This window comes from Mesocricetibacter intestinalis (assembly GCF_004363295.1).
In the GTDB taxonomy this organism is placed as follows: domain Bacteria; phylum Pseudomonadota; class Gammaproteobacteria; order Enterobacterales; family Pasteurellaceae; genus Mesocricetibacter; species Mesocricetibacter intestinalis.
In genome coordinates this window covers 576,517-626,564 of the sequence record NZ_SNYQ01000001.1, presented here as the reverse complement: position 1 = coordinate 626,564, position 50,048 = coordinate 576,517, and the positions used below count along the sequence as shown (strand labels likewise).

Sequence of the window (50,048 nt, the reverse complement as noted above, 5' to 3'; positions counted from 1 at the left end):
CCGTTACCGGTCAGGCTAACATTGCCTTTACCTTCACCCGGTGCTGTTGGGCTAATAGTAATGCCATCCCCATCCACTTTAGTTGTGCCGTTATCGCCGGTTGTAGTAACGGAAGTGAGGTTCGCCAAATCTTTGGCCATCTGTACAACTAATTCATTGCCGTTACTGTCTACACGAAGATTTTCAGAAGAAGCGTCTTTACCATCGGCAAGGGTACCTTTGATAGTGAGGGTTTCACCTAAATTCTTATGAATATTACCGCCTTTGTTACCGGCAAAATTTAAGCCCTTATCAGTCAGGTATTGGCTGGCATTATTGGTAACATTTACCAAGTCGCCGGTAGTCGCTAAAGCCGAACCGTCAGGTGTTGAAGCATTACCGTTTGTGAAAGTAGCGCTACCGGTATTGGCCTCCACGGTATAAACCGTACCGTTAGCAGAAGGAGTAGGAGTAACCTTGATATTATTCCCCGCTTCCACAACGGATTTGCTGGCATTTAACTGTGACAGATTTACCGCATCTAATGGATCGGTACCGTCCAGCACATTAGTAATTTTTTTATCACCGGCATTGATGCCGTCTTTGGTTACACTTGGTCCGCCGGCAATTGTCAAACCGGCATTATTTAAGGTGCTGTCCCCTACTGTAACGCTGCCTGATGTGCCGAGATTCAATGTATTATTTAAGTTAATCTTAACCTTACCATCTGCTACAGAAGTATTGATATTAGTATTACCGCCTTCAACGCCAATACTTTTATCCAATTTGCTAGAAACATTACCGTTTTGTGTAGTTAAACCGAAAGTGCGATCATCTACATATTTTTTATTGGCCGCATCACCATCCTGGGTCGGTGCACCTACATTTTTCAAAGTAACATTATTAAAATTCACCGAACCGTTGGCTCTAACGGTTAGATTGCCGGTATCTACACTGTCAAAAGTCGGGGTAGAAGATGTCGCAATGCTGATTTTCTGACCGGTTTGAGTAATATTGATATTTTTACCCGCATCAACAACAACGGTATCACCCATTTTGATATTAGTTGCAGTATTACCTGTTACATTACCGCCGGTAGAACTGCTGGTATTGATATTCCAGCCTTTGGCAATTTCGTTATTTAGATTGGTAACATTCTGATTGGTAGCATTTAACTGTGAAAAGTTAACCGCATCTAATGGATCGGTGCCGTTCGCTACATTAACAATTTTATTATTACCATTATTTAACCCGTTAGTCGTCAGACTAACATTATCTTTACCGGCAACCTTAGGATCGATAACGATACCGTCGCCGCTCACTTTAGTTGTGCCGTTATCGCCGGTTGTAGTAACGGAAGTGAGGTTCGCCAAATCTTTGGCCATCTGTACAACTAATTCATTGCCGTTACTGTCTACACGAAGATTTTCAGAAGAAGCGTCTTTACCATCGGCAAGGGTACCTTTGATAGTGAGGGTTTCACCTAAATTCTTATGAATATTACCGCCTTTGTTACCGGCAAAATTTAAGCCCTTATCAGTCAGGTATTGGCTGGCATTATTGGTAACATTTACCAAGTCGCCGGTAGTCGCTAAAGCCGAACCGTCAGGTGTTGAAGCATTACCATTTGTGAAAGTAGCGCTACCGGTATTGGCCTCCACGGTATAAACCGTACCGTTAGCAGTGGGATTAGGAGTAACCTTGATATTATTCCCCGCTTCCACAACGGATTTGCTGGCATTTAACTGAGACAGGTTTACCGCATCTAATGGATCGGTACCGTCCAGCACATTAGTAATTTTTTTATCACCGGCATTGATGCCGTCTTTGGTTACACTTGGTCCGTTAGCAATAGTCAGACCTGCATCATTTAATGTGGTATTGCCTGTTTTAACGTTAGTTGCAGTAACATTAGTAACATCAATATCTTTTGATAAGCCATAAGTGATGTTATTACCGTTCTGGGCAATTTCTAAATTTTTGCCCGCACCATAAGTTATGGTGCTACCAGCTTTTACTTGCGTACCTGTAGCATTCGCTCCAGCAATAACTTGATTATTATTTTTTACAGTATTAACAGTATGATATGAATCATTGATAGCACTAGCGACATCCGTTACGGTTGCAATAGAACCATTAGTAGTATTTGCTACCGCAGTACCATTTGGATTAACACTAACATTACCTGTTTTTACCGCAATAGTATTATTGGTAATCTGAGTAGTAGTATTATCACCTTTAATAATATTGCTTGTATTAACTGCTAATTTGCCATTAGCATTTTTAACGATAGTACTATTATCATACTGCACATTTACTTTTATAACTGAACTGTTAGCACTAGAGTTACGTTCAAAATTTACCTTAGTACCATCACCATCGCTAAGGTCTACGGTATCATAAGTTTTAACAAAATCTACGTTTTTATCATTACTTCTTAAATTCCAACCGGCATTTAGCACATCATTAACATTAGCAGCATTAGTAACATTAACATTTGCTTTTGGAAAACCCTCTTGCCCTGGAAGACGATACTCATAATTTAATATGGAAGGTAAATTATCATCAATTCCACTTACTGCACCATTAGTAACATTAGTTCTGCCCACCTTAAAGGAACTATTGGCTGTAACAGTCTCAAAAATCGGCGTAGAGGAGGTAGCAATACTGATTTTCTGACCGCTCTGAGTAATATTGATATTTTGACCTGCATCAATAAAAACCGTATCACCCATTTTGATATTGGTTAAAGAATTACCTGATACGTTACCGCCGCTAGAATTGCTGGTATTGATATTCCAGCCTTTGGCAACTTCTGTAGTTAGGTTGGTAACATTCTGATTAGTGGCATTTAACTGTGAAAAGTTAACCGCATCTGTAGCATTGGTACCATTAGATACATTAGTAATTTTCTTATTACCGGCATTGATACCATCTTTTTTGGTTACGCTTGGTCCGCCAGCAATAGTCAAACCGGCATTATTTAAGGTGCTGTCCCCTACTTTAACGCTGCCTGATGTGCCGAGATCCAAGGTATTATTTAAGTTAATCTTAACCTTACCATCGACTACGGAAGTATTGATATTAGTATTACCGCCTTCAACGCCAATACTTTTATCCAATTTGCTAGAAACATTACCGTTTTGCGTGGTTAAACCAAAAGTGCGGTCATCTACATATTTTTTATTTGCCGCATCAGTGTTATTTGTTGGCGTGCCCACATTAGCTAAAACATTACCGCCAAAATTAACAACACTATTTGGACGAACTGTTAAACCGCCGGTATTAACACTGGTAAAATTCGGTGTTGCAGAAGTTGCAATGGTTACTTTTCCGCCTGCTTGGGTAATATTAATATTATCCCCGGCATCAATAGTAACAAGCTGCCCCTTTTCTACGCCGTGGGTTGTATTATTCGTTACATTACCGGTACCGGATTTAGATGTAGTTAAATTAAACATTACACCGGATAAGCCGTTTTGATCTTTTAAAGCTTCAATAGCCGCAAATAACTGAGAACCATTAACAGCATCAGTAGAGTTCTCACTCACTCGACCTGCTGCAACATATTGGAGTTGGCGAGGAGAAGTAGAATTACCAATAGAAAATACCGGTGTACTGGCATTTGGCGCACCTGCATAAGTAATATTCGAAGTATAATTGCCAATTGTAAGTTTTTGTGTCTCAGAACCATAATGTACCGACTCAGCTCTCGAACCATATCCGATTGCTACACTGTTGGTTGAATTAGCACGGCTATCTCCCCCGATAGCAATACCATGTCTTCCCCTAACTTCCGCATTTTTATTTAGAGCTGTGCTACCCTCATTATTTGGTCCTTCACCAATTGCAATCCCTGCTCCAGACCAAATATAGTCATTATTACCCCCCTGAGTATTTGGCGTCCATGCATATGCAATTGAAGAGGTACCTAAGATAGTTGCTGCGGTTAACAACGAACCGGAAGTAAGATTGAGCAACCCTTTTTTCTTATTCTTCTGTTTTTTAGTCGAACTAGAACTCGACTTCACATAGCCCTTCGCTAACTCGGAAACGGCAACCCATACTCTTAGAGAATGGTTATAGATAACTTTAAATACCTTATTCATACTGGTAAAGTTCCTTAATTTAGATATAGATTTAAAAAATTTAAACAATGGACACCTAATGCCCTAATCCATAGATTTACGGCAAAGGTTCCCAAAACAGCCCTTTAACTGATTTAAGTTATAGCAAGCTATTTACAAAAAATTATTTTTGAGCATCAAAGATTAGGCTTATCAGCGCCCGTGGTTATCGTGCAGATAACCGGCGCATACAGCTAAAGCGGTTGTTATACCGCTAGCTGCCGCATTCCGATAAGGATCAATATAGATGTCGGGATCAGTTACCTTCCCCCGCAATAGGATATGTTCCATAAAAATTGGCTCCTGATATTATTAAATAACTACTGCTCACCGCCGAATAAAAGTAATGGCGGATAAAATGGGTAAAATCTTGCATTGATAAATACAAAAAATAAAAAAGGAGAGCATACGGTTTAACTAATAAACCGTATGCTCTCCTTTTTTATTCAAAGACAGCCCCGCGAGGGATAAGTCGATGCTGTCCCTCTTGCTTGCTTGCTTGCTTGCTTGCTTGCTTGCTTGCTTGCTTGCTTGCTTGCTTGCTTGCTTGCTTGCTTGCTTGTCAGTGTAACGGTGCTAACCATAATTACAATATATTCTCGCTAATATCTTGTTAAAAATATGATTTTCAGCATCCATTCTGAAAAATTATCTTATAACTACCTTAAATATTTATCTAATTACTGAGTTAAGGATTTAAGAAATTTTGACATTCTATTTAAATCCCCATAACAAGTAAACTTTTTTTTAACATAAATGAAAAATAATCTGAAATCATATAGTTGAATGCTATCTTCTTCACATTTTTAAGCAAAATAAGCTATAATGCCCGCGATTTTTATTCCATATATACCAGATTCCCATTCAGGGTATCGGATAACTTAAAAGAGGTTTGTATGACAACGCCGGTAGTTGCATTAGTGGGACGCCCGAATGTGGGAAAATCCACACTATTTAACCGCCTGACCCGTACCCGTGATGCACTGGTGGCGGATTTTCCGGGGCTAACCCGAGATCGAAAATACGGCCAGGCGAATATTGCCGGCTATGATTTCATTGTAATAGACACCGGCGGGATCGACGGCTCGGAGCAAGGGGTGGAAGAAAAAATGGCGGAACAGTCGCTGCTTGCCATTGAAGAAGCCGATGTGGTTTTGTTTCTGGTCGATGCCCGTGCCGGACTGATGCCCGCCGATATAGGTATTGCCGATTATCTGCGCCAGCGTAGCCATAAAACGACAGTGTTAGTTGCCAATAAAACCGACGGTATTGATGCCGATTCCCATTGTGCCGAATTTTATCAACTGGGTTTGGGAGAAATCTCACAAATTGCAGCCTCACAAGGGCGGGGCGTTACTCAACTGATGGAAAGCGTACTGGCTCCCCTCGCCGAACCTGTTACAGCGGAGGATAGCGCCGAAAATGTACAGGATGAGGAATCCGATGAATGGGAGAATAGTTTTGATTTCGCCGATGAACAGGACGCTGAACTTCTGGACGAAGCCCTTGCCGAAGAGCTGGCAACGGAGGAAGAAAACAATATAAAAATCGCCATTGTCGGCCGCCCGAATGTGGGTAAATCCACCTTAACCAACCGTATTTTAGGTGAAGATCGAGTGGTGGTTTACGATATGCCCGGCACTACTCGGGACAGTATCTATATTCCCATGGAACGGGACGCTCAACACTACACCATCATTGATACCGCCGGGGTACGCAAGCGCGGCAAAGTTCGTTTAATCGTAGAGAAATTTTCCGTAATCAAAACCCTACAGGCGATTCAAGATGCCAACGTAGTATTGCTCACCATTGATGCACGCGAAGGCATTTCCGATCAGGATTTATCCCTGCTCGGCTTTATTCTGAATGCCGGACGGGCGTTAGTGATCGTGGTCAATAAATGGGACGGGCTGGATCAGGAAATCAAGGACAGGGTAAAATCCGAACTCGACCGCCGTCTGGATTTTATTGATTTTGCGCGGGTGCATTTTATTTCCGCACTACATGGCAGCGGCGTGGGGAATTTGTTTGAATCGGTGCAAGAAGCCTATGCCTGCGCCACACAAAAGATCACCACCTCTCTGCTTACCCGAATTTTACAGATGGCTACCGATGAGCATCAGCCTCCGATGATCAGCGGGCGTCGCATAAAATTAAAATATGCTCACCCGGGCGGTTACAATCCGCCGATTATTGTGATTCACGGCAATCAGGCGGATAAACTGCCAGACAGCTATAAACGCTACCTATCCAATTATTATCGCCGCAGCCTGAAAATTATCGGCTCACCGATTCGCCTGCTGTTCCAAGAAGGAGATAACCCTTTTGCCGGCAAACGCAATACCCTAACGCCGAATCAGCTGCGCAAGCGTAAGCGTCTGATGAAATTTATTAAAAAGGCGAAACGCTAGGCGATCAAAGTGCGGTCAAAATCCGGCGACTTTTTTAAGCCCTATGAATAGGGTAAGAGATTATAACCCGGAAAGAATACTAAAGCGGTATTCCCTCGGAAAAAGTAATTTACGGAATAAAATATTAAGGGCGCAGATTATAATGCGCCCTTATTTTATCACCGAAATTCAAACTTGGTTCAGACAAGGCATTTAGAATTAGCCGATATAAAAAGAGGCAGAAAAATACCGCTCTTTGTCGCCATTGCTCTTGAATCGAGCTTTACTATTTCAAGGCTTTAATCGGTAAATGACGATATTTCAGATGAACCTTAATAAACAGAATCATCGCCACTAATGCCAGGCTCGAGCCGACAAAACCGATATCCGCCAGCCCCATATGCCGCATTACCTGATTACCGATCAGGGCGCCGCCGCCGATACCTATATTATAGATTCCCGAATAAATCGCCATTGCTACATCCGTCGCATCGGGCGCAAGCTGCAATACTCGAATCTGCAGGCTTAATCCCACTCCGGAAATACCTATCCCCCAAATAAATACCAAGGCAAACATAAAGTATTCATTATCGCTCAATGGTAACAACAGCAGTAGCGCCCCCACCAGAATAGCCATGGCTACCAATAAAAATTTTGCCGGGCCGAAACGGTGAAAACGATTAAATAGCAAACTGGCTACAATTCCCGATAAACCGAAAACCAATAGAATCGCGGTGGCCATACCGGCATCAATATTACCGATTTTCAACATAAAGGGTTCAATATAACTATAGGCGGTAAAATGCGCCGAAACAATAATAATGGTCAACACATATAGTCCCACCAGCAACGGTCGCTTAAATAACAGAGGGACACTGGCCAGCGACCCGGCATTTTTGCTCGGTAAATAAGGCAGCAAGCGGGCCAATAATATTAATACCGCACAGGCGATAATGGCGATAATCGCAAAAGTCGCACGCCACCCCAACCACTGCCCGATAATACGTCCCAAGGGTAAACCCAGCACCATTGCCAATGCGGTTCCCATCGCCAGCAGCCCCAAGGCCTGGGTTTGTTTCCCCTTAGGAGCGATACGCACGGTAAGAGAGGCGGTAATCGACCAAAAAACCGCATGGGATAAAGCCACCCCAACGCGAGATAACAGTAAGATCCAATAATTCCAGGCAAATACCGATAAAATATGGCTGCCGATAAACAGAATAAAAAGTTTAATCAGCAAGCTACGCCGTTCCTGTTTCGCAGTTAACAGCATAAAGGGCAACGACATCAGAGAAACAATCCAGGCATACAGGGTAATCATCCAGCCCACTTCTGATTCCGGCAAAGAAAAACCGGCGGCAATATCGGTTAAAAGCGCCACCGGAATAAATTCGGTAGTATTAAAAATAAAGGCCGCAAAAGCCATGCAAACCACTCGTAAATAGGCGATGCGCTGAGCCGCCCGGGACAATGACATCATTATCTTAATTTCTCTTTAATCAATTTTTTCACTTGTTCACGGAAACTTTTATTCAGTTCCAGTTTATACTGCGGAGAACCACAATCGCCGAAAAAACGCACCGGTAATGCGAGCGCGCTATATTCTTTTTTATTGATACCAATCTGAATTTTCGCCTCGCATTGCATATCCGTAAGCGACATATTGCCGTTTCCTTCAACTCGGATCTTATCGGTCAGCAATAAAAGATATTCAACCGCCACGGAACTCCCCTGCCAAGACAAGGCCGACGAAAGATGTTGGAAGGCGGTTTGGGTATTTTCCGTGTTAAAGCCGCTTTCGTTATAGTGCAACGGCAGATAATCGCGCACCATACGCAGCAGATTAATCCCATCCAACCTTCCGTCCGATACGCTTAGGTGCATTCTTCCCGCCGACGGGCGACCGCGCTCAATGATTCCTTCGGCGGAAATATCACTCCTACCGCTAACCGGTGCGGGCAAACGCATAACCTCAAGCAAAGGTTGCAAAGGAAAGGATTGTGCATTCAGGCTGAAGTTATAATGTGCCGGCGCGCTTTCGCGAATTTCCGCCTTCAGTCGGCAACGCCCGCATTCCGTTGCCCCGAAGTTCAGGGCATAAGAATTACGCAGCTCATTCGGCAGCGCCAAGGTAGCCTCGACACCCGCTACCCCCCAACGGTTAATTTTCAGCTTTTGCGCTTTCAATTCATAATCCCCACCATCGGTTCGATGCAAATAGCCCTGCTCAATTTCCGCATAGAAGGATTTATTCGCTGCATAGGTGGCACGGGGAGAGGTGATTTCCACCTTTAATTCCTCGGCTTCAATACCCGCTGTAATCAGCCCCATATTGCCGGATAAATTCAGCCGCTCCAGTCCGGCATTTTTAGCACTTAGCAAAAAAGTAAAACTCAGAGGCGCTGTTCGCGGTTCCCTTAGTCCGGTTTTCAGCCAATATGCCAGCATCGGAAGATCCTCGGCATAAAGTGCGGTTGGTTTTAACAGCAGATTTATCGCATGAAAATCCGGATAAGTCCGGAAAGAAAGATAAATTTCGCCTTCCTGCAGCTGCACGGCATTAATTCTCGGACGGGCGCCGAGCAATGAGAGGAAATCAAATTTTATTTCAAAGCGAGCAAAAGACGCCTTTCCCCCTTTAGCATCGCTGCCGGCGGGAAAAAGATATTTCACTTCTTCGGCAATAAAAACGGGCGAGGGCAAAAGGTTAAAATGCAATTCTCGCACTTCAAGCCCCTGTTCGGCAAACACCGATTTAAGGCGCTCTTCAATTTTTCCTGTTTGTAGGAAAAACAAAAACAGTACAAAAACCGCTGCACCTACTAACCCTATCCCTATTTTTTTGCCCATCATCCGTCCTTAGATAATTATTGTTAATCCTGATTAATGCGGCTGGCAACCGCACTTTGCTGATTCTTATATTTCGCATCCCTACGACAATTATAAGGCCTTAAGGCCGCACCGCTGAGCACTTCGAAGCTCAGCGCACCGATAACCATATTCGGGCGTAATGCCAAGGGCAGACGCCCGGAATTGAAAAATTCCAGTACTATTTTACCCTCCCAGCCCGGATCGATACGATGGGCGGTAACATGAACCATCAGCCCCAAACGCGCCAGCGAAGAACGGCCGTCCAGCCACCCGATAATATCCGCCGGCAACTTAACCACTTCCAATGTGGTGGCCAGCGCCAGCATACCGGGATGCAGGAAAAAAGGCTCGTCATCAGCCAGAATAATTTCTTCGCTCATTACCCGTTCGAGCTGAGCGCTCACTTCTTCGCGCGGCCCGCTCAAATCAATATAGGGTGCGGAATGCTCGCGAAAAACGCGAAAGGAATTACCCAAGCGCACATCTATCGTCGCCCCGTTGATTTTGTCATTATCCGGACGCGGCGTTAACTGAATCAGCCCCTCATCCAGATATCTTTCGATATCGCGATCGCATAATCTCATACCCTGCTCCTTATTTTTTACCCAACAGATGCAAAATCTGTGCTTTCAGCATATTAATTGCAATACGGTTTTTGCCGCCGCGCGGAATAATAATATCCGCATATTGTTTCGAAGGCTCGATAAATTGCAAAAACATCGGCCGCACGGTTTTACGATATTGTTCGATTACCGATTCCATAGAACGGCCGCGCTCCTGCATATCCCGTTTCAAACGGCGGATAAAACAAATATCCAGCGGCGCGTCCACAAACAGGGACAGGCTAATTTCATTGCGTACCCGTTCATCCGTCAATAGCAGGATACCTTCCAGAATAATCACTTTCTTCGGTTCAAAATGAGTTACTTCCTGCATACGGGTATGTTCCACATAGCTGTATTTCGGAATATCCACCGCTTGACCGGCTTTCAACGCCTTCAAATGGCGAATCAGTAAATCCCGATCCATAGAATTAGGATGATCATAATTAGTTTGCACCCGGGTGGCAAAATCCAGATGGCTCTGATCCTTGTAATAGCAGTCTTCCGAAATAATCCCGATTTCTTCGCAACCTAATTCGTCGCAAAGCTCGCGATGAACGGTGGAAGCAATCAAACTCTTACCGGAAGCGGAAGCGCCGGCCACGGCAATAATAATACAAGGCATAGGGGATAGCGTCGACATAAGTACTCACCTGATGAAGAAAAACCCTGTCATTATAAAGAAAAACCGCCCCTGTTGACAAATCGTGCGAACGCCGGCTGCGCTCCTTATTCTGTGAGGCAACTCACGTTATTATTTTTTCCGTTGCGTTAAACTCTAGTGATCCGGCCGTTCAATCGAACTGACCGTGCAAAGACTGAAAATTTAGACGAGGTTATTATGAAAATAAAAAAAATTTCTCTTGCCGTTTCAACCGCTCTTTTAGGCGTGGGGTTAATGCTGAGCACGGCCGCCAATGCCAAAGGTCGTCTGGTCGTTTATTGCAGCGCGACCAATCAAATGTGCGAAGCAGTTACTCAGGCGTTCGGTAAAAAGTTCGATGTAAAAACCGCTTTTATCCGTAACGGTTCCGGCAGTACCTTTGCTAAAGTGGAAGCCGAAAAAAATAATCCTCAGGCCGACGTTTGGTACGGCGGCACCTTCGACCCGCAGGCTCAGGCTGCCGAACTGGGTCTGCTGGAAGCTTACCGCTCACCGAATATCGATCAGATTGTAGAAAAATTCCGTGATCCTGCCAAAGTCAAAGGTAACTATGTATCCGCCGTCTATATGGGGATTCTCGGCTTCGGCGTAAATACCGAACGGTTAAAAAAATTAGGTATCAATGAAGTACCGAAGTGCTGGAAAGATCTGACCGATCCGCGCTTAAAAGGCGAAATCCAAATTGCGGATCCGCAGAGTTCGGGGACCGCCTATACCGCCATCGCTACCTTCGTCCAGTTGTGGGGAGAGGATAACGCCTACAACTATTTCAAACAGCTGCATCCGAATATTTCTCAGTACACCAAATCGGGAATCACCCCATCACGTAGCACCGCTCGCGGCGAAGCGACCATAGGGATCGGCTTCCTGCATGATTATGCGGTGGAAAAGAAAAATGGCGCACCTATTGAGATGATTGTACCCTGTGAAGGTACCGGGTATGAACTTGGCGGTCTGAGTATCCTCAAAGGCGCACGCAACCAGGAAAATGCCAAACTCTTTGTAGACTACGTACTATCTAAAGAAGGGCAGGAAGTGATCTGGCAAAAAGGCGAATCTCAGCAAACACTGACCAATACCACCGCTCAACAATCGCCAACCGCTTTTGATCCTACTCAATTAGAACTGATTAACTACGATTTCGAAAAATACGGCTCCGCCGACGAACGTAAACGTCTGATCGAAAAATGGGTGCAAGAAGTAAAATTAGCCAAATAACAGGCAAGGAGACTACAATGAAAAAACTGAAATTGACCGCCGCCGCATCCGCACTTGTACTGGCCGGTATTCTATCTGCGGGCAACGCAGCCGCAGCCGGGCGTTTAGTGGTTTACTGCAGCGCACAAAATACCATGTGCGAACAGGAAACCCTCGCCTTTGAAAAAAAATATAATATTAAGACCAGTTTTATCCGCGGCGGTACCGGTAGCATACTGGCTAAAATTGATGCGGAGAAAACCAATCCGCAAGGAGATGTCTGGTACGGCGGCACCCTGGATCCTCATTCTCAGGCGGGTGAAATGGGATTATTAAGCCCTTACAAATCGCCGAATCTTGAACTTATTGTCGAACAATTCAGAGATCCCGCTAAAGTAAAAGGGAACTACACCTCCGCCATTTATCTCGGCGTACTGGGCTTTGGGGTAAATACCGAACGTCTGCAGAAACTGAATCTGCCCGTTCCTAAATGCTGGAAAGATTTGACCGATCCGCGCTATAAAAATGAAATTCAAAGCGCCGATCCTCAGAGTTCCGGCACCGCCTATACCGCACTGGCCACCTTTATTCAACTGTGGGGCGAAGATAAAGCCTTCGCCTATCTGAAAGAGCTGAATAAAAACGTTTCCCAATACACCAAATCCGGTAATACCGCCACCCGCAATACAGCGCGCGGCGAAGCCTCTATCGGTATCGGTTTTTTACACGAACATTCGCTGGAAAAAGCCAAAGGCGCACCGGTCGAGCTAATAGTTCCTTGTGAGGGTACGGGTTATGAAATCGGCGGCGTCAGTATTATTAAGGGTGCCAGAAATGCGGAGAATGCCAAACTGTTCGTAGACTGGGTTCTTTCCAAAGAAGCTCAGGAGCTGGCTTGGCAAAAAGGCGAAGCCCATTCCATTCTGACCAATACTACGGCGCAGCAATCACCTTATGCGCTGGATTTCAAAGGGATCAACCTAATTAACTATGATTTTGATAAATACGGTTCAAGCGATTTACGCAAACGCTTAATCAGTAAATGGGTTGACGACATAAAATTGAATAAATAGCCTGCGGGCCGTTCATAGGTACGGATAAATCGTTATCCGTACCCTTTTATCTATCCGTTATTTTTCCGTGCGAGAGTCGTATGAACGCAAACAAATTTAACATTACAGATTCTGTCAATTTCTGGGTAATACTCTCTGTTATTGCCTTTTTCATTTTTCCCTCTCAGGCGCTGGACTATGGATTATGGGAAAGTACCGGCGATGAATTTCTGGCAGCTATGGGTTGGTCTTCCCTCAATCTCAGTATCTTATGGTTTTTGCCTTTGGCGGCCTTTATTATTCTCCCCGGTCTGAAACTGTCCGTAGTTGCGCGGGCAAAAGCGGAGCTGGCGTTAGTCGCCTTTATTCTGCTTTTCAGTTTTATCAGTGCCAGTTTGTATAAAGTCAGCATGGGTTATTCGGTCATTGTATTGATCCTCAGCCTGAGCGCCATCGCCACCCTGGCCTTGGCCAGACTGAAAGTGATGCAGGGGGATAAATTTATTATCGCTTCCCTGCTCAGTATTATCCTGCTCATTTTCTTCTTTATCGTTTATCCTACCGTCGCCATCTTTATTTCCATGTTTTACGACGGTGAAACCTTTGCACCGGAACAGGTAATTCGTATTTTAGGGCAAAATTATATTGTCCGCGTAATCGCCAACTCGCTGCTATTGTCCGGCTTTGTCGGTCTGGTATCCACGGTGTTCGGCCTGGCTTTTGCCCTTTACACCACCCGCATTGCCAGAAGAACCGCCTTTATCGGTAAAATCTTCTCCATTCTACCGATTGTTACGCCGCCGTTCGTCGTTGGTTTAGGCGTAACCCTAATGCTCGGCCGTTCCGGTTATGTAACCGAATTTCTGGATACTTACTTCGGCTTCAGCGATCATAACTGGCTGTACGGTTTTAACGGTATCGCCATTGCTCAGATTCTGGCTTTCGCGCCCATTTCCTTTATGATTCTGGACGGTGCGCTGAAGTCCATTCATCCCTCTATTGAAGAGGCTTCTTATACCTTACGGGCAAATCGTTATCAGACCTTCTATAACATAATCTTCCCCTTACTGCGTCCCGCTTTGGCTAACTCCTTTCTGATTGTTTTTATTCAATCCCTGGCGGACTTCAGTAACCCCCTGGTTCTCGGCGGCAGCTTTGACGTAATCGCAACCCAAATCTATTTCTATATTGCCGGTTCGCAGCTGGATTACGCTTCAGCCAGTACCCTAGGTTCCATGTTATTAATCTTTTCTCTTGCCATCTTTATTGTCCAGTATCTCTGGATTGGCAACCGTTCTTACGTTACCGTATCGGGAAAATCCTACCGCGGCGACGTTCAGGATCTGCCGGGCGGATTAAAATACAGCATCGTCTTTATGTTGGGCGCTTGGATTATCTTCAACCTAGCTTTATACGGCAGTATTTTCTACGGCAGCTTCACCGTCAACTGGGGCGTGGATTACACACTTACTCTGAAAAACTACAGTATGCTGTTCGGACAAGGACTAAGCGACGGCGCATGGCCATCGCTACTGAATACCATGCTATATGCCGGTATCGCCGCGCCTTTAACCGCATTATTCGGTTTACTGATAGCCTATATTGTGGTGCGTAAAGATTTCCGCGGTAAGAAAACCCTTGAATTCCTAACCATGCTCTGCTTCGCCGTTCCGGGTACCGTAGCCGGGGTGTCCTATATTCTGGCTTTTAACAGCGCACCTATGTATATCACGGGTACGGGAATCATCATCATTATTTCCATGGTAATGCGCGATCTGCCGATAGGTATGCGTGCAGCAATCGCCGGTTTGGGGCAGTTGGATAAATCACTGGACGAAGCTTCCCTTTCTCTAAAAGGCAGCTCATTGAAAACCATCTGGTTTATTGTCTTTCCGCTGTTAAAACCGGCTCTGCTGTCCGCTCTGGTTACCAGTTTTGTTCGCGCCATGACCACCGTCAGCGCCATTATCTTCTTGGTTACCGCCGATACAAGGGTTGCCACCGCCTATATTTTAAACCGGGTGGAAGACGGCGAATACGGTATTGCCATTGCCTACGGTTCCATTTTAATCGTCGTGATGATGGCAATTATTCTGTTCTTCGACTGGATCGTGGGCGATACGCGTATTGCACGTTCTAAAGCGAAAAAAATGAATTAATGAATTAAAGGTAGTAATAATATGAGCAATAATGATTTTTTAGTATTAAAGAACATCACCAAAGCCTTCGGTAAATCCGTGGTTATCGATAATCTGGATTTAACCATCAAACGCGGAACCATGGTTACCCTGCTCGGCCCTTCCGGTTGCGGCAAAACAACGGTGCTGCGTTTAGTCGCCGGCCTGGAAAGCCCCACCTCAGGACAAATATTTATTGATGGCGAAGACGTTACCAAGTCTTCGATTCAGAACCGGGATATTTGCATCGTCTTCCAGTCTTACGCATTATTTCCGCATATGTCTATCGGCGACAATGTCGGCTACGGCCTGCGTATGCAGGGGATAAGCAAGGAAGAACGCCGTCAGCGCGTTAAAGAAGCGCTGGAGCTGGTAGATTTAGCCGGCTTTGAAGATCGTTTCGTCGACCAAATTTCCGGCGGCCAGCAGCAGCGAGTCGCCTTAGCGCGCGCCTTAGTCCTAAAACCTAAGGTCCTGCTATTTGACGAACCTCTGAGTAATCTGGATGCCAACCTGCGTCGCTCCATGCGGGAAAAAATCCGTGAGCTACAGCAGCGCCTAGGCATTACCTCCCTCTATGTAACCCATGATCAAACTGAAGCTTTTGCCGTTTCCGACGAAGTTATCGTGATGCACAAGGGAAAAATTATGCAGAAAGCGCCGGCCAAAACCCTGTATCTGCAACCTAACTCATTATTTCTGGCCAATTTTATGGGTGAAAGCAGCATTTACCCAGGCCGCCTGACGGAAGGGGAAGTCGAAGTTAACGGCTACCGCTTCCCCTTAGCCGAACACGCCCGCTTCGGTCTGCCCGACGGCGCCTGTCTGGTGGGGCTCCGTCCGGAGGCCATAAGTTTGCAGGAAAACGGCAGCCCGGCGCAGCTATGCCGGATTAAAAGTGCGGTCTATATGGGTAACCACTGGGAAATCATCGCCCAATGGGGAGAACGGGATCTGTTGGTTAATGCAAGTCCGGACGCCTTTAATCCGAGTGCGCAAAACGCCTATGTGCATCTTGCCCAACACGGCGTCTTCCTACTGAAAGAGGAATAAACGCAAAGGGCCGGAGGCATAATAGCCCGCCGGCCCGACTAAACAGCCCCCTTAGCCTACCCCGTTAAAAGGCATGACAGTGCAACGCAAAAACTGCTATACTTTGCGCGCTTTAACATACAGAAAGGATATTATTATGGCTGATTTTAACAAAATTCTTACCCCGGGCGATGTAGATGCGGGCATTATCAATGTAGTAAACGAAATCCCTGCGGGCAGCAATCATAAAATCGAATGGGATCGTAAACTCGGCGCCTTCAAACTGGACCGCGTAGAACCTGCTATTTTTGCCAAACCGACCAACTACGGCTTTATTCCGCAAACATTAGATGAAGATGGCGATGAACTGGACGTATTACTGGTAACCGAACAGCCTCTGGCTACCGGCGTGTTCCTTGAAGCTAAAATCATCGGTGTAATGAAATTTGTGGACGATGGTGAAGTGGACGATAAAATCGTCTGCGTACCGGCGGACGATCGCAATAACGGCAATGCCTATAACAGCCTGGCAGATTTACCGGCCCAGCTGATCAAACAGATCGAATTCCATTTTAATCATTATAAAGCCCTGAAAAAACCGGGTTCAACCCTTGTTCAGCACTGGGGCGACGTGGCCGAAGCCAAAGAAGTGATTAAAGAATCCATCAAACGCTGGAACGAACAATAATCCCTTTTCAAAAGCTGCAATTCTCTTTGCAGCTTTTTATTTTTCCTCCCCAATGCACAGGCAGGCATAATAGGCAAAAGTGCGGTCATTTTTTCCAAAGTTTTTTTCCGCCCCAAACCGCCGCCCTAGTCAGCCCCGGATTATACCCCGCCATTGAGTGAATTTTATTTTAAACAAGCCGAATTTAATCTACTGTAAGAACGCATTATAGGCCTCAGCAAATATAAGCCGATATGGACGGCCAACTCATAAACCTCATTAAGGCTAAAATGCTCAGCGAATGCAGATTGAAACCTCAGCTATGCTCGGGCCGAATAAACTTTAAATTTTCCAGTTTTTGCCAATAACCGGTGTGAGCCAAAACAAGCGTCCAATAAATCGGGGTAAGGCAGAAAAGCATTGGCGACAATGCGCAACTCACCACCCGGCCGTAAATGGGCGCGGGCATGGCGAATCAGCGCCTCAACCGCATAATAAGCGGTATCTATACCATCATGAAAGGGCGGATTGGAGATAATCAGATCAAACTTTTCCTCTATATGGGAAAACACATCACTGGCAACGACTTTACCCTTCAAGCCGTTTTCCGCCAAAGTACGTTCGGCGGAAGTCAATGCCATAGCGTGAATATCCGCCATAGTCAACTCTGTTTCCGGATAACGGCGTTGGATATAGCTGCCGATAACCCCGGCGCCGCAACCCATATCCAGTACTTTTTTTCCAATCTTGCCATCTAGTGTGGAAAGCAGTAAATCCGTCCCCGCATCCAACTGCACCGCACTGAAAACCCCGGGCAGACTATAGATACAGAGATCCGCCAATTGCGGGTGGCGGTAGCTTTGCCAAAACGCCGTTGTTTTAAACTGCGGCACGGATTTCAATTCAAAATGATATAAGCCGCAGCGCCGCGCGCCGTCTATTTTGGCAATATCGCCGAAAGGGGCCAGCAGTTTCTCTACGGAACGAACGCCGCAACGGTTTTCACCGATAATTAACATTTGCTGTCCGGGCCGGCTGTTCGCCAGCATCTGCATCAGCTGAAACTGCACTTCCTGTTTATTTTTACTCCAGTAATAAATCAGTAAATCCGCCCCGCCGTCGAATTCCGTACCGAAACTGACCGCACTTTGCTTACGGGCATAATCGAAATAAACCGACCAAATAAGTACGGAACTGCCCGCTTCCCGTAATTTTTGCGGAAACTCGTCTTGCAACACACCGGCAAACAACAGGGTTTTATTTTGTAATAGGGAAAGATGGCGTTCGAGAACCTGGCTTTGAGCAGAAATCACGTTGGTAATCCTATGGCTGATCAGATAAAATACTGCCGGTTATTATAAAGGAAAACGAAAACCGAATGAACAGACGCGATCTTCTTCTGCAGGAAATGGGAATTAGTCAGTGGCAATTGCATCGTCCGCAAGCGCTGAAAGGTGCGGTAAATATTCCGGTAGCACCGCATATCGCCCTGATTATTATTGCGGAAAAAATTCTCTCGCCGGCAGAAAATATTCTGAGCGATATTTTATCCGCCGCCGCATTGGAGGCGAAGGACTGTCTGTGTATCGATTTTATTCAAGCCGGCTATCTGCATACTTCCCATCCGGTAACTTACTGGCTGCTCAGTGAAAACAGCGAAAAAGTCCAGCGCACTTTACCCTTGTGCAAGCAAGCTAAAAATCTGTGGCGTACCTCCGATTTGGCGATCCTTAAACAATCAGGTGCAGAAAAACGCCGTCTGTGGCAGCAAATACAATGTTCATTAACCTAAGTGATTATGCCGACAACTATTGATTTTCTTCATCCGCAGGATTTCTCCCGCTTGCTTGAAATTGAGCGGAGCGCCCATCAGGTACCATGGTCAGAAGGCACCTTAAAAAATAATCAAGGAAACGCCTATCTTAACCTGAAAATGCTGTGCGGCGAGCGGATTATCGGCTTTGCCATTTGCCATACCGTGCTGGACGAAGCCACGCTGTTTAATATCGCTATCGATCCGGCCTATCAGGGACGCGGCTTCGGCTTATCCTTACTTACCGATTTAATCCGTCGGCTAGGTGAACGGGGAATAGCCACATTGTGGCTGGAAGTGCGAGAATCCAATAAAGCGGCCCTCGCCCTATACCATAAACTCGGCTTTAATGAAGTGGAGCGGCGTAAAAACTACTATCCTACCGCCGACGGGGGGCGAGAAAACGCCATTGTGATGGCCTCTTATCTGTAAAGCGCCGCCTTATCGATAAGCTCAGTCATAGGCTTCGTACATCATACGGAACCAGGCTTCGCTATTTTCTATAATTTCATCGGGATTAATATCGCCCTGTTGCCACAGGCGCTGCCAATAAAGATCGGCGGGCTTATGGTAATCCCCCTTGGCCGCTTTTTCCAATAAGGCAAGGCAGGCCTCGCGCGGGGATATTTCCTCTTCCCTTAGTTTTAAATAACTTTTCAGTTCCCTATCCGGCGCCAACTGCATTCTTGTCGCACCGGCCAGATAGCTGTCCAGATATAGTTTAAGCTGTCTAAGGGCCGCATCTTTTTCAATCGGGTGAAAACTATGGGTTTCTACTTTATCCCCCTCGATACTGTAAAAACGCGGCGGACAAACCTCCTGTTCGGAAGAAGCGCGCTGTAATAAATAATAAAGCCAGTTTTCAATAATAAATTTATCCTTAAGCCGACCGGCGTACCAACAAACCCTTTGCTTTTGTTCGCCGAACAAAGGGCCCAAATTGCCGTACAACAATACCTCACCGCCGGAAACAACAACTGGTAGCTCAATAAAATCGTATTGAACCTGCTGCGCCTGCCATTGGGCGATAATTTCCTGCAAAGGCGCCGTTTCCGACGAGATCTTCTGGGCATAAACCTGACCGAAAGCGCCTTGCGGCAGAGTTCCCTTCACTTTTAGGGCCTCAAAGAGAGGGCCTTCTTCTCCCTGCTCCAGCAATGCCTGTTTAATCTTATAGAGTTCGAGTCCGTCAAGGGTAAAATTTTCATAGGCTGGAATCGATTCCTGCTGTTGGCGAAAATAAACGCCGAGGCGTTGTTCAAAAAAGAATTTAAGCGGATGCTGCACAAAGCTGATTAACCGTTTCAATTCGATTTCCTTTTCCCGCTCCGCAATTCCCTTTAAAGGCTGATTAAACTCCCGCAGCGGGCTAAGCTGCTTATTCGCCAGCGGTAACCATTCGGTAGCAAAGGTGCGATGGGTCTGCGGATTAAAATTATTCGGGCTGAATACGGTCATGGCATGATATTGTACCAGGGGTTTTAATTTGGGATTATCTCTACCCGCTTCATCTTTCGCCGGCGGATAATCGGGGAGGTTTTCATACAAATAATCCAGCAACTGATTCACCAGAATCGAAGGTTCCAATACCTCATTATCCACAATGGAACGCCCGATATAACTGATGTATAAATAATCCTGCGCCGCCAACAGGGCTTCAAGGAATAAGTAGCGATCGTCATTACGCCGACTGCGATCCCCTTTCAGATGATGGTACTGCATCAAATCAAAGCCGTTCGGTGTTTGTTGGCGGGGATAGTCCGTTTCATTCATCCCAAGCAGACAGATCACTTTAAACGGAATGGAGCGCATCGGCAGTAGGGTGCAAAAATTCACTTTTCCCACCAAGAAACTTAATCCGTTATGATTACTATCCAGACGTTCGCAAAGGCTATCCGCCACCACGTCAATATCCAGGGGCTGGCTAAAGCCGAAGCCCTGCAGCTGTTCGCTAAATTGCTGTATGCAGTTTTTCAGATACAATAAAATGTCGCCGCTCTGTTCGTCGCTGTAAAAGAAATCCTCAATCAGAGCGTTCAGATAAAGATACCATTCATCAATTTTATGAGGCTGTTGTAAACAATGATGCCAATGATATAAGGCATTAATAAATTCCGCCAACCGGCCGGCGCTTTTTCCGCTTAACCCGTAACTGCCGTCAAAGCCTAAAGTATCCTGCCAGACGCCATTTTCTTCGCCCATGGCATATCCAAGCAGCATACGTTCAAGACCGGATTGCCAGGCGTTATAATTCGTGTCCGCCGCCGTCGGATATTTATCCAGACCGAAACGGATAACACAGTCTTCTACCCAGCGATGAATTTGTTCCAATTCGTCATTTTCGATACCGAAGCGCTGACGAATGGCGGGAATATCCAGAAAGGCCAGTACCTCTTCGGCGCTAAAGCGACTTGTTTTCAAATTCAGCAGGCTCAGAAAAGCGGAAACCAAAACCTCAGTGGCGGATAATTTGTTATCACTGATGGAAAAAGGAATATAGCGTTTATCCCTATTCCCGTTTCCCTGCCCCAGATCCGAGCGGTATTGGCCGAATACCGCTTGAATATAAGGGGTATATTTATCAATATCCGCGACCATCACCACAATGTCTTTAGGGGTTAAATCCGGTTCTCGCTTAAACAAATGCAGCAAATAATCATGCAGCACTTCCACTTCACGCATTTCGCTATGGCAAGCATGTAAACTCAAACTTTCATCCCTTGGCGCCAGATGCAGCATCGCCGCTTGATTAGGAGCCAAAGCAAGAATCCGCTGCTGAATCTGAGATAACAGGGGCGCCGGTGCCGAAAGATCCGGTTGCTGCGGAACAAACGCGCTGATTTCCTGATCCGGCTGCGCTTCGGTCAGCAAATACAGAAAATCCCTGCCAAGTTTTCCCCACATAGCCAATAAAGGATGGCCGACTTGTAATTTTTCCCCTTCGTCGCCCGTTTCCCATTGCTCCGCCGCCAATTCAGTCAACTGTTGTTGACTGAATAAAGAGGTGCTATCTCCGCCCTGGTATAAGATCCGCTTACGCAAATTAAGTCTGGCAGCAAAGGCGGGATCTAAAATATCCCCCCAATATTCCCGGCTCGGATTATTGAAAAACAAATGCAGATCGCAATACCGCCCCAGTGCAATTAGGGTTTCCAAATACACCTTGGGTAAAGCGGAAATGCCAAAAATAAAAATTCGCGCCGGTAAATTTTTCGGCCGTTCGGAAGCAATATGTGCCAGGTAGCGTTGATGCAGATTAGCGCGGTGATTACGACTCTGGGCAGCATCAACCAGCGCTCGCCACAGCATACCTTGCCAACGAATATCCTGCGCCAGCCGACCTAAAATCGCCCTTTCACCCTCTGCCGTTTGTTGCTCTATCTGAGCTAGAATAAGGTCTTCCCGCTGATTTTCCCAAGCCTGAATCCAATCGGGACGATAAACCAAATATTGGTCGAATAAATCTGCGATTTTTAATGCCAGACGATATAGTTTATGCTGCTCCGTTTGTTGTTCTCGCTCCAGATAATGAAAGAGCGGTTGAAAATCCCGATGATTTAAATAATCCGGAATCAGGCGCATCAGCCGCCATGTCATCGCCTCTTTACCGAATTGAGCATAATCCGCCGTATCCGGCAGAATTTGTGCATATAAGCGCCATATAAAAGTAGCCGGCATGGGGAAACTCAGATTGGCGGCAATCCCTTTTCTGTCGGCAATATTCAGCTGTAACCATTGAGCCATGCCGGGGCTTTGCACCAGAATAACCTCGCTTTGAAAAGGATCCCCCACAGACGAATCAAGCAGTTCGATCAGAATATCCTTCTGTACATCAAGATCATTGGAATGATAGACATTAAACACGGCATTTCTCACTTTAGACTGGTATGGGTACCGGGTTATTTTCAATAACTTTTCGCCCAACCGCAAGGGGTTTAAAGGATTATTTCACCGGAAGGATAGCTGACTTTGATTTCTTCGCCCTGGCAGTAAATATGAAACATAATTCGATTTCGGCGACAGGAGGCGCTACAGGGCAAACCTAATAGACGCCGTTGTCGCTGATTGTCGGCGATTTGTAAGGCCTGATAGCGCTGATAAATTTCCACCGCCGTTTTACGCTGTTGTCCGTGCCAGCGTCCAACAGCAATAAAAACAACAGAAAACAACATCAGGCTGAATAAAAATGAAAGCATTCCTTGGCCTTTATAACTTATTCGCTTCAAAATCATGCCAACTTTTCTCCGCCAAACGCCACAGTCGGTAACCTTGCTCCGCGCCGGCAATAGTGCCGGCATGATAAGTGATTTGAATCCCTTCGCTGCGCTGCAGCTTTCCGCCCGTAATCACCGCACCGCTGATTTTTCCTTTACCTCGCAGGGTTAAATTTCCCTCGGCAACGACCAGCGCATAAATATTTCCATTTAATTCCCATTGATTATCGCTGCCGGAAAACCAATAAAGTTTATTCTCATAAAGAGAGGCGGCGTCTTCAAGTTGCGAGCGGAAAAACGGAAGACTTTCAAGGTGAACGAATAGCGGAAAACCGCCTTCATTTATACCTTTAGTCGGTAAGCGCTGAAACAGGCGGTGCCGCCGACAGATTAAAAATTGCTTTAACTTGGCTTCGGGATGAGAACTGCGAAAAACCACAACATAAGTATTGGCTGCGTAAGTCGTCGGAATATTTTTGCATACGGAATGCCGCCCGCCCATACTTTGTTCCAGTAGCCAATGCTGCTGTTGCATATAGTTTTGCCGTTGAGCAATAATCCCTTGATGCAAACTGATCCCCTCATCAGTAAAACGCTGCATCAATAGCAAAAAGGCGATCAAAAACACCAATATGCTTATATTTACCACCCCTCTGCGCAACATATTTACCATGGGCGTTCCTCATTTATCAGCGGTACCACGGCGGAGGTCGCATAACTGATATGAGGAAAATTGCGCAGATGCCCCGCCAGTTCAATCTGAACGCCTTTATTATCGGCCATAGGGCTGAACTTCAATTTGGTTATGAGATATATTTGCGAATCGGCTAAATCCGCCCAACCGCCGCCGTTACAGGCCTGTTGGCCTAAATAAGCCTTACAGTCAGCCATCTTGCAATGTTGATTTACCGCATTTTTATAAGCCAAACGGGTTTCAAGCATATTGTCGTGCAGCCGATAGCCGAATAATTCTCGTTCGATTTCGCCGGCGGTATTCTGCCCCTCCCTGCTACAGACGCCGGATTTAACTGTGGTTCCCAAACAACCGTTGCTGTCCAGATCATAAAAAAATAATATGCAGCTGCCCCTATGTTCCTGAGCCATCTCCCCAATAAAAAAGCTATGCCCCTCTTTGTCCGTTACGAACAAGTCAAAATTAGCCTGTTTAACCCTGTCGGATACGCCGCGGAAACCGGTACGGCGCAAATCTTTCGCCATTAATTGCAGCAGACGCTGAAGTTCCGCCTGTAACTGTAACTGCGCCATCAGTATTTTATTCTGTTGCTGCGACTGCGTATAAAAGCTGATCACAATCGTCAGTAGAAAACAGGACAAACCCATTGCTATCAGCATCGCAGTTAAGCTATGGCCGCGATATATCATGATTCCCCTTCTCCGCAATACAAGCACTATCTACACTGCCTTCTTTTACTTTCAGGCTACCCACATTAAAAAAACTGAACACCTTGCGCTGCATAGGAGTCTGCAGGCTAAAGCAAGCGGAAGAGGAAGTATCCCGCACTGCGTTTAAACGGGTAATTTCTCTCGGATAATAACGCCCGGCACTCAGCATTATCCGATGGGGGAATAGCGGGTTATAGAAATAAGCCTCGGTTTCCCGGGAACACAAAGTAGGATTCAAACAATCGCAACGCAAATCGGTTTTGCTCTGAGCGCTCAAACACCAGCGCCGAGCCTGTATATCCCGACTGGCAATCAATAACCAGATATCGCCGGAATTTTCCGCCAGCGACTGAATGCGACGCAGAAATAAATACAGATTATGCTGTTCCTTCTCCAACATAACCCTTGTTTCATGCTCTCGCCAGGCTGGTACAAATAAAACTATCGTTAGGCTGATAAGCAACATAACAATAAGTACTTCCGCCAATGTAAATCCTTTCTTCAAATCCGCTTCCTTCTTATTCCTTGTCTACTATAAATAGCGGTGTGCGGAAAAGTATCTACCTCCCCGGTTTATGGAAATAAGATCGCAAAAAGAAAGGAAATAAACAGCGGTCGGATTTTTAAATTTTTTATCCGGATAAGCAATACAAAAAAATATCGCCGTCCCTTAAACCAGCGGACGACGATATAGGTATTAATGAAAAAATTCAGCGGGAAGCTGTCGGATTAGGATTTTTCAACCGACAAATCTTTCACTAATGTCGATTCGTTGGTACCTTTGACTAAATCTATCGCATGCTGACAACTTCTTTTGCTTGCATAGCCTTCGCCGCTAGTTGCAATAGATTCATGATTACCGGCTTTTAAACGCCAGCGAAATTCACCTTTAGCGTCTTTATAAATTTCAAAATACATAGAATACCCTTATATCAAAACTAAACCATATGCCCTTATTTCCCCTTCGGCAATTCAGTAGGGCTGGCATTTTCCAGCCTACAGCCCAAGCACAATAAAAGCGGCAGCCCAGCAACCTAATAGATAAAACTTTAATCACTCCATATTTCGGCCAAAGCAATATCCAACATTGCAAGGTAAAATAAGACTAGCACAAAAATTTTCAAAAATAATCATTCTTTTTTTATATGTGATTAAGTTCAGCTATAAAAAGCACAGGGTAGCGAGCCTTATTAATAATTTAGTTGATAATCATATATTCTGCCTTCAAGCGATAATCCTCTATAAATATTTTAATACTTAGCCATCTAAAGGTGGTGCAAGAACTTTCAACAAAAGACACTGATAAGGTAGAGTTTAGACACTCAGCCACCAACAGATGGCTGCAGAAGCCCTCATTAATGGTTATCCCAAAGTATTAGTTTCAACACTCAGCCACCTAAAGGTGGCTGCTAAGCGCATGTCAGAGGCCGGCGATCTCCGTGATGTTTCAACACTCAGCCACCTACAGGTGGCTGCGGCATTGTTATACTCCTCAAGTGTAGGTTGGTTGTTTCAACACTCAGCCACCTACAGGTGGCTGCACCCCTCACCCAAAAGGATTGGGATTTGTCGCTTAGTTTCAACACTCAGCCACCTACAGGTGGCTGCACCCTATATATTAAGGCCTTGCTATATCAGGCTTTATAGGCTTCGATTCGCTAACCTCAAATATAAAAGCGATTAGCAGTATAGCATGAGATTTATCCCCATATTATGCTTTTATAATTTATTGATTATTAACAATTTTCCAAGATCGCTAGGCTAGCGGTGTTTGAATGAGAAGTATAGGTTAGCGAAGTATACAATCAAGCGATTCTTACCGATAGCTATCATTAGTTTTACACTTAAGGATTTCGGCTCCATATACTCATTGGTACAGGATATATTTAGTGAGGTAAAAATATCTACTGTATCCGGAGAAAAATTCAAATCAGCTCAAACTTCGGCGCAATCAGCAGTTATTTAGAAAAAACAGAAGATCCGATTAATTTATAAATTTGCTCTTATTGAGATTAAGTGGTGGGTCGTGAGAGACTCGAACTCTCGACCAACGGATTAAGAGTCCGCTGCTCTACCGACTAAGCTAACGACCCGAAGCGATATAGGTGCGTTATATAGAAGTGGTGGGTCGTGAAGGATTCGAACCTTCGACCAACGGATTAAAAGTCCGCTGCTCTACCGACTGAGCTAACGACCCTACTTGGATATAGGCATGTCATACGAAATTGGTGGGTCGTGAAGGATTCGAACCTTCGACCAACGGATTAAAAGTCCGCTGCTCTACCGACTGAGCTAACGACCCTTAGGTATGACGCTGTTACAACGAAGCTGGTGGGTCGTGAAGGATTCGAACCTTCGACCAACGGATTAAAAGTCCGCTGCTCTACCGACTGAGCTAACGACCCGGCGTTATGCGTCGTAACGGGTGCTTATAATACGGATTTAAATTTAATAATCAACAAAAATTTTTATTTTTTTGGTCGTTTGCGCAAACAGTCGCCAATATTTTTACAATTACTTAACGCCCATTCCAAGCCGGCTAAACGGAATAATCCGTAACTCGGCGAAGAAAATCCATTGATAAAAAACCCGGATTCCTTAAGGAACCCGGGTCTATTTTATTAGCTACGAATTAATTCGAAATTAGTATGCTAACACAGCACGACGGTTTTTAGCGTAAGCAGCTTCGTCATGACCTAATACTGCTGGTTTTTCTTCACCATAAGATACGGTTGAAACGTTACCGGCATTTGCTCCTTTAGCAGTTAAATAATTTTTAACTGCATCAGCACGACGCTGACCTAATGCAATATTATATTCCGGTGTACCGCGTTCGTCAGCGTTACCTTCAACTAATACTTTAGCTGCCGGGGTTGCTGTTAAATAAGCCGCATGAGCGTCTAACAGCTGCTGATATTCACCTTCAACTACATATTTATCGAAACCGAAGTAAACTGTGTTATAACGCTGTTGTAAGTCTTCTACGGACATACCGCCGTATGTAGCTCCGTTTGCAGCACCGTTATCAGTTTTTGATGAACTACATGCCGCTAACGCCAATACAGGCGCAACTAACAATAATTTTGCTAATTTCATTGATTTCTCCTTAGTTTTTATTTAGATATGGTGACCAAGCAGGGAATTTAACTTGTCCATCGCTTCCTGGTAACCGAGCTTTAAAGCGTCCGTCTGCGGACACCAATTGTAACACCTTTCCTAACCCTTGGGTAGAACTATAGATAATCATTATTCCGTTCGGCGAAATGCTCGGACTCTCGTCCAAGAAAGTAGAACTCAGCACTTCGGAAGCACCTGAAGCCATATCTCTCTTAATCACATTATCGCCGGAAATCATGACCAATGTTTTACCGTCTGCGGTCATCTGGCCACTGTAACTGCGACCACCGGCACCTAATAATGTCGCACCGCCACCGGAGGCGCTCATTGAATAGACTTGAGGTGAACCGCTTCTATCGGATGTAAACAAAATATGACCGTCTGGCGTCCAGCTCGGCTCGGTATTATTACCGGCTCCGCGGGTCAGCTGAGATACCTGTCCACTACCCAAATTCAATACGTAAATATTTAACACGCCGTCCTGGTTAGAGGCGAATGCCAGGCGCGAGCCGTCCGGTGAGAAGGCCGGCGCACCGTTATGTCCTTTAAAGGAAGCGGCAACTTTGCGCGCACCGGATCCTAAATCTTGCACCACAAGCTGGGATTTTTTATTCTCGAAGGAAACATAAGCAAGTTTTTTGCCGTCCGGCGACCAGGCCGGCGACATCATCGGCTGAGAGCTACGATTTACGATAAACTGGTTATAGCCGTCATAATCCGCCACTCTCACTTCATAAGGTTGAGAACCGCCGTTTTTCTGCACCACATAGGCTATACGGGTTCTGAATGCGCCACGGATACCGGTTAATTTTTCGAATACCTCGTCGCTCACGGTATGGGCCCCGTAACGCAACCATTTTTCCGTAACGGAAATCGCATTCTGAGATAATACCGCTCCCGGTGTTCCGGAAGCGCCTATAGTATCAACCAGCTGATAGGCTATATTATAGTTACCGCCGTTACCAGTTACCTGACCGACGACCACGGCATCAATCCCAAGAGCAGCCCAGGCATCAGGCGTAACCTCGGAAGCCGAACTCGGCTGCTGCGGCATTTTATCCTTAGCAATAGGATTAAATTTACCGCTGTTTCTTAAATCCGCGGCGATAATTTCAGCCAAATCCGCAGGTACGGAACCGCTAACCTTAAAGGGTACTACCGCTATCGGTCGCGCACTGTCCACCCCTTCGTCAATAACGATACGGACTTCATCATCGGCTTTTGCCATGCTTATGGCAAAAAACCATATTGCAAATACACTTAATATACGAGAAAGAAATTTCATCATTCCACCTATGGTTTTAGCTTATTGACCGAAAATTGGTTATTTCAGATCGAAATCAATAATCGGCGCTCTATATCTGCTGTAAATCGCATCCGAAGGTGCGGGCGGAACCTTTTTCGTTCTGGCAACCGCACTCAGCGCCGCACTGCAAATATCGTCAGGACCGGAAACGCGCTGATATCCGCTGATGGTTCCGTCGCGTTCCAGCTGTATTCTGACACTGCATACCTTACCGGCAAAAGCAGGATCCTTAATAAAACGCCGGGTAATTTCTTTTTTGATTACGCCCGCATAACGATCACCCACTTTACCGCCATCACCGGCCCCTAAAGCGGCACCGCTGCCCTGACTACCCTGACGGTTACTATTACCGCCGCGCGAGGCGCTACCGCCGCCGACCTCTCCGCCGTTAAGAAAATCATCTAAGGCGGCCTGTTTAGCCTGAGCCTCCGCTTTTGCTTTGGCTTCCGCTTTAGCCTTAGCTTCCGCCTCGGCTTTCGCTTTCGCCTCCGCTTTTGCTTTCGCCGCTTTTTCGGCTTTTTCTTTCGCTTCTTTTTCCGCCTTTTCTTTTGCAGCTTTTTCCGCTTTCTCTTTCGCTTCTTTTTCCGCCTTTTCTTTTGCGGCTTTTTCCGCTTTTTCTTTCGCTTCTTTTTCCGCTTTTGCCTTAGCTTCCTGCTCCGCCTGTTTAGCTGCTGCAGCAAGACGTTTAGCTTCCGCTTCGGCTTTTAATTTTGCCGCTTCCGCCGCCTGCTTAGCCTTGGCTTCTTCCTCTTGTTGCTGCTTCTGTAATGCTTCTTGGCGCGCTCTTTCCTGCTGCTTTTTCAGTTCTTCCTGCTTCTGCCGCTCAATCGCCTGCTGTCTTTCTATTTCCTGCAGACGCAGTTGTTCGCTATTATCCTCAGCCGGTTCCTGTTTTTCTTCCACCACGGGATCAGGTTGCTTTTTCTGCTTTTCCTGATCGGTACGGCCTTTGTTTTTTTGCTGAATGCGTCCCCATTCCTGTGCGGCATTACCGGTATCCACCATCACCGCACCCATAACTTCGCCTTCACCTTCACCGCCGCCCATAATTTCTACTTTATGATAGAGGGAACTCAGAATCAGCAAAGCAAACAAAAGGATATGCATGACAATCGAAAGCAAAAAAGCGTTGGTTTCTTTCTTTTGTCGATTCGTTTTCACAATTTTTCCTATTTCGAACTAAATCGGATCCGTCATTAAACCGACGGACTTAATGCCTGCCAAATGGAGCAGATTCAGCGCTTTAATAATTTCTTCATAAGGCACGTCTGTGGCACCGCCAATCAGAAACAGGGTATTAGGATCTTTTTCGAATTCTTGTTTCGTGATTTCGGTTACCATTTCTTCCGTTAAATTCTCGGAGCGATCTCCCGCAATGGAAACCGCATATTGTCCGATGCCGGCCACCTCAATAATAACGGGTACCTTATCTTCATTAGATACGTTTTGGCTTTCCACCGCATCAGGGAGATCCACCTGCACGCTCTGGCTGATAATCGGCGCGGTTGCCATGAAAATAAGCACTAAAACCAGCAAAACATCCAGAAAAGGAACGATGTTTATTTCGGATTTAATATTGTTTCTGCTGTTACGGCGATAAGCCATATAAACCTCGTAAAACTTTGCTAAAATCGACCGCACTTTTCAATCAAATGCGGATTTAAGATCAATCTACCCATTACTGATGATGCTTACCAAATACCTGACGGTGCAAAATAGTGGTAAATTCATCAATAAAGTTGCCGTAATTCTGTTCCAGTTTATTGAGGCGCAAGCTTAGACGGTTATATGCCATTACCGCCGGAATCGCTGCAAACAAACCAATGGCGGTCGCAATCAAGGCTTCCGCAATCCCCGGTGCAACCATCTGCAAAGTTGCTTGTTTTGCGCCGCTTAATCCCATAAAAGCGTGCATAATCCCCCATACGGTACCGAACAAACCGATATAAGGACTGATGGAAGCTACCGTAGCTAAAAAAGGCACCCGAGTTTCCAAATCTTCGATTTCACGGTTCATCGCCAAATTCATGGCCCGTGAACTCCCTTGAATAATGGCTTCCGGCGCATCTGGATTCGCCTGTTTTAAACGACTGAATTCTTTGAAACCTACGTAGAAAATCTGTTCGCTGCCGGATAAAGCATCACGGCGATTGGAAAGTCCCTCGTACAATTTATTCAGATCTTCCCCCGACCAAAAACGATCTTCAAAAGAAGAAGATTCCTTTAAGGCTCCGGTGAGAATACGGCTACGTTGAATAATAATTGCCCAAGAAATAATCGAGAAAGAGATTAAAATTAGAATTACAATTTGAACGACGATACTCGCCTTTAGAAACAAATCCAAAAAGTTCAGTTCGGTCATTGAGATAGCTCCGAGAAATGCCTATTATTTATTTGCGAAAGCCGCTCTGAGTTCCGATGGAATCGGCACGGCTTTCATTTTACCAAGATCAACACAGGCTACCTTAACAGTAGCCGTATTTAAAATCACTTCATCTCTTTTTAATGTCTGAGAAAATAAAATCGTTGCGCCTCTGATTTCGCTTACCCGGGTTTCCACCGCCAAGCTGTCGTCTAATTTTGCCGCCGAACGATAATCAATATTCATCGACTTGACCACAAAGGCAATATTGCGCGTATTCAGCAAGTCCTGTTGAGAAAACCCCAGCATGCGCAGAAACTCCGTTCTCGCCCGCTCGTAAAAATGCAAATAACGCGCATGATAAACGACGCCGCCGGCATCCGTATCCTCATAATAAACACGAACGGGAAACTGAAATAAGCTCATGCAAACATTATCCTCGAGGCTAAACAACCCTTTCCGTCAAAAGTATTGGCTAAGACTGCAATAACTTTTATAAACTTTCAAAAAAGTGAGTAAAAACTGGCGTATTGTAGAGCGACTAATAGGGATACGCAAGCCCTAAATGAACGAATTTTTTATCCCTAGAGCCTTGTCGGAGCAGATACTATCCTACGCCGTAACAGGGACAGGAAAACTGTCCGCCGCTCTTTGAGAAAGATGGAATTTCCCGCCTTTCAGCGGGAAATATTCAACAGATAGGTAACAATCACGGCAGCGGTAACGGCATAGCCCACCACAGGAGCAAACAGATAACGCCATAACAACGAGCGAATCCCGAATCCCATACCATGAATCCAGAGAATCACCGTCGCCCATAAATTAAGTATCACCCAGTAAACCGGCGTACTTCTCAATTTATCGGAAAAGCCGTCGATATTGAAAAAGAAAAAAACCGTCAGCATCAGCGCCAAAATTAACGAAAGGGCTCGCCACGAGCCCTTGTTAAATAATTGATAGAATAAATCTCGCATGATTTACTCATCAAGATCATTGTTTTTTTCAAGTCGCATAGTAACTACTATACTTGCCAAAATGGCTAACAAAACACCCACTACCCAAATGATATAAAACATAATTTTCTCCTTTAGTATAATGAGTTCTTGTTTTCTTCGATAAACTCATGATCCAGTCTACCGAACATAGTGGCATAGGCCCAAATGGTATAAATCAGCATAATAACTACAAATACCAATGCAAAGCCTAACATTAATGTCAGCGTCCATTCGCTTGAAGTCGCATCCCACATCAGCAAGCTCATTTCAGGATGGCTGATGGAAGGCATAACGAACGGGAACATAGCCACGCCGCAGGTGAAAATCACACCGATCATGGTTAATGCGGAGAAGAAGAACGCCCATCCGGAACGGTTCGCTTTAGTTACCGCAATATTCAGTAATGATCCGATAACAACCAATGCAGGGAAGATAAATAATACCGGCATTTCTTTATAGTTATTGAACCATGCACCGTTTTGCAGTTCTACGCTTTTACCCAATGGTGCGGACGGAGCGAAATGATCGATGGTGCTGGTTACCACAAATCCGTCTTTATACAGCAGCCAGATACCGGCCAGAATAAAGGTGATTAATGTTGCCAGAGATCCCACCTGAGTTACCGCACGGGCACGATCGTGCAAATCTGAGGTGGTTTTCATCTGTAACCATGCCGCACCGTGCGTAGTCAGCATAGATAAGCTGATTAAACCGCACAGAATGGCGAACGGATTCAGCAGTTCAAAGAAAGTGCCGGTATACTGTACCTGCATTAACTCGTTGAACTGGAAAGGCACGCCCTGTAACAGGTTACCGAAAGCCACACCAAATACCAGAGAAGGTACGAATCCGCCCAGGAATAAACCGATATCCCATGCTTTACGCCAGCCTTCGCTCTCGATTTTAGCGCGGTATTCCAGACCGACCGGACGGAAGAACAACGCCGCCAGAACCAGAATCATCGCAATATAAAAACCGGAGAAAGAGGTCGCATAAACCAATGGCCATGCGGCGAACATCGCACCGCCGGCAGTAAGCAACCAAACCTGGTTACCGTCCCAGTGCGGGGCAATGGAGTTGATCATGATACGTTTTTCCACTTCCTTTTTACCGGTAAAAGGTAATAAGGTCAGCACGCCCATATCAAAACCGTCAGTAATTGCAAATCCGATAAGCAATACTCCGATTAGCACCCACCAAATAAATCGTAAAATTTCGTAGTCTAACATAGTTTAGGCTCCTGCTTTAGATGATTGCTCGAAGTAATAGCGACCTGTTTTCAATGCGCTAGGACCTAAGCGTCCGTATTTGAACATCAAATAGGTTTCCGCTACAAGGAAGATCGTATAAAGCGCACAAATCAGAATAATGGAGAACCAGAGATCGCCGGCGCCTAATGAAGAGTTAGCCACACCTATCGGCAGAACTTCATAAATCGCCCAAGGTTGACGACCGTATTCCGCCAGGAACCAACCGGATTCAATAGCGATCCAAGGTAAAGGTAATCCCCACAGCAATGCTTTCAGCAATAATGGGTTTTTGCTTGTTGTCTTACGCAGATTCACAGCAAAGGCCGCAACCATCAGCAATAAGATCAAACCGCCCACTGCCGCCATCACACGGAAAGACCAGAAGGTCGGGGCCACATTAGGAATGGTATCCTGAGCCGCCGCTTTAACCTGGCTGTCGTTGGCGTCCACTACGTTATCGGTATAACGTTTTAATAATAAGCCGAAGCCGAGATCATGACGAACCGCATTAAACTGTGCTTTGGTTTCTTCGCTAACCTGACCCGCTTTTTTCTGTGCGTGCAGTTCCTGCAATAAACCGTAAGCAACCATACCGTTACGGATACGTTCTTCGTTACGTACTTCAAGATCGTTTAAACCTAAGTACTGCTTATCCATGGAACGGGTCGCAATCAGACCGCCGAGATAAGGAATACTGATGGCAAAGTCGTTTTTCTTCTCCGCCTGATTAGGAATCGCAATCATGTTCCAGGAAGCCGGTGCAGGCTGAGTATCCCATTCCCCTTCCATTGCCGCTAATTTCACATGCTGAGTTTCTGCTACTTCGTAGCCCGCTTCATCACCCATAATCAATACGGAAACGGCGGAAATTAAACCGAAGGTTGCAGCGATAGAGAAAGAACGTTTGGCAAAACCGATATCACGACCTTTCAGCAAGTAATAAGAACTGATGGCTAAAACGAACATTGCGGCGGAAACGTAACCGGCGGACAAGGTATGCAAGAATTTACTCTGTGCAACCGGGTTTAACCATAAATCCATAAAGCTGGTCATTTCCATACGCATGGTTTCAAAGTTAAATTCGGAAGCTACCGGATTCTGCATCCAGCCGTTGGCAACCAAAATCCACATTGCGGACAGGTTGGAACCGAAGGCAACGCAATAAGTGGTTAAAAGATGTTTCCCTTTTGACAAACGATCCCAACCGAAGAAGAATAAACCTACAAAGGTTGATTCCAGGAAGAATGCAAGCAATGCTTCAACGGCTAAAGGCGCGCCGAAAATATCACCTACATAATGAGAATAATACGACCAGTTGGTACCGAACTGGAATTCCATCGTAATACCGGTGGTAACACCCAGAGCAAAGTTAATACCGAATAACTTACCCCAGAACTTGGTCATATCCTTATACACTTCTTTGCCTGTCATCACATACATGGTTTCCATTATGACAAGAAGAAACGTCAACCCTAATGTGAGCGGAACAAACAAGAAGTGATATAACGCAGTTAGTGCAAACTGCAAGCGGGAGAGTTCAACAACGTCTAACATCTCGACTCCTTGTAAAAGTTACAAGATCAAATTACTGATTAATCGAAACTATTAAAATTCTGCGCTATCAAAAATAGGGAAAATGCTAATAACTTCGTTTCAATCACCCCATACATTTAAGCCGTACTAAGACCTAAAGTGCCTATGAATTATCCCTCAGCGGAACTCCTGCGATATAAGATAATCCCATATCGGTACAGTATTCTACTACTAATTGTAAGGATAAAAAATAAGAAAAACATAATGCAGATCACATTTTTCGAATTTAAATCAATATGTAATATCGTAAAATAATTACAAAATTTGATCTGTCGCAGATTATAAATTTTATTAACCGATTTGCAACTTATAATCTCCCAGATCACAAAAAAAGCAGAAGATACTGGACAGGGAGCGAATATTCTGTTAATTTCCAAACGTCTTTTCGTTACCGGGCTTACGGTGATGCCTTATTTAATGCCATAAAGTGTAGAGATTCCAAATGTTAAAAAAAAGTAGACTAATTTTGACCGCACTTTTCACCGGCAGCCTGATGCTCAGTTTTAACACATCAGCCACCCCTGTGAAAATTAGTATTCCGAAGCAATGTCAGAAACTTTTCCAAGCCACGGAACAACTGGTGGCAGAAGCTGAAAGACAGCCGGGCACCCATACTCAGGTCAGTAAAATTAAAAATAAGTTAAATCAAAGTAAAAAACAGATTCTGGAAATGGAACTGGCGACGCAAATAAAAAGTTGCGACCGCGGTTTGGCTAAATTAAATCGTCTAAGACAGCCGGAACAGCAAACCAACTAAAAATTTAACCGAAACAGTGAACTGAAAATCAGCGGCTGCAAAAATAGAAACTAAACGGAATAAAACGGAACAAAATAAAACAGAATAGAAATAGAACATAAATATAAAAAACAGAAAAAGACCTGCCATCGGCAGGTCTTTTTATTACTTTAAATTTCCGATTTTAAGCTGCATTTTACCCCTTTGTATTTTAACGGCAGCAGCGCAAAGCCCCAGCTATACTCGGTAAAATAAAAAACACGGAATAAAAACCTATAACCTAAGCTGCGCTAACCCGCTCCACTCGAATCAGTAAAATACGCGAAGACAGTGTTTTCAGTACGCTAAAGCGATACCCCTCGATTTCGAGCTGATCATGCACCTGCGGAATATCCTCGATTTTACTGATCAGATAACCGCCGATAGTATATTGCTCCGCATCTTGAAACATATCCGGCTCATCTAGTTCCAACTTCAAATGATCCAAGGTCGCCGTTCCCTCGACAATCCAGAAATCGTCGCATTTAACGATTTCCAAGCTCTCGTCTTCATCCGGAAATTCGCCGGCGATGGCCTCAAGCAAATCCAACGGAGTTACCAGCCCGGCAACCTGACCGTATTCATCGATTACCATTGCCAGATTGCCTTTTGCATCTTTCAACATACTGAGCAATTTTAAGTTATCAATGGTTTCCGGAACAAAAATAGGCTGATGCTTAACCAACAAAGGTTTAAGGGCGGCAGGAATATCTTCCGGATCGCGATCCAATACGGCTAAAATATCCTTTGCCCGAACCACACCCAGCACTTTATCAATTCCGCCTCGGCATACTGGGAACAAATTATGCGGAGTATCCAATAAATGGCGGCGAATATCTTCCTTCGAATCATTAATGTCCACCCAGGTAATCTCATTACGCGGGGTCATAATGGTTTGTACATCACGCTCGCCCAAGGCCAGTACACCGCTAATCATATAGCGTTCCTCTTGGGCAAAAGGCTCCGGAGAAAGCTGTTGCGCATCTTCCGTTTCCTGTTTGCTATGTTCTTTGCCGCCCATCAATTTTAAAATCGCATCGGCGGTACGATCCCGCAAGGGAATCTGATTTTCATATTTTGTCCGGTTAAGATTAGCAAACTGATTAAAGCCTTCGATTAAAATGGAGAAACCTATAGCGGCATATAAATAACCTTTAGGAATATGCAGTCCCAAGCCCTCGGCAATCAGACTAAAGCCGATCATTAATAAAAAGCTTAGGCACAGAATCACCACGGTAGGATGTTTCGCCACAAATTCCGCCAGGGCTTTTGCCGCAAACAGCATCATCACCATCGCCACAATCACCGCCGCCATCATAATTTCAAGATGTTTAACCATGCCCACTGCGGTAATTACTGCATCGAAAGAGAATACGGCGTCCAGAATAACAATCTGCACCACCACTGCGGTAAAACTGGCATGCAAATTGCTTGCCTGAGCGGATTCCGGTTTCCCTTCCAGCTTTTCATGCAACTCCATGGTGGCTTTAAATAACAGAAAAACCCCGCCTGTAATTAAAATAATATCGCGCAGGGAAAGAGAAAAACCATGATAACTAATAACAGGCTCGGTCAGGGTTATCAACCAAGACATAATGGATAGCAACAACAAACGGAGTAACAGGGCAAAGCCCAGGCCTAATCTGCGTGCATTATTGCGTTGCTGCGGCGGTAATTTATTGGCCAGAATCGCAATAAAAACAATATTATCTATGCCTAAAATAATTTCCAGTACAATCAGCGTTGCCAATCCCAGCCAAGCCGAAGAATCTGTTAAAAGTTCTAACATAACTGCCTTAAACGAATAAAATTATGGCGCCCTCCCCCCAGGATACGAAAATATAAACCTCCGGCGCCAATAAACAAAAAACCGCTTTAGCTTTAAAAGCGGCTTAAATACAGAGGTTGAATCAGGGATACGAAATTTGCGGCCAGTTTCTTGCCGCCCGCGCCAAGGGAAGCCTCTACCCGACCGCAAATTATATGATATTCGCTTAATTTTTAGCAATCAAAAGGCATAAAAATTTACATTTCTTTATTCAAATATAATCATCATAATAAAAAAATATCGGTACGAGAAACTTCTCGTACCGAATTTAGCTGAAAATGAGCGTATAAATAAATCTAGAATTTAATATTCAGGCTCACAAAATAATTACGCCCCGGTGCCGCATAGCGAGCAACACTTAATAATTTCTCCTGATGCGGTGAAGTTCTCGCACTACGACGCACGGATTCCCAGGTGCTGTATTGCTTATTCAACAGATTATTGATCCCCAGATTTAGAGTAATATGCTTTCTAATCTGATAATAACCCAACAAATCAAACGTCGTCCAAGGAGAAGTTTTTAAATCGGTATATAGATCATAGGTGCCCGTATTTTTACCGACCTCATTACTATTGAGTAACTCGCGTATATCCTTTGCTCTGGAATGAGTCATTAGCAATGAAGTACCCCATTTTTCCGAAGGCGCGTCATAATTCAGTCCGACCACGAAACGCGCCGGCTGTATTGCATCAAAGGGATATAATATCTCGTAGCCCATAAAATTATTATTTGTCTTTTCGGCTTTCTTCGGTTTAGTACGTTCATAAGCCAGACTGGTACTAAAGCCGGAAGGTACCGAAGGGATAATTTCGTGCAAATCAAACCAGCTGCGAAGCCCGTACCCTTCAATCGAAGCATTGGAAGCATTATTGTATCCTTTAGGATTAGGATCTCTAAGATTATATGCAATAGTAATCAGTCCTTTATATTTACTGATAAACTTATTCGCTTCCACATACCCCCAGCGTCCGCTCAAGGTAAAACCGATTTCATGGTTTACTGAGGTTTCCGGTTTCAGCTGAAGACTTGAAAAATTACCGCCCGGGGTCCAACCGACAATTTCCTGGAAACTCGGATTTCTAAATCCGGTGGAATAACTATAGCCTACGCGAACCCCCTCTATAGGTTTTACAGCCGTACTCAATAAATAAGAGCTATTTTTATATACTCTGTGTGCTAAAAAATCCGTATTGCCGGCAACAGAATCACGATCCCGACGGAAACCTAAGCCTAACTCGGCATATTCGCCGAAGGCAATCTGGTTATGTATCCCCAAATAGCGGTTTTGCCCCTTAATTTTAAAGCCGCAAGCCAAGTATTCTTGCGAATTGCCCTTACGCGGCTGATTACAGTGCGCGTTGTTGTGTGAATGAGGCTTGCTATGAGGCGGAGGAGGAACCACGTAGATCTCATTCCGGCCGTCTTTACCTTTTCTATATTTAGCTTCCAGTCCGCTGAAAGCAATAGAGGCGGCATAACTATCCTGCGAGGCGCCATAATGAGAACCGCCGCCAATCAAGTTAAGATGGTACTGGATATTGCCTAAGTCAAAGTCCTTATCGAACTTAAAACCGAGATGCTTGTGGGTTTCCTTATAATCCACAATAGTAAGAGTTTCGTACGATCCCGGTTTCGACTTGCTTGCCCGGCAATTTTTATCCACCTTCGGATACAGGCTACAGGCCAGCTCTCGGCTATCGGAATGAATGCTGATTTTCTGAAGGTCAAAATTAAGTTCGAATCGATCCATCCATTTATTTTTAGCATCGAACACATAGTTGAGGCTTTGCCGCTTTTTATGATGTATTTCCGTATTAAAACGGGCTCTAGTATAAAGCCCCGGTGCATAGGCGCCTTCCATAATATTTTTCAAGTAGTATCCGGCACTACGAATAACACCATCTTCTCTACGATTTTTCAGATAGTGCTTATGGTAGTCTGCGATCTTTCTTTCATAATTTTTCCAAGCGGCATATTCTTTATTATTTTTTTCTAACTGATGCAATTGTCTGCGATATTCATAAAGTTTCTTTAAATATTCTTGAAAATCCTGGTAATAACGTTTCTCATCACATTTCTCTCCCATGCAATAATCATTATAGTTAGGGCCAGAGGGCTTAGGAGGCTCTTTCGGTTTTGCAAAATTCGGCTTTTGCGGCGCTGCAGCATAATAAGCCTCCAGCGACATATCGCGGGTAACGAACATCTGCTTGGTATCCTCCACTATAGCGCCGATAGACTGGTTCGGAGTTAATTGAAATTCAAGACGCGACAAATAAGAATGGCTGGTTTGCCGCTTCGGATCCGGGGCCTCTCGATTTTCTCCGGTATAATCCTTTGCCGACAGAGTTTGTGTCGGATATACCATTTGTTTCAGCTGTTCCATTTCTTCCGGGGTAAACTGTCTGTTCGGATTATCCTCTCTGTAGTATTTGAGCGCACTTTCCAGAGTATGAAATCTACTCAATTTAGCAGTATAAAAACCTTCCTTACAGGTTTCACATTTATAAAACAAGCTATTTTCGCTATTTAATTCGTTTGGCGTATTAGTAAGCAGTTTATATTTATCAACAAAAGCACCTATTGTTTGCACCTGATATTTTTTCTTCAGAATATTGCTATGAACCTTGGTTTCCTTGCCGTTGCGATAGGTATATTGGAACAATCCGCGCACTTTTCCCGTATCAAAGGCGGTACCGACCGACTGCATAACCTGGCTGTCTTTGCTGCTATAGGCGGTTTTACTGGTCAAGGCGAATTTCTCCCCTTCCGACAACACATCGTGAACGTGCTTCGTTCTGAAATTAACGCTACCGCCCAGCGCTCCATTACCGCCACGAACGGAGCTGCCGCCTTTATTCAACTCCACTTCGGCAATATTTTCCAACTCAATTTCATTTCTGGCTCCGCTTCCGATTTTAGGACGCAGAACATAACTTGTGGTTGCATGATAGGATTGTAACTGGGGAAGACCGTCCACATTAACAGCGACCCGGTTTTTATCCACCCCTCGGATCGAAAAACCGGAGGTTCCGCCGCGGTTTTGCTCCACCGCAAAAATACCCGCATCGAAACGGGCTAAATCCCGAATATTATTTACCTGCTGCTTATTCAACAAGTTGGTATCCTTATTGATACTACTATTGGTTGAAACCGTCTCCGCACCAGCGCGTACGGTAATTTCCTCCAGTTTTCCGGGTGCCTCCGCACTTTTCTTCACCTCGGAATTTTGTGCCTCAAGATTTTTCTCCTCAATATTATCTTGCCCTTCAATAGCGGCCGTCGTAAGAGGGGTTAAAACAGCAGGAATAAACAAAAGCGTGGCTGGCATTAATTTACGGCGCTTGCGACTGGATATACTTTTATGAAGTAATAACATGAGATTACCGTCCTTCCTTGTTGGCACTTATTAATAAAATGAGTCCTGCCCATCATAATAAAATTGATAATCATTATCAACTTAAAGCGGTAAAAAATAATACAATTTAACTGCATGATTAAAAAGGATTTTCTACGAGTGCTTAACTATCGATTTTGATTGTTTTTAACTGGTAAATTCGCAACAAGCTAAAAACACTACTTGATAATGAAAGTAAATAAGTGAAAATAATACTGTGTGCGATGGAAGAATTTACTCAGGGATTGAGGGAAAATTGGGGGGAAAATCCTTTATTCCGGATAACATTTCAGAGCATTTTATCCCCGTCAATTACCGGATTAATACATTAGTTAAATCAGGGCTTAATCAAATAAGGAATTTACCAAATTAATTTATAGCTTATTGAGTTAAGTTAAAAAAACAAAAAAGCCGCTCTTAAAGCGGCTTTAAAATTTGATGAAATTTATCAGTGGTGCCTAAGGCCGGACTCGAACCGGCACACCCGAAGGCGCCTGATTTTGAATCAGGTGCGTCTACCAATTCCGCCACTCAGGCAACATTGATAAACTTCATTCAGAAACGCTTCGGATTATACGTTGTCTTGCTATGATTGCAAGTAAAAAATCAAAAATCGCCGCTAACTGCGCTAAATTTCATCAGGAACGAAATCCGTTCAACTGCGACGCATATCCCCTTTAGCGCTTCTATTTATTCCCGATGAAAAAAACCTTTATCCTTACGTTTTATATTTGGACGAAAGCTATTTTACCGCTAGAATAACAGCCGTTATTTTTTACCCTAGGACAGAATATGTTAAAAAAATTACTGTTATTAACTGCAATAGGCGCACTGAGCGCCTGCTCCTTCGGCGGCGCAGAGGATAAGATTCCGGCTCAGTTTGCCGGTGCCGATTATCAGCTTTCCGATGAAAATGCACAAAAATGGGTTAGTGAAGGCAACCAGCGGGAGCAGTGTATCTATCCTAACCTAACCCGAATTCAGCAGGAACATTTTAGTAAAGAAGACGCTTTTATTTATTCGCAATATATTTTCTTCTATCCGCTGGAAGATATTATCGGCAGCGATAATTTAAAAATGATTAAAGAAGATCCTATTTCGATGGATTATGTAACCTTCCAGCGTAAGAAATTTAAAGATCGGATTAAAACCGATCCTATGGATACGGAAAAATGCGAAATTCTGCGTAAGCAGGCCCGTGCCGATCTTGCCGTGGTCAAGGGCGAATATCGCAATGCGATGGCGGAAGAACCAAAAACAGGCTCGGATAAATCCACCGATAAAAACGGAAATAGTCTGGAAAAAAGTAAGTTTTCCTTTGATATCCTGAAATGGGGTATAGGGCTGATGCTGCTCTGATAAAAGCGACAGAACATTCAAGTTGCTTTGCGCCCTCTCCGTTATAACTCGGCATTAGGATAGCAGACATACAAAAGCGTTGGTTTTAGCCAACGCTTTTTTATTCGCCCTTTTATTTGCTTAGAAGGTCAAATACCACATTTCCGAATAAAGACTTATCCTCCAGTTATACCTCAGCAACCGTAAAGCGACTGAACAGATGCCTCTTAGTTTCAACATCATCGATAATTGCACAGGCTAAATCCGGTAATGAGATATTCGCCGGCTGTTCGCCACTGAACATTACTTCGTCTTTACCTAGGCGATAGCGCCCGCTGCGGCTATGAATATCCCCGAGAAAAGCCGGCGGAGGTGAGATAAAGGCCCAATTTAGATCGCGACGAGCCTGTAGCTCCTTTAACCAGTTGCGTGCCGCATTTGCACCCGGGTAAATTTCTTTTGGAAACTCCGCCGTATCAATTAACTGTACGCCCGGCGCAATATATAAACTGCCGGCACCGCCAACCACCAAGAGATAAGGTACCGCCGCCTGCTTTGCCGCTTCCGTAATGGCAGCGGCTCCTTTGGCAAAATCCGCCCCTGCATTCGGATTCGTCCAGCCGCTGTTAAATGCGCTGACGACCGCATCGAAACCCTTTAACTGCCCGGCAAACTCCGGCGCATTTACATCAAAATCCACCGCTCTGATATTATCCGATTTTTGCACATTCTCGACATTGCGCGCAAAAGCGGTTACCTGATGCCCACGCGCGGCGGCCTCCGCTACAACACCGCGTCCTACCGTACCCGTTGCGCCTATTACTGCAATTCTCATGATATTGTCCTCTTTTAGTTAAAGAAAAATTCTTGTTTATTTCAATGGGCACAGTATATGGATTTTAAATTTGATATAGAATATCAATTTTAGAGAACTTAATTTTCAAAAATGGAAGGATAATATGGATCTGAACGCTCTCAGAATGTTTATCGCCGCAGTACAAAGCGGCAGTTTATCTGCGGCGGCGGAGAAAATCGAGGTACCCTTACCTACCTTAAGCCGCCGTATCAGTGAATTGGAACAATCCCTTAATTCACAATTGCTGATACGTTCCAAGCGAGGCGTTAAGCTGACCACCATGGGACAGCGCCTGTTTGATCAATCCCTTTACCCTATCGAAAGCCTGCTCGAAGCGGAACGTACGGTACGCAGCGATATGCGTCATATGCACGGGCGCTTACGCCTGTCCCTGCCCGACGGTTTTGAATTCTGGGGGAAATTAATTATCGACTTTCAGCGCCGCTATCCGCATATTCAAATAAGCTGCCAATACACGGATATACGTCTGGACTTAATTGAGGAGGATATTGATGTGGCCTTGCGTATCGGCGATTTGGTTACCGATAAGGTCATCGCTAAACGCCATGCGCCGCTACAAAGGCTATTGGTGGCAACTCCCGCCTTTGTGCAAGCATTCGGCGAGCCCCAAAGCATTGAAGAACTGGATAATTTTGCCCTGGCCGGCTGGTATTTTACCCATGGTAGTGCAACAAAATGGCAGCTGGGGAATAGAATTTATACGCCGAAATTAAAACTTTCCGCTAACAGCTTCCGTCAGTTGCTGGATTACACGCTGGCGGATATGGCGATTTGCGAAATGCCGGAATTTGTTGCCAAACCTCATTTGGACAAAGGCGAACTGCGCCCTATTTTACCCCGGCTATCCATGCCGGAATTGCCGGTACATCAAATCTATGCCGCTCACCGCCACCCTTCCGCTATCCTGCGGGTTTATTTAGATTTCTGCGATATGTGGCTGGCACAACATAAGTAAAAAAGGGGAAAGATGCTTCCCCATCTCCCTTAGCGGCGGCTATTGGTTAGTTTGTGAGTTTTTTGTACTCAAGCGCCTATATCCGCCCCTTTATTATTAAAATTATTCATGTAAAAGCTGAAAAATATGATATTGCATAATATTCAGGCTTAGGGCATTCTCTAACGGAATAAGACGTATAGACGTCTAAACCCATAACAAATAACAGGAGATGCAACATGACGACATTACATTTTTCCGGCTTTCCGCGCGTAGGTGCAAAACGCGAACTGAAATTTGCTCAAGAACGTTATTGGCGTAAAGAACTGGAAGAACAGGATTTATTAGATTTAGCCAAAGCCCTGCGTACCCGTAACTGGCAACACCAGGCGCAGGCCGATGCGGATTTCGTCAGTGTCGGTGATTTCAGTTTTTACGATCATATTTTGGATTTACAGGTAGCCACAGGTGCCATTCCCGCTCGCTTCGGATTTGACAGCCAAAACCTCGAGCTAGATCAGTTTTTTCAACTGGCGCGCGGTAATCAGTGCCAGTTTGCCCTGGAAATGACGAAATGGTTCGATACCAATTACCATTATCTGGTGCCGGAATTTCATGCGGACACGGAATTCAAAGCCAATCCCCGCCACTATCTCAATCAGTTGCAAGAAGCGCAGGCACTGGGCTATCGGGCAAAACCGACCCTAGTCGGCCCGCTTACCTTTCTCTGGCTCGGCAAAGAAAAAAGCGAAGGTTTCAACCGCTTGGATTTACTGCCGAAATTATTACCGGTGTATAGCCAGCTGCTAAGCGCCCTTGCCGATGCCGGCGCCGAATGGATTCAAATTGATGAGCCGGCATTAACCCAAGATCTGCCGTCCGCCTGGCTGGAAGCCTATCAAAGCTGCTACGCAGCATTAAGTGCGGTGAATGCAAAATTGCTCTTTGCCACCTACTTCGGTTCCGTCGCCGAACATGCGCCATGGTTAAAAACCTTACCGGTAGAGGGGCTGCATATAGATCTGGTACGCGCACCGGAACAGCTTGACGCATTTAGCGATTATGAGAAAGTGCTGTCCGTCGGCGTAATTAACGGGCGTAATATTTGGCGTGCCAATCTGAACGACCTGCTGGATAAGCTTGAACCATTACAGGCGGCTCGCGGCGATAAACTTTGGCTTTCCACCTCCTGTTCTTTACTGCATAGCCCTTATGATTTATCGGTGGAAGCCCGTTTGCAGGAAGAAAATCCCGATCTCTACAGCTGGCTGGCATTCGCTTTACAGAAAAGCGAAGAATTAAAAGTGCTGAAGCGAGCATTGCAACAGGGACGTACTTCGGTGCGAGCGGAATTGGAAGCCAGCCGTGTGGCCGCCGAGTCGCGCGCCGCCAGTAAGCAAATTCACCGGCATGAAGTCGGGCAACGTCTGGCAGCGCTACCGGCCAATGCGGATCAGCGCAAATCCCCTTTTGCCCAACGAATCAAAGCGCAGCAGGAATGGCTGAAACTGCCTTTACTGCCTACCACGACCATAGGTTCCTTTCCGCAAACTCTAGAAATCCGTCAGGCGCGCGCCGCATTCCGCAAAGGTGATCTAAGCCTTGAACAATATGAAAGACTGATGGAAAAAGAAATCGAATTTGTGGTACGTCAGCAGGAAGCTCTGGATCTGGACGTTCTGGTACATGGCGAAGCGGAACGTAACGATATGGTGGAATACTTCGGTGAACTCCTGGAAGGTTTTGCCTTTACCAAATTCGGCTGGGTACAGAGCTACGGCTCCCGTTGTGTAAAACCGCCGATAATTTTCGGCGACGTGTCCCGTCCGCAAGCGATGACGGTACGCTGGTCCGCCTATGCGCAAAGCCTAACCAAGCGGGTAATGAAAGGAATGCTGACCGGCCCGGTTACTATTTTGCAATGGTCCTTCGTGCGCGACGATATCCGCCGTGAAACCGTATGTAAGCAGATCGCTCTAGCGCTTAACGATGAGGTACGGGATCTGGAAAAAGCCGGGATCAAGGTGATTCAGATTGATGAGCCGGCTATCCGCGAGGGCTTGCCTTTAAAACGTGCGGACTGGGCGTCTTATCTGCAATGGGCGGGAGAAGCCTTCCGTCTGTCTTACTACGGTTGTGAAGACAGTACGCAAATTCATACTCATATGTGTTATTCCGAGTTTAACGATATTTTAGCCGCAATCGCCGCGCTGGACGCCGATGTTATTACCATAGAAACCTCGCGCTCGGATATGGAATTATTAACCGCTTTCAGCGCCTTTAAATATCCGAACGATATCGGGCCGGGGGTCTATGATATTCACAGTCCGCGCGTACCGGAACAAAGCGAAATCGAACATTTGCTGCGTAAAGCGCTGCAGGTGATCCCCGCCGAACGTTTATGGGTAAATCCGGACTGCGGTCTAAAAACCCGCGCTTGGCCGGAAACCAAAGCGGCATTGGAAAATATGCTGGCCGTAACCAAGAAGCTGCGCGCCGAACTGAGTAACTGATTGAGAAACTATTACCGGAAAAGTCCGAAAAAAATGACCGCACTTTTGCCTCGCCTTGCGCCAGCCCTCTAAGCAAGCGAGCCTAAGTGCGGTCGTTTTTTCCGGTTTTTTTGCTATGTACGCCCCGGTAAAATAAGGGGAAACCCCGCCATAGCAATTTGATCCGAATGATTGAAAAGATTAAGGGAAAGGGGGCAGATAAAATATTGCCGCCCCTTAAGTTTACTAAGCTTATTTTAAACGTTCGAATCCCGCGTTTAAATCGGCAATCAGCTCCTCCGTATCCTCAAAACCGATATGTAGGCGAATTAAGGTACCGCTTAATTTACGCTGAATATTCGGACGAATACGCGCGATTTCCTCCGGTTGGTTGTACAGAATCAGCGATTCAAAGCCGCCCCAGGAATATGCCATGCTGAACAGCGTAAAATGATCCATAAAGCGTTCCAGTTGCTCGTGGCTTAATTTTTGTTGTAATTCGAAAGAAAACAGCCCGCTTGCGCCGCTAAAATCCCGTTTAAAAAACTCATGGCCCGGACAGCTTGGTAATGCCGGATGATACACCGCTTTAACCTCCCCCCGCTGCGCCAGCCATTGTGCCACCTTTAAACCGCTGACATGATGCTGTTGCAAGCGTACTCCCAGGGTACGCAAACCGCGCGCGGTTACATAAGCGCTGTCCGCATCGGCCATTTGCCCCATCAAATAGGAGTTTTCACGCAACTGATCCCAACAGCGCGCATTGGCAACCGCCGTACCTATCATGGTATCGGAATGGCCGACCAGATATTTAGTGCCTGCCTGCACGGAAATATCAATGCCGTATTCCAATGCTTTAAACAATATGCCACCGCTCCAGGTATTATCAATAATAATCACGATTTCCGGATTGACCCGGCGCACCGCTGCGACAATGGCGGGAATATCCGGTACCTCCATGGTCAACGAACTCGGACTTTCCAAAAATAAAACCTTTGTATTTGCTTGCAGCAAAGTGGCTACTTGCGCGCCCGCCATAGGATCATAAAATGTGGTTTCCACTCCCATTTTTTTCAGAATATGCTGGCAGAACTCCTGAGTGGGTTCATAGGCGGCGCCGCTCACCAGAATATGATCGCCGGCGGCAACGAAAGCCAGAATACTGTTGGTTACCGCCGCAGTGCCACAGGGGTACAAATAACAACCGGCACCGCCTTCTAGCTCAGTCATCGCATCTTGTAAGGCAAAATGCGTGAGGGTACCGCGTCGTCCGTAAAACAGCCCTTGTTTAGCGCGGTTCAGGGTCGCCTGTTTTTTCTGCGCAAGATTTTTAAACACTAAAGAGGAAGCTCGTTGCAACACAGGATTCACACTACCCTGAGTAACTCGCTCGGAGCGGCCCGCATGAACTAAAAGCGTGGATAAGGAATGTTTTTCTGGCATAATTTTTTCCGAGTAATAAATAGTTATTAGGTTGTAATAATCGGTTTAATAGATAAAATCGACTATCTAAACGGGGGCGCTTTACTTAGAATAAGCTTTGACAATTTTGCGCTTAAATGTAAAACAGTGCAAAACATTTATCACTTATATAAGGAGATTTTTACAATGGTATTAGTTACCCGTCAAGCACCTGACTTCACTTCTGCAGCCGTTCTCGGCAACGGTGAAATCGTAGAGAATTTCAATTTCAGAAAACATATTGAAGGTAAAGCAGCGGTAATCTTCTTCTATCCTTTAGACTTCACATTCGTCTGCCCGTCCGAGTTAATCGCTTTTGATCACCGTTATCAGGAATTTAAAAAACGCGGTGTAGAAGTGGTCGGCGTTTCCATCGACTCACAGTACACGCACAACGCATGGCGTAATACGGCGACCGAAAACGGCGGTATCGGTCAGGTACAATATGCTTTGGCTGCAGACGTTAAACACGAAATCGCAAAAGCTTACGGTATCGAACATCCGGAAGCCGGCGTAGCGCTACGTGCATCTTTCTTAATCGATAAAAATGGTGTAGTCCGCCACCAGGTAGTCAACGACCTCCCTCTAGGCCGTAACATTGACGAAATGTTACGTATGGTCGATGCACTACAATTCCACGAAGAGCACGGCGAAGTTTGCCCAGCACAGTGGGAAAAAGGCAAAGAAGGGATGAAAGATAACCCTGAAGGTGTTGCCAAATACTTAAAACAAAACGCGGACAAACTTTAATTTATAGAAATTAATTTAGCTAGGATTATTTATTAGGAACGCAGAACCACGCTTAAAGGCGTGGTTCTTTTTTATTGGCGTTTTTTTACTTCGCCCGCTTTCTGCGGGCGAGAATAGCGTTCTAGCGGATATTTTCTTCCGTTCCATGGATCGCGCCGCGATTTTCCGCCGTTTCCGGTTCCAAATCCAGTTTTGCCATCAACACCTGATCGCCGTCTTCTTCCGGATTTTGCGTAACCAACAATTTATCGCCGTAGAAAATGGAATTGGCCCCCGCCATAAAGCACATCGCCTGCATTTCTTCCGACATTCCCTGGCGCCCAGCAGAAAGGCGCACATAGCTGCGCGGCATGGTGATACGGGCGATTGCTACGGTACGTACGAATTCCGTCCAATCCAGCTCCGCCGCATCGGCCATAGGCGTACCTTCCACCTTAACCAGCTGGTTAATAGGTACGGATTCCGGCTGAGGATCCAAATTGGCCAGGCTGGCGATTAAACCCGCCCGTTCCTTACGGGTTTCGTTCATGCCGATAATACCGCCGCAACAAACCTTTAATCCCGCCTTACGCACCTTACCCAGCGTACTCAGGCGATCTTCAAACTGTCGGGTGCCTATGACCTGCTGATAATATTCCGGTGCGGTATCCAGATTATGATTATAATAATCCAGACCGGCCTGCTTCAGATCTTCCGCCATACCCTCTTCAAGCAGCCCGAAAGTACCGCAGGTTTCCAACCCCAGCGCTTTCACCGCTTTAATAATTTCACTGACCTTGGCAATATCTTTCGGTTTCGGGCCGCGCCATGCCGCTCCCATACAAAAACGGCTGGCGCCGCGGGACTTCGCGATTTTCGCTTTTTCCACAATTTCGTCCACATTCAGCAACTGCTGCTGCGCTACGCCGGTATGATAGCGGGCCGACTGCGGACAATAGCCGCAATCCTCCGGGCAACCGCCGGTTTTTATGGACATCAGCGTCGATAGTTGAACCGTTCGCGGGTTAAAATTATCGCGGTGAATTTGTGCCGCTTTATAGACCAAATCTAAAAAGGGGGTTTCAAACAACGCCTCTACCTTGCATACGGACCAGTATTCCACGCTCGGATGCGGTGTAACGGAATAAATTTGTAATCTTGTGGCTGTCATATGGTTTCCTTCGGATTAAATTCTGAGATAATGCGACCTTTGCCGATACGGATAATACGGTCGATCTTAGCTTCCAGTTCTTGCGGCTGATGCGTTACGATCAATAAGGTTAATCCTTTGACATCACACAATTGTAAAAACAGATTCAGCATTTCCCTACGTAATTCGGGGTCCAGTGCGGAAAAGGGTTCATCCAGTAGTAAAATCGGCTTTTCCCTCAGCAGACAGCGAGC

At 45.4% G+C, this 50,048-nt stretch carries 41 protein-coding genes, 5 tRNA genes and 1 CRISPR repeat array (1 of these 47 running past the window's edge); of the genes, 13 read left to right on the top strand and 33 right to left on the bottom strand.

Annotated features, from left to right (window positions below; all coding sequences use genetic code 11):
• A partial coding sequence (locus EDC45_RS02825) for an ESPR-type extended signal peptide-containing protein (RefSeq protein ID WP_208107234.1) occupies positions 1-4,088 on the bottom strand: 4,088 nt, incomplete at its 3' end.
• Between the two features lie 914 nt (positions 4,089-5,002).
• Between EDC45_RS02825 and der the strand changes: the two genes are divergently transcribed.
• Entirely contained in the window at positions 5,003-6,517 is a 1,515-nt protein-coding gene (gene der / locus EDC45_RS02820; protein WP_133543225.1) for a ribosome biogenesis GTPase Der, read from the top strand.
• Positions 6,518-6,782: 265 nt separating this feature from the next.
• Here the strand turns inward: der and EDC45_RS02815 are convergent, their stop codons facing one another.
• The 4 genes from EDC45_RS02815 to udk are packed head-to-tail and all read right to left on the bottom strand — an operon-like array spanning position 6,783 to position 10,612.
• Positions 6,783-7,973: a sugar transporter gene (locus EDC45_RS02815; RefSeq protein WP_208107239.1), complete on the bottom strand. Its 1,191-nt coding sequence runs from the start codon at positions 7,971-7,973 to the stop codon at positions 6,783-6,785.
• Between the two features lie 2 nt (positions 7,974-7,975).
• Positions 7,976-9,349: a hypothetical protein gene (locus EDC45_RS02810; protein WP_133543221.1), complete on the bottom strand. Its 1,374-nt coding sequence runs from the start codon at positions 9,347-9,349 to the stop codon at positions 7,976-7,978.
• Positions 9,350-9,369: 20 nt separating this feature from the next.
• Positions 9,370-9,951, bottom strand: coding sequence for a dCTP deaminase (dcd, locus tag EDC45_RS02805; RefSeq protein WP_133543219.1), 582 nt, complete (start codon positions 9,949-9,951; stop codon positions 9,370-9,372).
• A gap of 10 nt (positions 9,952-9,961) precedes the next feature.
• Entirely contained in the window at positions 9,962-10,612 is a 651-nt protein-coding gene (gene udk / locus EDC45_RS02800; protein ID WP_133543217.1) for a uridine kinase, read from the bottom strand.
• Positions 10,613-10,810: 198 nt separating this feature from the next.
• Here udk and EDC45_RS02795 point away from each other — a divergent pair, with 198 nt between their 5' ends.
• The 5 genes from EDC45_RS02795 (at position 10,811) to EDC45_RS02775 (ending at position 16,779) form a co-directional block, all read left to right on the top strand.
• Complete coding sequence (locus EDC45_RS02795; protein WP_133543215.1) at positions 10,811-11,851, top strand: ABC transporter substrate-binding protein; 1,041 nt, start codon at positions 10,811-10,813, stop codon at positions 11,849-11,851.
• 17 nt (positions 11,852-11,868) lie between these two features.
• A complete protein-coding gene (locus EDC45_RS02790; protein ID WP_133543213.1) occupies positions 11,869-12,903 on the top strand; it encodes an ABC transporter substrate-binding protein in 1,035 nt (344 codons plus the stop codon).
• Positions 12,904-12,983: 80 nt separating this feature from the next.
• The gene (locus EDC45_RS02785; RefSeq protein ID WP_166635096.1) at positions 12,984-15,041 is read left to right on the top strand and encodes an ABC transporter permease; all 2,058 of its coding nucleotides are present in this window, start codon (positions 12,984-12,986) and stop codon (positions 15,039-15,041) included.
• A 21-nt stretch (positions 15,042-15,062) separates the two neighbouring features.
• Positions 15,063-16,112 (top strand): ferric ABC transporter ATP-binding protein, encoded by a 1,050-nt coding sequence (gene fbpC / locus EDC45_RS02780; RefSeq protein WP_133543211.1) that lies wholly within the window; start codon positions 15,063-15,065, stop codon positions 16,110-16,112.
• Between the two features lie 136 nt (positions 16,113-16,248).
• Positions 16,249-16,779, top strand: a complete 531-nt coding sequence (locus EDC45_RS02775) for an inorganic diphosphatase (RefSeq protein WP_133543209.1) — start codon at positions 16,249-16,251, stop codon at positions 16,777-16,779.
• Between the two features lie 299 nt (positions 16,780-17,078).
• On the opposite strand, the gene rsmC is transcribed toward EDC45_RS02775, so the two are convergent.
• Positions 17,079-18,071, bottom strand: a complete 993-nt coding sequence (gene rsmC / locus EDC45_RS02770) for a 16S rRNA (guanine(1207)-N(2))-methyltransferase RsmC (protein ID WP_133543207.1) — start codon at positions 18,069-18,071, stop codon at positions 17,079-17,081.
• A gap of 65 nt (positions 18,072-18,136) precedes the next feature.
• Here rsmC and EDC45_RS02765 point away from each other — a divergent pair, with 65 nt between their 5' ends.
• Together EDC45_RS02765 and rimI are read left to right on the top strand one after the other, a co-directional pair.
• Positions 18,137-18,550 (top strand): DNA polymerase III subunit psi, encoded by a 414-nt coding sequence (locus EDC45_RS02765; RefSeq protein WP_133543205.1) that lies wholly within the window; start codon positions 18,137-18,139, stop codon positions 18,548-18,550.
• A 6-nt stretch (positions 18,551-18,556) separates the two neighbouring features.
• Complete coding sequence (gene rimI, locus EDC45_RS02760; protein WP_133543203.1) at positions 18,557-19,003, top strand: ribosomal protein S18-alanine N-acetyltransferase; 447 nt, start codon at positions 18,557-18,559, stop codon at positions 19,001-19,003.
• 21 nt (positions 19,004-19,024) lie between these two features.
• On the opposite strand, the gene recC is transcribed toward rimI, so the two are convergent.
• The 20 genes from recC to EDC45_RS02660 form a co-directional block, all read right to left on the bottom strand.
• Positions 19,025-22,435, bottom strand: a complete 3,411-nt coding sequence (gene recC / locus EDC45_RS02755) for an exodeoxyribonuclease V subunit gamma (protein WP_133543202.1) — start codon at positions 22,433-22,435, stop codon at positions 19,025-19,027.
• 71 nt (positions 22,436-22,506) lie between these two features.
• Positions 22,507-22,767 (bottom strand): DUF5374 domain-containing protein, encoded by a 261-nt coding sequence (locus EDC45_RS02750; protein WP_341777534.1) that lies wholly within the window; start codon positions 22,765-22,767, stop codon positions 22,507-22,509.
• 10 nt (positions 22,768-22,777) lie between these two features.
• Positions 22,778-23,458, bottom strand: a complete 681-nt coding sequence (locus tag EDC45_RS02745; RefSeq protein WP_133543198.1) for a DUF2572 family protein — start codon at positions 23,456-23,458, stop codon at positions 22,778-22,780.
• A complete protein-coding gene (locus tag EDC45_RS02740) occupies positions 23,452-24,168 on the bottom strand; it encodes a PulJ/GspJ family protein (RefSeq protein WP_243728753.1) in 717 nt (238 codons plus the stop codon). The genes EDC45_RS02745 and EDC45_RS02740 overlap by 7 nt, the downstream gene beginning before the upstream one ends.
• Entirely contained in the window at positions 24,149-24,694 is a 546-nt protein-coding gene (locus EDC45_RS02735) for a type II secretion system protein (protein ID WP_133543196.1), read from the bottom strand. The genes EDC45_RS02740 and EDC45_RS02735 overlap by 20 nt, the downstream gene beginning before the upstream one ends.
• Positions 24,695-24,918: 224 nt before the next feature.
• On the bottom strand, positions 24,919-25,107 hold the full coding sequence (locus tag EDC45_RS02730; RefSeq protein WP_133543194.1) for a YegP family protein: 189 nt from the start codon (positions 25,105-25,107) through the stop codon (positions 24,919-24,921).
• A 393-nt stretch (positions 25,108-25,500) separates the two neighbouring features.
• A CRISPR array of direct repeats spans positions 25,501-25,797; the repeat unit is 33 nt; unit sequence TGTTTCAACACTCAGCCACCTACAGGTGGCTGC.
• Positions 25,798-26,206: 409 nt separating this feature from the next.
• Positions 26,207-26,282, bottom strand: a tRNA-Lys gene (locus tag EDC45_RS02725).
• 28 nt (positions 26,283-26,310) lie between these two features.
• Positions 26,311-26,386, bottom strand: a tRNA-Lys gene (locus tag EDC45_RS02720).
• A gap of 29 nt (positions 26,387-26,415) precedes the next feature.
• A tRNA-Lys gene (locus tag EDC45_RS02715) sits at positions 26,416-26,491 on the bottom strand.
• Between the two features lie 27 nt (positions 26,492-26,518).
• Positions 26,519-26,594 (bottom strand) — tRNA-Lys (locus EDC45_RS02710).
• Between the two features lie 238 nt (positions 26,595-26,832).
• On the bottom strand, positions 26,833-27,285 hold the full coding sequence (gene pal, locus EDC45_RS02705) for a peptidoglycan-associated lipoprotein Pal (RefSeq protein ID WP_133543192.1): 453 nt from the start codon (positions 27,283-27,285) through the stop codon (positions 26,833-26,835).
• A gap of 10 nt (positions 27,286-27,295) precedes the next feature.
• Complete coding sequence (gene tolB / locus EDC45_RS02700) at positions 27,296-28,591, bottom strand: Tol-Pal system beta propeller repeat protein TolB (RefSeq protein ID WP_133543269.1); 1,296 nt, start codon at positions 28,589-28,591, stop codon at positions 27,296-27,298.
• 39 nt (positions 28,592-28,630) lie between these two features.
• The gene (gene tolA, locus EDC45_RS02695) at positions 28,631-29,773 is read right to left on the bottom strand and encodes a cell envelope integrity protein TolA (RefSeq protein WP_133543190.1); all 1,143 of its coding nucleotides are present in this window, start codon (positions 29,771-29,773) and stop codon (positions 28,631-28,633) included.
• An 18-nt stretch (positions 29,774-29,791) separates the two neighbouring features.
• The gene (gene tolR, locus EDC45_RS02690; protein WP_133543188.1) at positions 29,792-30,217 is read right to left on the bottom strand and encodes a colicin uptake protein TolR; all 426 of its coding nucleotides are present in this window, start codon (positions 30,215-30,217) and stop codon (positions 29,792-29,794) included.
• Positions 30,218-30,290: 73 nt separating this feature from the next.
• The gene (tolQ, locus tag EDC45_RS02685) at positions 30,291-30,974 is read right to left on the bottom strand and encodes a protein TolQ (protein WP_133543187.1); all 684 of its coding nucleotides are present in this window, start codon (positions 30,972-30,974) and stop codon (positions 30,291-30,293) included.
• Between the two features lie 24 nt (positions 30,975-30,998).
• A complete protein-coding gene (gene ybgC, locus EDC45_RS02680) occupies positions 30,999-31,400 on the bottom strand; it encodes a tol-pal system-associated acyl-CoA thioesterase (RefSeq protein WP_133543185.1) in 402 nt (133 codons plus the stop codon).
• 251 nt (positions 31,401-31,651) lie between these two features.
• Positions 31,652-31,948, bottom strand: a complete 297-nt coding sequence (ybgE, locus tag EDC45_RS02675; protein WP_133543183.1) for a cyd operon protein YbgE — start codon at positions 31,946-31,948, stop codon at positions 31,652-31,654.
• A 3-nt stretch (positions 31,949-31,951) separates the two neighbouring features.
• Positions 31,952-32,050, bottom strand: coding sequence for a cytochrome bd oxidase small subunit, CydX/CbdX family (locus EDC45_RS02670; RefSeq protein ID WP_133543181.1), 99 nt, complete (start codon positions 32,048-32,050; stop codon positions 31,952-31,954).
• 11 nt (positions 32,051-32,061) lie between these two features.
• Positions 32,062-33,198, bottom strand: a complete 1,137-nt coding sequence (gene cydB / locus EDC45_RS02665; protein ID WP_133543179.1) for a cytochrome d ubiquinol oxidase subunit II — start codon at positions 33,196-33,198, stop codon at positions 32,062-32,064.
• Between the two features lie 3 nt (positions 33,199-33,201).
• The gene (locus tag EDC45_RS02660) at positions 33,202-34,773 is read right to left on the bottom strand and encodes a cytochrome ubiquinol oxidase subunit I (protein WP_133543177.1); all 1,572 of its coding nucleotides are present in this window, start codon (positions 34,771-34,773) and stop codon (positions 33,202-33,204) included.
• A 532-nt stretch (positions 34,774-35,305) separates the two neighbouring features.
• Here EDC45_RS02660 and EDC45_RS02655 point away from each other — a divergent pair.
• Positions 35,306-35,569, top strand: coding sequence for a DUF5339 domain-containing protein (locus tag EDC45_RS02655; RefSeq protein WP_424960657.1), 264 nt, complete (start codon positions 35,306-35,308; stop codon positions 35,567-35,569).
• 259 nt (positions 35,570-35,828) lie between these two features.
• Here the strand turns inward: EDC45_RS02655 and EDC45_RS02650 are convergent, their stop codons facing one another.
• From EDC45_RS02650 to EDC45_RS02640, 3 genes are all read right to left on the bottom strand, one after another.
• Positions 35,829-37,376, bottom strand: a complete 1,548-nt coding sequence (locus EDC45_RS02650) for a TerC family protein (RefSeq protein ID WP_133543173.1) — start codon at positions 37,374-37,376, stop codon at positions 35,829-35,831.
• A 335-nt stretch (positions 37,377-37,711) separates the two neighbouring features.
• Positions 37,712-40,747, bottom strand: a complete 3,036-nt coding sequence (locus tag EDC45_RS02645) for a TonB-dependent hemoglobin/transferrin/lactoferrin family receptor (RefSeq protein ID WP_166635095.1) — start codon at positions 40,745-40,747, stop codon at positions 37,712-37,714.
• A 518-nt stretch (positions 40,748-41,265) separates the two neighbouring features.
• Positions 41,266-41,350, bottom strand: a tRNA-Leu gene (locus EDC45_RS02640).
• A gap of 255 nt (positions 41,351-41,605) precedes the next feature.
• Between EDC45_RS02640 and EDC45_RS02635 the strand changes: the two genes are divergently transcribed.
• Positions 41,606-42,172, top strand: coding sequence for a DUF5358 family protein (locus EDC45_RS02635; RefSeq protein WP_133543169.1), 567 nt, complete (start codon positions 41,606-41,608; stop codon positions 42,170-42,172).
• Between the two features lie 166 nt (positions 42,173-42,338).
• On the opposite strand, the gene EDC45_RS02630 is transcribed toward EDC45_RS02635, so the two are convergent.
• Positions 42,339-42,986: an NAD(P)-dependent oxidoreductase gene (locus EDC45_RS02630; protein ID WP_133543167.1), complete on the bottom strand. Its 648-nt coding sequence runs from the start codon at positions 42,984-42,986 to the stop codon at positions 42,339-42,341.
• A 124-nt stretch (positions 42,987-43,110) separates the two neighbouring features.
• Here EDC45_RS02630 and EDC45_RS02625 point away from each other — a divergent pair, with 124 nt between their 5' ends.
• Positions 43,111-43,983 (top strand): LysR family transcriptional regulator, encoded by an 873-nt coding sequence (locus EDC45_RS02625; protein WP_133543165.1) that lies wholly within the window; start codon positions 43,111-43,113, stop codon positions 43,981-43,983.
• Between the two features lie 218 nt (positions 43,984-44,201).
• Positions 44,202-46,475, top strand: coding sequence for a 5-methyltetrahydropteroyltriglutamate--homocysteine S-methyltransferase (gene metE / locus EDC45_RS02620; protein ID WP_133543163.1), 2,274 nt, complete (start codon positions 44,202-44,204; stop codon positions 46,473-46,475).
• Positions 46,476-46,706: 231 nt separating this feature from the next.
• On the opposite strand, the gene metC is transcribed toward metE, so the two are convergent.
• Positions 46,707-47,897, bottom strand: a complete 1,191-nt coding sequence (metC, locus tag EDC45_RS02615; RefSeq protein WP_133543161.1) for a cystathionine beta-lyase — start codon at positions 47,895-47,897, stop codon at positions 46,707-46,709.
• A 165-nt stretch (positions 47,898-48,062) separates the two neighbouring features.
• Between metC and EDC45_RS02610 the strand changes: the two genes are divergently transcribed.
• Positions 48,063-48,665, top strand: a complete 603-nt coding sequence (locus tag EDC45_RS02610; RefSeq protein ID WP_133543159.1) for a peroxiredoxin C — start codon at positions 48,063-48,065, stop codon at positions 48,663-48,665.
• Positions 48,666-48,786: 121 nt separating this feature from the next.
• Here EDC45_RS02610 and bioB read toward each other — a convergent pair whose 3' ends face one another.
• Both bioB and thiQ read right to left on the bottom strand, forming a co-directional pair.
• Positions 48,787-49,815: a biotin synthase BioB gene (gene bioB, locus EDC45_RS02605; RefSeq protein ID WP_133543157.1), complete on the bottom strand. Its 1,029-nt coding sequence runs from the start codon at positions 49,813-49,815 to the stop codon at positions 48,787-48,789.
• Positions 49,812-50,048: the 3' end of a thiamine ABC transporter ATP-binding protein gene (gene thiQ / locus EDC45_RS02600; RefSeq protein ID WP_133543155.1), read on the bottom strand. 420 nt of this gene lie beyond the right edge of the window; 237 of the gene's 657 nt are visible here — the last part of the coding sequence; its start codon lies beyond the right edge, outside the window; it ends in the stop codon at positions 49,812-49,814. Before thiQ ends, bioB begins: the two co-directional genes overlap by 4 nt.

Excerpts from the sequence above, each read along its gene's own strand:
- EDC45_RS02750 (WP_341777534.1), bottom strand. The coding sequence starts at position 22,767 with ATGCTTTCATTTTTATTCAGCCTGATGTTGTTTTCTGTTGTTTTTATT.
- EDC45_RS02740 (WP_243728753.1), bottom strand. The coding sequence starts at position 24,168 with ATGATATATCGCGGCCATAGCTTAACTGCGATGCTGATAGCAATGGGT.
- cydB (WP_133543179.1), bottom strand. The coding sequence starts at position 33,198 with ATGTTAGACTACGAAATTTTACGATTTATTTGGTGGGTGCTAATCGGA.
- metC (WP_133543161.1), bottom strand. The coding sequence starts at position 47,897 with ATGCCAGAAAAACATTCCTTATCCACGCTTTTAGTTCATGCGGGCCGC.
- EDC45_RS02660 (WP_133543177.1), bottom strand. The coding sequence starts at position 34,773 with ATGTTAGACGTTGTTGAACTCTCCCGCTTGCAGTTTGCACTAACTGCG.
- EDC45_RS02785 (WP_166635096.1), top strand. The coding sequence starts at position 12,984 with ATGAACGCAAACAAATTTAACATTACAGATTCTGTCAATTTCTGGGTA.
- dcd (WP_133543219.1), bottom strand. The coding sequence starts at position 9,951 with ATGAGATTATGCGATCGCGATATCGAAAGATATCTGGATGAGGGGCTG.
- EDC45_RS02795 (WP_133543215.1), top strand. The coding sequence starts at position 10,811 with ATGAAAATAAAAAAAATTTCTCTTGCCGTTTCAACCGCTCTTTTAGGC.
- EDC45_RS02815 (WP_208107239.1), bottom strand. The coding sequence starts at position 7,973 with ATGTCATTGTCCCGGGCGGCTCAGCGCATCGCCTATTTACGAGTGGTT.
- EDC45_RS02610 (WP_133543159.1), top strand. The coding sequence starts at position 48,063 with ATGGTATTAGTTACCCGTCAAGCACCTGACTTCACTTCTGCAGCCGTT.
- tolB (WP_133543269.1), bottom strand. The coding sequence starts at position 28,591 with ATGAAATTTCTTTCTCGTATATTAAGTGTATTTGCAATATGGTTTTTT.
- EDC45_RS02630 (WP_133543167.1), bottom strand. The coding sequence starts at position 42,986 with ATGAGAATTGCAGTAATAGGCGCAACGGGTACGGTAGGACGCGGTGTT.
- tolQ (WP_133543187.1), bottom strand. The coding sequence starts at position 30,974 with ATGACCGAACTGAACTTTTTGGATTTGTTTCTAAAGGCGAGTATCGTC.
- EDC45_RS02670 (WP_133543181.1), bottom strand. The coding sequence starts at position 32,050 with ATGTTTTATATCATTTGGGTAGTGGGTGTTTTGTTAGCCATTTTGGCA.
- EDC45_RS02635 (WP_133543169.1), top strand. The coding sequence starts at position 41,606 with ATGTTAAAAAAATTACTGTTATTAACTGCAATAGGCGCACTGAGCGCC.
- tolR (WP_133543188.1), bottom strand. The coding sequence starts at position 30,217 with ATGGCTTATCGCCGTAACAGCAGAAACAATATTAAATCCGAAATAAAC.
- EDC45_RS02765 (WP_133543205.1), top strand. The coding sequence starts at position 18,137 with ATGAACAGACGCGATCTTCTTCTGCAGGAAATGGGAATTAGTCAGTGG.
- EDC45_RS02790 (WP_133543213.1), top strand. The coding sequence starts at position 11,869 with ATGAAAAAACTGAAATTGACCGCCGCCGCATCCGCACTTGTACTGGCC.
- EDC45_RS02810 (WP_133543221.1), bottom strand. The coding sequence starts at position 9,349 with ATGATGGGCAAAAAAATAGGGATAGGGTTAGTAGGTGCAGCGGTTTTT.
- EDC45_RS02775 (WP_133543209.1), top strand. The coding sequence starts at position 16,249 with ATGGCTGATTTTAACAAAATTCTTACCCCGGGCGATGTAGATGCGGGC.
- EDC45_RS02655 (WP_424960657.1), top strand. The coding sequence starts at position 35,306 with ATGCTCAGTTTTAACACATCAGCCACCCCTGTGAAAATTAGTATTCCG.
- fbpC (WP_133543211.1), top strand. The coding sequence starts at position 15,063 with ATGAGCAATAATGATTTTTTAGTATTAAAGAACATCACCAAAGCCTTC.
- udk (WP_133543217.1), bottom strand. The coding sequence starts at position 10,612 with ATGTCGACGCTATCCCCTATGCCTTGTATTATTATTGCCGTGGCCGGC.
- der (WP_133543225.1), top strand. The coding sequence starts at position 5,003 with ATGACAACGCCGGTAGTTGCATTAGTGGGACGCCCGAATGTGGGAAAA.
- EDC45_RS02745 (WP_133543198.1), bottom strand. The coding sequence starts at position 23,458 with ATGGTAAATATGTTGCGCAGAGGGGTGGTAAATATAAGCATATTGGTG.
- bioB (WP_133543157.1), bottom strand. The coding sequence starts at position 49,815 with ATGACAGCCACAAGATTACAAATTTATTCCGTTACACCGCATCCGAGC.
- ybgC (WP_133543185.1), bottom strand. The coding sequence starts at position 31,400 with ATGAGCTTATTTCAGTTTCCCGTTCGTGTTTATTATGAGGATACGGAT.
- pal (WP_133543192.1), bottom strand. The coding sequence starts at position 27,285 with ATGAAATTAGCAAAATTATTGTTAGTTGCGCCTGTATTGGCGTTAGCG.
- EDC45_RS02625 (WP_133543165.1), top strand. The coding sequence starts at position 43,111 with ATGGATCTGAACGCTCTCAGAATGTTTATCGCCGCAGTACAAAGCGGC.
- EDC45_RS02645 (WP_166635095.1), bottom strand. The coding sequence starts at position 40,747 with ATGCCAGCCACGCTTTTGTTTATTCCTGCTGTTTTAACCCCTCTTACG.
- EDC45_RS02730 (WP_133543194.1), bottom strand. The coding sequence starts at position 25,107 with ATGTATTTTGAAATTTATAAAGACGCTAAAGGTGAATTTCGCTGGCGT.
- EDC45_RS02650 (WP_133543173.1), bottom strand. The coding sequence starts at position 37,376 with ATGTTAGAACTTTTAACAGATTCTTCGGCTTGGCTGGGATTGGCAACG.
- metE (WP_133543163.1), top strand. The coding sequence starts at position 44,202 with ATGACGACATTACATTTTTCCGGCTTTCCGCGCGTAGGTGCAAAACGC.
- ybgE (WP_133543183.1), bottom strand. The coding sequence starts at position 31,948 with ATGCGAGATTTATTCTATCAATTATTTAACAAGGGCTCGTGGCGAGCC.
- rimI (WP_133543203.1), top strand. The coding sequence starts at position 18,557 with ATGCCGACAACTATTGATTTTCTTCATCCGCAGGATTTCTCCCGCTTG.